Source organism: Actinoplanes sp. HUAS TT8, assembly GCF_051380535.1.
Lineage (GTDB): Bacteria > Actinomycetota > Actinomycetes > Mycobacteriales > Micromonosporaceae > Actinoplanes.
Genome location: NZ_CP195646.1, coordinates 2,072,517 through 2,128,496 on the forward strand (window position 1 = coordinate 2,072,517; position 55,980 = coordinate 2,128,496).

General features: G+C 70.9%; 55 protein-coding genes (2 of these 55 running past the window's edge). 32 read left to right on the plus strand and 23 right to left on the minus strand.

Translation table 11 applies throughout. From position 1 onward, the window contains the following. Positions 1 to 147, plus strand: partial view of a hypothetical protein gene (locus ACSHV8_RS09040; protein WP_436531279.1) — the final stretch only. 879 nt of this gene lie to the left of the window's left edge; 147 of the gene's 1,026 nt are visible here — the last part of the coding sequence; the start codon falls outside the window, past its left edge; the stop codon is at positions 145 to 147. 6 nt (positions 148 to 153) lie between these two features. Here the strand turns inward: ACSHV8_RS09040 and ACSHV8_RS09045 are convergent, their stop codons facing one another. After that, positions 154 to 1,215 (minus strand): magnesium and cobalt transport protein CorA, encoded by a 1,062-nt coding sequence (locus ACSHV8_RS09045; RefSeq protein WP_436531281.1) that lies wholly within the window; start codon positions 1,213 to 1,215, stop codon positions 154 to 156. A gap of 59 nt (positions 1,216 to 1,274) precedes the next feature. Between ACSHV8_RS09045 and ACSHV8_RS09050 the strand changes: the two genes are divergently transcribed. Then, positions 1,275 to 1,808, plus strand: a complete 534-nt coding sequence (locus ACSHV8_RS09050) for a hypothetical protein (protein WP_436531283.1) — start codon at positions 1,275 to 1,277, stop codon at positions 1,806 to 1,808. Positions 1,809 to 1,826: 18 nt separating this feature from the next. Here the strand turns inward: ACSHV8_RS09050 and fxsT are convergent, their stop codons facing one another. From fxsT to ACSHV8_RS09075, 5 genes are all read right to left on the minus strand, one after another. Continuing rightward, a complete protein-coding gene (fxsT, locus tag ACSHV8_RS09055; protein WP_436531285.1) occupies positions 1,827 to 5,696 on the minus strand; it encodes an FxSxx-COOH system tetratricopeptide repeat protein in 3,870 nt (1,289 codons plus the stop codon). A gap of 7 nt (positions 5,697 to 5,703) precedes the next feature. Then, positions 5,704 to 6,744: a TIR domain-containing protein gene (locus tag ACSHV8_RS09060; RefSeq protein WP_436531286.1), complete on the minus strand. Its 1,041-nt coding sequence runs from the start codon at positions 6,742 to 6,744 to the stop codon at positions 5,704 to 5,706. Next, positions 6,741 to 7,394: a TIR-like protein FxsC gene (locus tag ACSHV8_RS09065; protein WP_436531288.1), complete on the minus strand. Its 654-nt coding sequence runs from the start codon at positions 7,392 to 7,394 to the stop codon at positions 6,741 to 6,743. The genes ACSHV8_RS09060 and ACSHV8_RS09065 overlap by 4 nt, the downstream gene beginning before the upstream one ends. 80 nt (positions 7,395 to 7,474) lie before the next feature. Next, entirely contained in the window at positions 7,475 to 9,658 is a 2,184-nt protein-coding gene (locus tag ACSHV8_RS09070; RefSeq protein WP_436531290.1) for an FxsB family cyclophane-forming radical SAM/SPASM peptide maturase, read from the minus strand. Beyond that, positions 9,603 to 9,773 (minus strand): FxSxx-COOH cyclophane-containing RiPP peptide, encoded by a 171-nt coding sequence (locus tag ACSHV8_RS09075; RefSeq protein WP_436531292.1) that lies wholly within the window; start codon positions 9,771 to 9,773, stop codon positions 9,603 to 9,605. The genes ACSHV8_RS09070 and ACSHV8_RS09075 overlap by 56 nt, the downstream gene beginning before the upstream one ends. 176 nt (positions 9,774 to 9,949) lie before the next feature. Here ACSHV8_RS09075 and ACSHV8_RS09080 point away from each other — a divergent pair, with 176 nt between their 5' ends. From ACSHV8_RS09080 to katG, 4 genes are all read left to right on the plus strand, one after another. Beyond that, on the plus strand, positions 9,950 to 10,945 hold the full coding sequence (locus ACSHV8_RS09080; protein ID WP_436531293.1) for a sigma-70 family RNA polymerase sigma factor: 996 nt from the start codon (positions 9,950 to 9,952) through the stop codon (positions 10,943 to 10,945). After that, complete coding sequence (locus tag ACSHV8_RS09085) at positions 10,914 to 11,642, plus strand: DUF899 domain-containing protein (RefSeq protein WP_436531295.1); 729 nt, start codon at positions 10,914 to 10,916, stop codon at positions 11,640 to 11,642. The genes ACSHV8_RS09080 and ACSHV8_RS09085 overlap by 32 nt, the downstream gene beginning before the upstream one ends. Positions 11,643 to 11,704: 62 nt before the next feature. Beyond that, a complete protein-coding gene (locus tag ACSHV8_RS09090) occupies positions 11,705 to 12,136 on the plus strand; it encodes a Fur family transcriptional regulator (protein WP_436531297.1) in 432 nt (143 codons plus the stop codon). Further along, a complete protein-coding gene (katG, locus tag ACSHV8_RS09095) occupies positions 12,133 to 14,367 on the plus strand; it encodes a catalase/peroxidase HPI (protein WP_436531299.1) in 2,235 nt (744 codons plus the stop codon). Before ACSHV8_RS09090 ends, katG begins: the two co-directional genes overlap by 4 nt. A 76-nt stretch (positions 14,368 to 14,443) precedes the next feature. On the opposite strand, the gene ACSHV8_RS09100 is transcribed toward katG, so the two are convergent. After that, on the minus strand, positions 14,444 to 14,962 hold the full coding sequence (locus ACSHV8_RS09100; protein WP_436531301.1) for a TrmH family RNA methyltransferase: 519 nt from the start codon (positions 14,960 to 14,962) through the stop codon (positions 14,444 to 14,446). A gap of 133 nt (positions 14,963 to 15,095) precedes the next feature. Between ACSHV8_RS09100 and ACSHV8_RS09105 the strand changes: the two genes are divergently transcribed. Beyond that, positions 15,096 to 16,730: a cation:proton antiporter gene (locus ACSHV8_RS09105; protein ID WP_436531303.1), complete on the plus strand. Its 1,635-nt coding sequence runs from the start codon at positions 15,096 to 15,098 to the stop codon at positions 16,728 to 16,730. Here ACSHV8_RS09105 and ACSHV8_RS09110 read toward each other — a convergent pair. Continuing rightward, entirely contained in the window at positions 16,701 to 17,582 is an 882-nt protein-coding gene (locus ACSHV8_RS09110; RefSeq protein WP_436531305.1) for a LysR family transcriptional regulator, read from the minus strand. The genes ACSHV8_RS09105 and ACSHV8_RS09110 overlap by 30 nt on opposite strands. A gap of 69 nt (positions 17,583 to 17,651) precedes the next feature. Here ACSHV8_RS09110 and ACSHV8_RS09115 point away from each other — a divergent pair, with 69 nt between their 5' ends. Both ACSHV8_RS09115 and ACSHV8_RS09120 read left to right on the plus strand, forming a co-directional pair. Then, the gene (locus ACSHV8_RS09115; RefSeq protein ID WP_436531306.1) at positions 17,652 to 18,545 is read left to right on the plus strand and encodes an EamA family transporter; all 894 of its coding nucleotides are present in this window, start codon (positions 17,652 to 17,654) and stop codon (positions 18,543 to 18,545) included. 19 nt (positions 18,546 to 18,564) lie between these two features. Next, the gene (locus ACSHV8_RS09120; RefSeq protein ID WP_436531307.1) at positions 18,565 to 19,545 is read left to right on the plus strand and encodes a phosphotransferase family protein; all 981 of its coding nucleotides are present in this window, start codon (positions 18,565 to 18,567) and stop codon (positions 19,543 to 19,545) included. A 3-nt stretch (positions 19,546 to 19,548) separates the two neighbouring features. On the opposite strand, the gene ACSHV8_RS09125 is transcribed toward ACSHV8_RS09120, so the two are convergent. Continuing rightward, complete coding sequence (locus ACSHV8_RS09125; protein ID WP_436531309.1) at positions 19,549 to 20,220, minus strand: hypothetical protein; 672 nt, start codon at positions 20,218 to 20,220, stop codon at positions 19,549 to 19,551. A 127-nt stretch (positions 20,221 to 20,347) separates the two neighbouring features. Here ACSHV8_RS09125 and ACSHV8_RS09130 point away from each other — a divergent pair, with 127 nt between their 5' ends. From ACSHV8_RS09130 to ACSHV8_RS09170, 9 genes are all read left to right on the plus strand, one after another. Then, on the plus strand, positions 20,348 to 20,854 hold the full coding sequence (locus ACSHV8_RS09130; protein WP_436531311.1) for a SigE family RNA polymerase sigma factor: 507 nt from the start codon (positions 20,348 to 20,350) through the stop codon (positions 20,852 to 20,854). Further along, complete coding sequence (locus ACSHV8_RS09135) at positions 20,851 to 21,990, plus strand: hypothetical protein (protein ID WP_436531312.1); 1,140 nt, start codon at positions 20,851 to 20,853, stop codon at positions 21,988 to 21,990. Before ACSHV8_RS09130 ends, ACSHV8_RS09135 begins: the two co-directional genes overlap by 4 nt. A 59-nt stretch (positions 21,991 to 22,049) precedes the next feature. After that, positions 22,050 to 22,790, plus strand: coding sequence for a YqjF family protein (locus ACSHV8_RS09140; RefSeq protein ID WP_436531314.1), 741 nt, complete (start codon positions 22,050 to 22,052; stop codon positions 22,788 to 22,790). Positions 22,791 to 22,904: 114 nt separating this feature from the next. After that, positions 22,905 to 23,537: a TetR/AcrR family transcriptional regulator gene (locus ACSHV8_RS09145; RefSeq protein WP_436531316.1), complete on the plus strand. Its 633-nt coding sequence runs from the start codon at positions 22,905 to 22,907 to the stop codon at positions 23,535 to 23,537. Positions 23,538 to 23,656: 119 nt separating this feature from the next. Further along, positions 23,657 to 25,402, plus strand: coding sequence for an acyclic terpene utilization AtuA family protein (locus ACSHV8_RS09150; protein WP_436536733.1), 1,746 nt, complete (start codon positions 23,657 to 23,659; stop codon positions 25,400 to 25,402). Further along, positions 25,399 to 26,973 (plus strand): acyl-CoA carboxylase subunit beta, encoded by a 1,575-nt coding sequence (locus tag ACSHV8_RS09155; RefSeq protein WP_436531318.1) that lies wholly within the window; start codon positions 25,399 to 25,401, stop codon positions 26,971 to 26,973. Before ACSHV8_RS09150 ends, ACSHV8_RS09155 begins: the two co-directional genes overlap by 4 nt. After that, positions 26,973 to 28,856: an acetyl/propionyl/methylcrotonyl-CoA carboxylase subunit alpha gene (locus ACSHV8_RS09160; protein WP_436531320.1), complete on the plus strand. Its 1,884-nt coding sequence runs from the start codon at positions 26,973 to 26,975 to the stop codon at positions 28,854 to 28,856. The genes ACSHV8_RS09155 and ACSHV8_RS09160 overlap by 1 nt, the downstream gene beginning before the upstream one ends. Then, positions 28,853 to 29,995, plus strand: coding sequence for an acyl-CoA dehydrogenase family protein (locus ACSHV8_RS09165; protein WP_436531321.1), 1,143 nt, complete (start codon positions 28,853 to 28,855; stop codon positions 29,993 to 29,995). The genes ACSHV8_RS09160 and ACSHV8_RS09165 overlap by 4 nt, the downstream gene beginning before the upstream one ends. 12 nt (positions 29,996 to 30,007) lie before the next feature. Further along, complete coding sequence (locus tag ACSHV8_RS09170; protein ID WP_436531323.1) at positions 30,008 to 30,949, plus strand: hypothetical protein; 942 nt, start codon at positions 30,008 to 30,010, stop codon at positions 30,947 to 30,949. Here ACSHV8_RS09170 and ACSHV8_RS09175 read toward each other — a convergent pair. Further along, positions 30,930 to 32,183: a putative acyl-CoA thioester hydrolase gene (locus tag ACSHV8_RS09175; RefSeq protein ID WP_436531325.1), complete on the minus strand. Its 1,254-nt coding sequence runs from the start codon at positions 32,181 to 32,183 to the stop codon at positions 30,930 to 30,932. The two genes, ACSHV8_RS09170 and ACSHV8_RS09175, sit on opposite strands and share 20 nt — an antisense overlap. 175 nt (positions 32,184 to 32,358) lie before the next feature. Between ACSHV8_RS09175 and ACSHV8_RS09180 the strand changes: the two genes are divergently transcribed. Both ACSHV8_RS09180 and ACSHV8_RS09185 read left to right on the plus strand, forming a co-directional pair. Then, complete coding sequence (locus ACSHV8_RS09180; RefSeq protein WP_436531327.1) at positions 32,359 to 33,495, plus strand: sensor histidine kinase; 1,137 nt, start codon at positions 32,359 to 32,361, stop codon at positions 33,493 to 33,495. A 4-nt stretch (positions 33,496 to 33,499) separates the two neighbouring features. Then, complete coding sequence (locus ACSHV8_RS09185) at positions 33,500 to 34,171, plus strand: response regulator (protein ID WP_436531329.1); 672 nt, start codon at positions 33,500 to 33,502, stop codon at positions 34,169 to 34,171. Here the strand turns inward: ACSHV8_RS09185 and ACSHV8_RS09190 are convergent, their stop codons facing one another. Further along, positions 34,172 to 34,393, minus strand: coding sequence for a DivIVA domain-containing protein (locus ACSHV8_RS09190; protein ID WP_436531331.1), 222 nt, complete (start codon positions 34,391 to 34,393; stop codon positions 34,172 to 34,174). It lies immediately after the preceding gene. A 162-nt stretch (positions 34,394 to 34,555) separates the two neighbouring features. On the opposite strand from ACSHV8_RS09190, the gene ACSHV8_RS09195 reads away from it, so the two are divergent. From ACSHV8_RS09195 to ACSHV8_RS09210, 4 genes are all read left to right on the plus strand, one after another. Next, on the plus strand, positions 34,556 to 35,761 hold the full coding sequence (locus tag ACSHV8_RS09195) for a cytochrome P450 (RefSeq protein WP_436531333.1): 1,206 nt from the start codon (positions 34,556 to 34,558) through the stop codon (positions 35,759 to 35,761). Beyond that, positions 35,755 to 35,964, plus strand: coding sequence for a ferredoxin (locus tag ACSHV8_RS09200; RefSeq protein ID WP_436531335.1), 210 nt, complete (start codon positions 35,755 to 35,757; stop codon positions 35,962 to 35,964). Before ACSHV8_RS09195 ends, ACSHV8_RS09200 begins: the two co-directional genes overlap by 7 nt. A 288-nt stretch (positions 35,965 to 36,252) precedes the next feature. Beyond that, a complete protein-coding gene (locus tag ACSHV8_RS09205; protein ID WP_436531337.1) occupies positions 36,253 to 36,990 on the plus strand; it encodes a hypothetical protein in 738 nt (245 codons plus the stop codon). A gap of 132 nt (positions 36,991 to 37,122) precedes the next feature. Continuing rightward, positions 37,123 to 37,746 (plus strand): DUF4232 domain-containing protein, encoded by a 624-nt coding sequence (locus ACSHV8_RS09210; protein WP_436531339.1) that lies wholly within the window; start codon positions 37,123 to 37,125, stop codon positions 37,744 to 37,746. A gap of 27 nt (positions 37,747 to 37,773) precedes the next feature. Here the strand turns inward: ACSHV8_RS09210 and ACSHV8_RS09215 are convergent, their stop codons facing one another. After that, a complete protein-coding gene (locus ACSHV8_RS09215; RefSeq protein WP_436531341.1) occupies positions 37,774 to 38,577 on the minus strand; it encodes an SAM-dependent methyltransferase in 804 nt (267 codons plus the stop codon). 103 nt (positions 38,578 to 38,680) lie between these two features. Between ACSHV8_RS09215 and ACSHV8_RS09220 the strand changes: the two genes are divergently transcribed. Continuing rightward, positions 38,681 to 39,259, plus strand: coding sequence for an NADAR family protein (locus ACSHV8_RS09220; RefSeq protein ID WP_436531342.1), 579 nt, complete (start codon positions 38,681 to 38,683; stop codon positions 39,257 to 39,259). After that, positions 39,256 to 39,984 (plus strand): GNAT family N-acetyltransferase, encoded by a 729-nt coding sequence (locus ACSHV8_RS09225; RefSeq protein ID WP_436531344.1) that lies wholly within the window; start codon positions 39,256 to 39,258, stop codon positions 39,982 to 39,984. The genes ACSHV8_RS09220 and ACSHV8_RS09225 overlap by 4 nt, the downstream gene beginning before the upstream one ends. Positions 39,985 to 40,023: 39 nt before the next feature. Here ACSHV8_RS09225 and ACSHV8_RS09230 read toward each other — a convergent pair whose 3' ends face one another. The 4 genes from ACSHV8_RS09230 to ACSHV8_RS09245 all read right to left on the minus strand — a co-directional run bounded on the left by ACSHV8_RS09230 (position 40,024) and on the right by ACSHV8_RS09245 (position 44,281). Continuing rightward, entirely contained in the window at positions 40,024 to 41,283 is a 1,260-nt protein-coding gene (locus ACSHV8_RS09230) for an LLM class flavin-dependent oxidoreductase (protein WP_436531345.1), read from the minus strand. Between the two features lie 10 nt (positions 41,284 to 41,293). Continuing rightward, complete coding sequence (locus tag ACSHV8_RS09235; RefSeq protein WP_436531347.1) at positions 41,294 to 42,178, minus strand: LLM class flavin-dependent oxidoreductase; 885 nt, start codon at positions 42,176 to 42,178, stop codon at positions 41,294 to 41,296. 24 nt (positions 42,179 to 42,202) lie between these two features. Beyond that, entirely contained in the window at positions 42,203 to 43,606 is a 1,404-nt protein-coding gene (locus tag ACSHV8_RS09240; protein ID WP_436531348.1) for an MFS transporter, read from the minus strand. 252 nt (positions 43,607 to 43,858) lie between these two features. Then, a complete protein-coding gene (locus tag ACSHV8_RS09245) occupies positions 43,859 to 44,281 on the minus strand; it encodes a hypothetical protein (protein WP_436531350.1) in 423 nt (140 codons plus the stop codon). Positions 44,282 to 44,363: 82 nt separating this feature from the next. Between ACSHV8_RS09245 and ACSHV8_RS09250 the strand changes: the two genes are divergently transcribed. After that, positions 44,364 to 44,963, plus strand: coding sequence for a hypothetical protein (locus ACSHV8_RS09250; RefSeq protein ID WP_436531352.1), 600 nt, complete (start codon positions 44,364 to 44,366; stop codon positions 44,961 to 44,963). Between the two features lie 57 nt (positions 44,964 to 45,020). Here the strand turns inward: ACSHV8_RS09250 and ACSHV8_RS09255 are convergent, their stop codons facing one another. The 3 genes from ACSHV8_RS09255 to ACSHV8_RS09265 form a co-directional block, all read right to left on the minus strand. Then, positions 45,021 to 45,515 carry a CAP domain-containing protein gene (locus tag ACSHV8_RS09255; RefSeq protein ID WP_436531353.1) on the minus strand — a complete coding sequence of 165 codons (495 nt, stop codon included), beginning with the start codon at positions 45,513 to 45,515 and terminating at the stop codon, positions 45,021 to 45,023. 163 nt (positions 45,516 to 45,678) lie between these two features. Next, positions 45,679 to 47,883, minus strand: coding sequence for a ricin-type beta-trefoil lectin domain protein (locus ACSHV8_RS09260; RefSeq protein ID WP_436531354.1), 2,205 nt, complete (start codon positions 47,881 to 47,883; stop codon positions 45,679 to 45,681). A gap of 272 nt (positions 47,884 to 48,155) precedes the next feature. Continuing rightward, positions 48,156 to 49,421, minus strand: a complete 1,266-nt coding sequence (locus tag ACSHV8_RS09265; protein WP_436531356.1) for an MFS transporter — start codon at positions 49,419 to 49,421, stop codon at positions 48,156 to 48,158. Between the two features lie 125 nt (positions 49,422 to 49,546). Between ACSHV8_RS09265 and ACSHV8_RS09270 the strand changes: the two genes are divergently transcribed. Next, positions 49,547 to 50,134, plus strand: coding sequence for an RNA polymerase sigma factor (locus tag ACSHV8_RS09270; protein WP_436531358.1), 588 nt, complete (start codon positions 49,547 to 49,549; stop codon positions 50,132 to 50,134). Positions 50,135 to 50,212: 78 nt separating this feature from the next. Here ACSHV8_RS09270 and ACSHV8_RS09275 read toward each other — a convergent pair whose 3' ends face one another. Continuing rightward, the gene (locus ACSHV8_RS09275; protein WP_436531360.1) at positions 50,213 to 50,788 is read right to left on the minus strand and encodes an alpha/beta fold hydrolase; all 576 of its coding nucleotides are present in this window, start codon (positions 50,786 to 50,788) and stop codon (positions 50,213 to 50,215) included. Positions 50,789 to 50,853: 65 nt separating this feature from the next. Between ACSHV8_RS09275 and ACSHV8_RS09280 the strand changes: the two genes are divergently transcribed. Beyond that, a complete protein-coding gene (locus ACSHV8_RS09280; RefSeq protein ID WP_436531362.1) occupies positions 50,854 to 52,011 on the plus strand; it encodes a low temperature requirement protein A in 1,158 nt (385 codons plus the stop codon). Here ACSHV8_RS09280 and ACSHV8_RS09285 read toward each other — a convergent pair. Together ACSHV8_RS09285 and ACSHV8_RS09290 are read right to left on the minus strand one after the other, a co-directional pair. Beyond that, positions 51,967 to 52,770, minus strand: coding sequence for an SDR family oxidoreductase (locus tag ACSHV8_RS09285; protein ID WP_436531364.1), 804 nt, complete (start codon positions 52,768 to 52,770; stop codon positions 51,967 to 51,969). The two genes, ACSHV8_RS09280 and ACSHV8_RS09285, sit on opposite strands and share 45 nt — an antisense overlap. Beyond that, entirely contained in the window at positions 52,767 to 53,339 is a 573-nt protein-coding gene (locus tag ACSHV8_RS09290) for a TetR family transcriptional regulator (RefSeq protein ID WP_436531365.1), read from the minus strand. The genes ACSHV8_RS09285 and ACSHV8_RS09290 overlap by 4 nt, the downstream gene beginning before the upstream one ends. Before the next feature lie 53 nt (positions 53,340 to 53,392). Here ACSHV8_RS09290 and ACSHV8_RS09295 point away from each other — a divergent pair, with 53 nt between their 5' ends. Continuing rightward, positions 53,393 to 54,265 (plus strand): SDR family oxidoreductase, encoded by an 873-nt coding sequence (locus ACSHV8_RS09295; RefSeq protein WP_436531366.1) that lies wholly within the window; start codon positions 53,393 to 53,395, stop codon positions 54,263 to 54,265. A 22-nt stretch (positions 54,266 to 54,287) separates the two neighbouring features. Here ACSHV8_RS09295 and ACSHV8_RS09300 read toward each other — a convergent pair whose 3' ends face one another. Further along, positions 54,288 to 54,824 carry a YbhB/YbcL family Raf kinase inhibitor-like protein gene (locus tag ACSHV8_RS09300; RefSeq protein WP_436531368.1) on the minus strand — a complete coding sequence of 179 codons (537 nt, stop codon included), beginning with the start codon at positions 54,822 to 54,824 and terminating at the stop codon, positions 54,288 to 54,290. Between the two features lie 86 nt (positions 54,825 to 54,910). On the opposite strand from ACSHV8_RS09300, the gene ACSHV8_RS09305 reads away from it, so the two are divergent. After that, positions 54,911 to 55,540, plus strand: coding sequence for a GntR family transcriptional regulator (locus ACSHV8_RS09305; protein ID WP_436531369.1), 630 nt, complete (start codon positions 54,911 to 54,913; stop codon positions 55,538 to 55,540). Positions 55,541 to 55,563: 23 nt separating this feature from the next. Continuing rightward, positions 55,564 to 55,980, plus strand: the start of a protein-coding gene (locus ACSHV8_RS09310; protein ID WP_436531371.1) for an NAD-dependent epimerase/dehydratase family protein. The gene runs 516 nt beyond the window's last position; only the first 417 of its 933 coding nucleotides appear in the window; it begins with the start codon at positions 55,564 to 55,566; the stop codon falls past the right edge of the window.

Consider the following 55,980-nt stretch of genomic DNA (forward strand, 5'->3'; position numbering starts at 1 on the left):
CTGGAAACCCCCGAACCCGAGACCAAACGGTCCTGGGGACTGCTCGTCACCGTCCCCGAAGCGGCCGAACTGCTGACCATCCTGGCGCGGGAGGACCGCAGCGCCGTGGCCACCCGGCCCGGAGCCGAAAGCGTCGCCTGGGACTGACGCCGGTCACAGCCACTCGGCGCGGCGCAACAACCAGTACAGGACCGTGGCGCTGACGAAGATGAACAGCATCGCGCTCGGATAGCCGTACCGCCAGGCCAGGCCGGGCAGATGCACGAAGTTCATGCCGTAGACGCCACCGACCGTGGTCGGCACCGCCCCGATCGCCGCCCACGAGGCGATCTTGCGCATGTCGTTGTTCTGATCGACCGTCACCTGGGTCAGACGGGCCTGCAGCAGGGCGTTGACCACCTCGTCGAAGCCGATCACCTGCTCCACCACGGCCGTGTGCTGGTCGGCGACATCCCGGAAATAGCCGCGGATGCCCTTGGGCAGGCCGGTGAACTGCTTGCTGACCATCGTCGCCAGCACCCGCTGCAACGGGACCACCGCCGCCTTGAATTTCATCAACTGACGTTTGAGCTGGTAGATCTGCTCCACCGAGACCGGGGTCCCGGCCGCCTCGGTCAGGTCGATGTCGGTCTGCATCGCCGCCGCGATGTCGACGTACACATCGACCAGCCGGTCCAGGATGGCGTGCGTCACCGACCACGGGCCCTGCGCCAGCAACTCCGGCTCACCGTTGAGGGCATCCCGGACCGAACCGAACTCCAGAGCCGTACCCTGCCGCACGGTGATCACGAAATGCGGGCCGACGAAAATCCTGACGAAACCGGTGCTGACGATCTCACTGGTCGCCGTGACCCGCTCGTGCTCCACATACCGCGCCGCGCGGATCACCAGGAACGCCACATCCTCGTGATGCTCGATCTTCACCCGCTGCTCGCGGTGCAGCACATCCTCCACCGCCAGCGGATGAATCCCGAACACCTCGGCCACCTGCGCCAGCGACGCCTCGGTCGGCTCGTGCAGCCCGAGCCAGATGAAAGCGCCGTCCTGTTCCCGCGCCTTCTCGTAGAGCTGCCGCAGATCCACGGCCGAACCCGGCGTCTCCACCGCGACCCCGTCCACGAACAGGTCACAGCCGACGATCCCGGTATGGTCGGCACGCCGCTGGCCGGCTGGCCGGGGCGGTTGCCAGGTAGGTCGGGCGTCCAAGATTCTCACCCCCGCCCGAAGCCTACTTCGACCCGCCCGCGGACGCCGCCACCCACCCCGGCCCGCCGGTGCGGGACCTGGGCGACCTCGACCGGTTGGACGCCGCGTCCTGCTGCTACTCGATCACGGTCGCGGTCGAGGACCCGGCCGACCTGTCCCACCTGCAGCTGGCCTGGGCCGTCGCGTCGGCGATCACCGCCGCCGGGGCTTTCGTGGTGCTCGACGTCCACGCCGCGAGCTGGCTTCCCGGTCCGGCGGTGGCGTCACTGGCATCGGACCGGCCGTTCACCGTCCAGCGGGAGATCAGCCTGACCGCGGAGACCGAGGCACGTCCCGGGTTCGGCCACCCGGTGCACACCCGCGGCCTGATCAAGTTCGGTCGCCCGGACCTGGTCACCGGCGTGCCGGCCGAGGACATCGAGCAGACCGGCCGGATCCTCAACCACCTGTCGCGCATGCTGGCCGAAGGCGTGACGCTGGTTCCCGGCCAGCAGTTCCGGATCGACGGGCAGCGCGTCCTCACGGTCGCGCCCTACCTTCCCGGCGGCACCGTGCCCGAACTGCACCTCGGCAACGACGCCTTCCTGCTCCTCGACACCTGATCGGCCGGGCCGGGATCGTCAGTACGTGTGCGGGTCCAGCACCCGGTACACGCGCCGCCGGCGGTGCAGGGAGCGGACCACCGGATGGTCGGATCCGACCCGGTCGGCCAGCCGGGTGGTCACCGGCACGTGGTCGCTCTGTTCGGCCACGGCCAGGTTTCCCAGGCTCACGTACGTGTCCGGATGCTCCTCGCCCAGCCCCACCGCCAGCCGCGCCACGAGGTCGGCCAGCATCGCCCGGCCGGTGTCGCCGTCGCCGGTGTCGATGAGCAGCAACGCCAGGTTGTTGACGGCCGCCATGGTCGACGGGTGGGCCGAGCCGAGCGCGTCCCGCAGCGCCGATTCGCTGACCGTGGCCTGGACCAGGGCGGTTTCGGTGGCGCCGGCCCCGGCGAGGGCGACCACGAGGTTGTGGCGGCACAGCAGCACGTACGGATGATCGCCGGAGAATCGCCGTACGAGCAGGTCTTCGGTTTTCTCGAATTCCTCGCGGGCGCTCGCGTAGTCCTCGGTGACCAGCATCGTGGCCGCGCGGCTCAGCCGGGTGAGCAGGGTCGGCCAGGTGTCCTCGCCCAGGTTGATCCGGAGGCGGTCGTAGGCTTCGTCGAGCAGGTCGCGGGCTTCGTCGACGTGGCCGGCGCCGCGCAGGGACACGGCCAGGTTGACCTGGACGCCGAGCGCGTCGGTGGAGTGCTGGCCGTACAACTTCTCGTAGCCGCGGCGGATCTTGCGCAGCCGTTCGACCGATTCCTGGTATTCGCCGGCCTCGCGCAGGTCGCTGCCGAGGTTGTTGCCGGTGAGCAGGGTGCGGTGGTGGTCCTCGCCGAGGACCTGCGCCATCCGGTTGTAGGTGGCCCGGTCCAGTTCCAGGGCCCGCCGGAAGTCGCCGGTGAGCCGGTACGACGTGCCCAGGTTGTTGGCGAACGACAGGGTGCGCCGATGGTCCTCGCCGAAGCGGGTGGCCGACGCGCGGTGGGTGCGCAGGTCACGTTCCAGGGCTTCGTGGTAGTCGCCGAGCGCGCGCAGGTCACCGCCGTAGCTGCCGGCGGTGAACAGCGTGTATGGGTGACTCTCCCCGATCAGTTCCTCTTGCGCGATGAGGGTGCGTTCGTCCAGGTCGCGGGCCTGCACGAACTCGCCGAGGCTGCGCAGCAGGTTGCCGCGGTGGAAGCGCAGGTGCAGCAGCCGCACCAGCAGCGGGTGCCGGTCCGGGTCGTCGTCGGGCAGTTCTTCCAGGCGGGCGGTCCAGCGTTCGTCGGCGCGGATCGCGTACTCCAGGCCCTGGCGGAAACTGCCGGCCAGGTAGATGTAGCGGATCCGGTCGATGACCAGCTGCCGTACGTCGTCGTCGCCGCACCCTTCCGGGTCGGATCCGTCCAGGTGCCCCCACAGCAGCCGGAAGCCTTCCCAGGTGGCCGGGTCCTCGACCTCGCCGGCCGGTCGGGCCCCGGCCAGCACCAGGTGCACCGCGTGCCGGACCTCGGCCCGGCGTTCCGGGGTCATCCGGTCGCGCAGGGCGCTCTGCAGCAGCCGGTGCACGGTGACCCGTTTCATCTCCGGGTCCAGTTTGACCAGCGACAGCCGGTTGATCGGCTGCATCAGCGCGGCCGTGACGTCGTGTTCGGACATCCGGTCGGCCAGCTGCTGGGCGACGTCGTCGTCGTAGCGGGCGATGACCCGGGCCACCTCGTCGCTGTAGAGCAGGCCCAGCGAGATGTCCGGCTGCAGCATCGACATCAGCTGCAGCAGCCGGTACGCGCCGTGCGAGGTGCCCCGCAACCGTTCGAGGATGACCTCCCACACGGCGGTGGCGGTGCTGCGGACCGTGCCGATGTTGTCCAGCCCGGCCAGGTACTCCTCGCCCGAGCGGCCGGTGTCGTGCAGCCACGCGGCCGCGAGCACGACCAGGATCGGCAGGTCGCTGACCGCGTCGGCGATCCGGTCGGCGTCGCCGCGGGTCAGGGTGCGCCCGCCCAGCCGGTAGCGCAGGTGTTCGATGCTCTCGGCCCGGCTGAACCCTTCCACCTCCAGGACCCGGGCCACGTCACCCCATTCGGCGTTACGGGTGGTGATCAGCAGGTGGCCGTTGCCGCGCGGCAGGTACCGCTCGACGTCGGCGTACCGGTCGGCGTTGTCGAAGATCAGCAGCCAGCGCAGCGGGGTGCCCTCCCGGCCGCCGCCGCGGCTGAGCCGGCGCACGACCAGGCCGGCGGTGTCGTCGAGGGTGGCCCGGCGCGGGAAGTTCAGCTCGGCCCCCAGGTCCGACATGATCGTCTCGACGAACTGCGGCGGGTCGGCCGGAACCCACCAGATCACGTCGTAGGCGCCGCTGAACCGGTGGGCGTACTCGATCGCCAGCTGCGACTTGCCCATCCCGGCGCCGCCGATCAGCGCGACCGGCGTGCCCCCCGAACGTTTCAGCGTCTCCCGCAGCTCGCGCAGCTGCTGGTGCCGGCCGGTGAACCGGGGGTTCTTGACCGGCGCGTTCTGCACCTGGGCCGGCTCGCCCGGGAACCGCGGCAGCGTCGCGTGCCAGCCCGCCCCGGCACTGTCGTCGGCGCCGACCAGCCGCAGCGTGCGCCCGATGGCCGCCTCGGCGCCCGCCCCGCGCAGCGGCTCCCACGCCTCGACGTCGTCGTGGCCGGGGTTGTCGTCGCCGATGCACAGCGCCACCGCCGACCGGTTGCCGGTGCCGCGGAAGTTGTCCGACCAGAGGACGACCTCGCGCGCCCCCGGCTCGGCCGGGACGTCACCGGGCCGGCCGCCGTCGTGCACCCGCAGCCGCGCCGCCGAGTACACGGCCAGCGCCCACTCGGCCCACGCCTGGTCCTCCGGCGCGTACCGCAGCACCAGCGTCTCCTCCAGCAGCGCCGGGCGACGTTCGAAACGGGCCTCGACCTGCCGGCGCAGCACCGGGTCGATCGGCGGCATCCGGGTCACCCGGCCGTCGGTGATGTAGCCGGCCAGCCGCTCGTAGGAGCCGAGCAGGCTGGCCGGGTTGCCCGGCTCGTCGCCGAAGGTGGCCAGGGTCTCCTCGTACGCGTAATAGGTCCGGTAGGGAACCTCGACCAGATTCCAGTAGTCGCGGCGCTCGTCCTCGGTCATCCCGGCCGGCAACCGCGGGAAACGCCGTCGCGCCAGGGTCCGCCCGGCGTCGGCCTTGAACTTCTCGCCCAGGTCGACCCGCATCGGAACAGGAAGAATTCTTCGCGTACGGCGGGTCCGCTCGTCGTCGTAGGACCGGATGTGCTGGGCCACGTTGGCCGCGCCGTCGATGCCCTGCTCGCTGAGGGTGAAGCAGTCGACGATCACGTCCGGCAGGTGAATCGTGCAGATGTCGGCGACGTCGCTCAGACCGGTCCGGCTGTCCAGCAGCGTGTAGTCGTAGCGGTTCTTCATGTCCTCGCGCATCGCGTCGAAGAACTGCGACCCGCCCAGCCGGTCGTAGAAGTCCTCCCAGTTCAGCGACGCGACACTGGCCGCGTACTCCAGACTGGAGTGCCCGGCCGGCAGCAGGTCGAGCGAACCGCCGCCCGGGAACGTCCAGTTGATCGAGAAGGCGTGCCGCTCGACCCGCGCGTACTCCCGATGCCAGTCGGCCGGGCGCTGATCGGCCGGCCCGCCGTTGCCGCCCTCGTCGACCGGCAGCGTCGCCCACTGGTAGTCGGTGATCATGCCGATCACACCGCCGGTGGTGACCTGCTGCTCGGCGGTCAGGAACGGCGCGAAGAACCGGTGCAGCCCGGGCGATTCCAGGTCCCAGTCGGCCACCAGCACCCGATGACCGTTGGCGGCCAGGATCCAGGCGACGTTGGCCAGCGCCATGGTCCGGCCGGTGCCACCCTTGTACGAGTAGAAGGTGACGATCTGGCCCTCGCGCTCCACCATGGTTCGCCTATCCTCGCTTGTCGTCGACGGGCCGGCGCAGGCTGGGCCGGGACGTGCCGGGCGCGGTGACCACCGGGCCGTGGCGCAGATACTGCTTGCGGGCCTCGGTCACCAGCAGCGGCGCGTTGCGCTCGAAATCGGACACCGCGTGCACCGGGGTCACCGCGGGCAGCCCGGCGGTTCGCAGGATACCGGTGAGCTCCCGGGTTTCCGCCGAGGCGCCCGCGATCACCTGCGCGATCACCCATCGCGGCAGCCCCCGGACCGCTGCACGCACCCCGTCCGGGTCGGCGTCGCCGTCGATGAGCAGCACACACGGTCGCCGCGCACTCCGATCAAGAACCTCATGCGCGGGTACGACCTGAGCGGGCACGCCCAGCCGCTGCGCCACCTGCGTGAGGTACTCGCCGACCGGCAGATCGTGATCGGGGAACTGCCACGGGCCCGGACCGCCGGCCGTGATCAGCGCGACCAGCAGGGCCGGACGGTCCTGACCGACCGGTTCGGGGGTGAGCGGCTCGGCCGGCGACGGCTCCAGCGGGTAGTCCCGGGCGGCCGTGACGATCCGCTCGGCGAACGCCGTGACCAGGTCCGTGTAGGACGGCCGGTACACGCTGAGCATCGACAACGCCCGCATCCCGTTGGCCAGGTAGTCCACGTTCTTGGCGACCACCGCGTACGCGTCGTCGACCTCCCGGCGCGTCTCCCACGGCGGCAGCGGCACCCACACCACCGGCACCACGTGCCGCGCCGCCTCGGCCGGGCCGAGGAACCGCAGCCGGGACCGGAACGAGGCCAGCTCGGCCGCCGCCCACGAGTTCGCGAAGTACTGCGGGGAGTAGAGCGGCACGAACACCTGCGCCGCCCCGATCGCCGCGGTCAACTGCTCCTTCTGATCCGTGCCCGGGTCCAGCCGGGCGTCGTAGCAGCCGCCGTCCCCGGCCCGTTCCCGGACCGCCGCGTCGAGGTCGTCGAAGAACTTCTCCACCCAGGGATCCGTACGGCCGGACAGGCGCGCCGCGTGCGCGTGACTCACGAAGAAGATCACCGGACGCCTCCCTCGAACGTGGTGCCCAGAACGGTGAAGTCGACGTCGGCGACCTGGACGTCGTGGATGCCGTAGGAGTCGGTGATCCGCCGGGCCAGGAACCACGCGACCGACTCGTAGACCTCCAGCCCCGGCCCGCCGAGCTGCAGCAACCCGTACAGACCCTCCCGCTGGTAGAGCCGGGTCATCTCCGGCCGGTACAACCCCTCGGCGGTGAAGAACTGCACGTCACGGACGGCTTTCGGCAGCCGGGCCAGGGGCGCGGGCGTCCACCAGACCGGGATCACCGGCAGCTCCCCGGACGACGGCGCGCCACCGTCCATCGTCCGCACCGGGCGGGCCTGGAACGCGTTCCACTCCCGGGCGCACCACTCGCTGCTCATGTACCGCGGCGAGACCAGCGGGACCAGGACCTGGCAGTGACCGATCGCGTAGGCCAGATCGTCCGACCAGCGCTGCCCGCCGGTCATCTCGGCGTCGATGAAACCGGCGTCCTGCCCCGGCGGCAGGCCCAGCAGCTCGTCGACGTGGCTGTAGACCAGGTCGTAGAAGTGTTTCACCTGGTGATCACCGGCGTTGTTGGGCCGGTGGGCGTAACTCATGAAGAAGACCGGTGACCGGTCATCGGCCGGGACGACGTTCGAGGTCACGCTCCGCCCCCAGTCGCGGTGTCCCTCAACGGTGGAGATCTACGATATCGACCGTAGCCGAGCCCTGGTAGCCCGCGCGGTCACCAGCGGTCCACGGCGGCGCGCATGCCGGCCGCGAAACGGCGGCCGGCCCCGGTCAGGTGGGTGCCGCCGAGCAGCCGGTCGAGCACGACGTCGAGCCATCCGCGCAGCTCGGCGTGGCGGGCGGCGGCGGCCGGGCCGGGGCGGCGGCGCCAGACGTCGGCGACGGCCAGGAACGCGTAGGTGCCCTGCAGTACCCCCTCGACCGGGCGTGGATCGTCGCGCCACGGCACCGCGATCCGGCGCCGGTCCCGCGGGTCGAACATCGCGCACACGTCCAGGACCGCGCCCAGCTTGAGGTGCTGCACCTCGTGGACCAGCAACAACGCGAGCGCCCGAGGTTCCTCGGGGGTCAGGGCGACGGCACCGAACGCGGTCCGGGCCGAACCGGCGCGCTGCCGGCCCGACTCGTCGTGGCGCAGCGGGACGATCGCGCGCAGCGTTGCCGCGATCCCGGGCAGGTACTCGGGCGCGTCGGCGCGCAGACTCTCGATCGCGCCGTCCAGCCGGTGCCGCCACGCGGACGGGTCGACGCGGCCGGAAACGATCAGCCCCGGGTAGCGGTCGCGCAGCGGGTCGGCATCCTCCAGGGCGACGTCGATGGTGCCGTTGCGCCAGCGGTGGGTCGGCAGCCATTGCCGTACCCCCGCATGGTCGATCTCGAAGCCGGCAGCCGAGGTGCGGACCTGGACCACCGGCGGGTGGTCCGGCAGACGCAGCACACCGAGCGTCGGCAGGGACACCAGACCGTCGCGGACCGGCAGCTCAAGGCCGATCTCGGCGCCGGCCCGGACTGCCGCCGCGACGGCGACGTTACCGAGGTAGGACGCGTCGGCCCGCCGCACGAACGGGTGCGTGATCACCTCCCGGACCGCGTCCGGCGCGGACTCGTCGAGCGCGATCAGCTCGGCCCACCCGGCCGGTTTGTCGCCACCCAGCGTGACCAGACGGGCCCGGACGAGAGCCTCGTGGATCGGCGCGAGCTGCCCGGCGGCGTCCGCGCGACCCGCCCCGCCGGCCAGCTCGTCACGCACCCAGGTGGCCAGTCCGTCCGCGTCGTCCATGGAGGTGATCAATTCCTTCAGGTCGGCGCAGTACACCGACGGATTGTCGAAACCGTTGGAGCTGCGGAAACGATGCGGGAACTGGCCGCCGCCGCACCGGTCGACGACCTCACAGGCGCGGCACGTGGCCGACAACCCGGCCAGCCCGGTCTGCCGGACCGCGATCATCGGATGCGCCGCGACCTCGTCGACGGTCGAGGTGAACACGTCGAGCCCGGTCGCCGCCGCCCCGTCGTAGGTCACTTTGAGGGAGTCCACCTGCTCGTAGGTGCCGTCGGTCTCGACCACGACCAGGTCGGCCGGGCTCAGTCCGACCGCCTCGGCGCCGACGGCGCCCGGCGCCAGGATCGCCTCGAACAGGCGGATCGGCACCTCCCGGCCGCCGTCGGTCCAGGCCCGGAAAACCTTCGACAACCATGTCCCGTACGGGATCGGCTGGCCGTTCTTGATCGGTGGCGGGGTGTCCCAGGTGGCGTGCGGGAGCAGGAAGTCGATCCGCGGCGGCGCCTCGGCGAGCAGCGCCCGGTACGTCTGCACGGGGTCGTTGCGCAGGTCGATCGTGCACAGCAGACCGGCGTAGCAGTCCCGGTTCTCCGGTTGCCGCAACAGCGCCAGGGCCCGGTGCACGAGGTGATGGCTTCCACCACCATGTGCGAATCGCCGATGCCGGTCGTGCGCCATCTGCGACCCGTCCAGCGAGACACCGGTCCGGATCCGGTGCTCGCGCAGCACCGCGCAGACCTCGTCGGTGAGCAGCACCCCGTTGGTCTGCATCCGCAGATCCAGCCCCGGCCCGATCTGTTCGCGCAGCTCAGCGGCGATCTCGCCGAGCCGCTGCGGACCGACCAGCAGGGGTTCCCCGCCGTGCAGGACGACCCGGACCGTCCGCAGCCGATGCTGCCGGGCGTGCTCGGCGATCCGGCCCGCGACCGTGGCCACCACGGCCCGGTCCATCATCGGCGGTTGCCGGCGCCAGCCCTGGTCGGCGTGCTCGTACACATAGCAGTAATCGCACTTGAGATCGCACCGGCTGGCGATCTTGAGTACGAACTGGCTGATCGGGCTAGATGTTGGAGCCAAAGAGCGCCGAGTCGATGCGGCCGTGATCCTGCGCGTCACGGGCCTCCCCGCGGGCCACCTGGGCCGCCCGCTTCGGATCGATGCTGCCCAGCGGCGTGCGGCGCAGGTCCTCCAACGGCGGACGGCGCGTGCTCCGGTTCTCGATCAGATCCACGTTGCTGCCCCCAGAGGACTCGGCGACGACAGCCCAACAATAGAAAAGAGTCGACGCGTTGTCACCGCCGTAAGCTTTCCGGCGCCCGCCGGTGTCGTCCGCACGATTTCTGCCGGAGGGTCCGGCCGGCCTCGGCCGCCCGAGCTTTGTCGGGGGGTCTGGCTAGCATCGGCCGCATGAGTGCCGAGGACCTCGCCGAGCTGCGGCCCGAGCTGGTCGGTTACTGCTACCGGATGCTCGGCTCGGCCTTCGAGGCCGACGACGCGGCCCAGGAGACGATGATCCGCGCCTGGCGGCGCGCCGAAAGCTTCGAAGGAAGATCCTCTTTCCGTACGTGGGTTTATCGCATCGCCACCAACGTCTGCCTCGACCTGCTGCGCGAGCGTGGCCGTCGCGCCGTGCCGATGGACCTCGGGCCGGCGTCCACGGTGGCCGCGTTCTCGCCGGCCGAGCCGCCCGAGCAGCTGTGGCTCACCCCGCTGCCGACCGACCCGGGTGACGTCGTCGCCGACCGGGACACGATCCGCCTCGCGTTCGTCGCCGCCCTGCAGCACCTCCCGGCCCGTCAGCGGGCCGTCCTGATCCTGCGCGACGTGCTCGCCTGGCCGGCCGCCGAGGTCGCCGACCTGATCGACGCCACCACCGGCGCGGTCAACGCGATGCTGCTGCGCGCCCGCGCCACCCTGGCCGCGCACGACGGCGCCGCGCCGCCGCCGCTCAGCGACGACGAGCAGGACCTGGTCGCGCGTTACGCCGACGCCTTCAAACGGTATGACGTGGACACTCTGGTCAAACTCCTGCACGAGGACGCGGTCCAGTCCATGCCGCCGATCGCCGCCTGGATCCGCGGCGCCGGCGAGATCGGGCGGTTCCTGCTCGGGCCGGGCGAGCACTGCCGCGACTCACGGCTGATCCCGATCACCGCCAACCGGATGCCCGGCCACGCCCACTACCGGCGCGACGGCGACCGCTGGACCGCCTGGTCGATCCAGCTGATCGACGTCCGCGGCGACCGCATCGCCGGCCTGCACAACTTCCTGGACACGCGACTGTTCGAGGTTTTCGGGCTGCCGACCGTCTATTCCGGGCCGGCCCGTTCGTCAGAGGGATATGACGACGAATCAGAACCTTCCGGAAATCGTGTCCCGCGAGCAGTGGAACACCGCCCGTAAAGAGCTGCTGGCCAGTGAGAAGGAGGCGCTGCGGGCCAAGGACGCACTGAACACCCGGCGGCGGCTGCTGCCCATGGTGCGCGTCGACAAGGCGTACGTCTTCGAGGGGCCGGACGGCCCCCGCACCCTGCCCGAGCTGTTCGAGGGGCGACGCCAGCTGATCGTGCAGCACTTCATGTTCGCCCCGGACTGGGAGGACGGCTGCGCCAGCTGCACCGCCTCGATCGACGAGCTCAACGACGGGCTGCTGCGGCATCTGGGGACGCGCGAGACGACGTACGCGATCATCGGCCGCGCCCCGATCGCCAAGCTGGAGAAATATCGCGCGAAGCGCGGCTGGTCGATCCCGCTGTACTCGTCGTTCGGCAGCGACTTCAACTACGACTACCACGTGACGATCGACGAGTCGGTGACCCCGGTCGAGTTCAACTACCGGGGGCCGGACGAGCTGCGCGCGGCCGGGATGGACTGGCTGCTCGACACCGGCAACCAGCCGATGGAACAGCCGGGGATGAGCTGTTTCCTGCGCGTGGGCGACGAGGTGTTCCACACGTACTCGACGTTCGCCCGCGGCACCGAGCAGAGCGGCGGCTCCTACGGCCTGCTGGACATGACCGCGCTGGGCCGCCAGGAGGACTGGGAGGAGCCCAAGGGGCGCTCCGGTGTCTCCCGCGGCGCCATTCCCAACTTCGAGTGAACTCTCGAAACGACTGTCACAAAACTTGATTGGTTCCAGATTAGGGGTCTAAGGTCTCTCGGGTGACGTCCGACTTCGAGGCACGACTGCGGGCGGTCTCGTTGCGGGTGACACGGCCACGACTGGCGGTGCTCGCCGCGCTGCGGGACCACCCGCACGTCGACACCGACACGGTGATCGCGCTGGTGCGCGCCGATCATCCCGCCGTCTCCCACCAGGCGGTCTACGATGTGCTGCGTGCGCTCACCGACACCGGTCTGGTGCGGCGCATCCAGCCCGCCGGCGCGACCGCCCGCTACGAGATGCGGGTCCGGGACAATCACCACCACGTCGTGTGCCGCTCCTGTGGCGCGATCGCCGACGTCGACTGCGCGGTCGGCACCGCCCCCTGTCTCACTGCCTCGGACGATCACGGGTTCGTGATCGACGAGGCGGAGGTCGTCTATTGGGGCACCTGCCCCGAGTGCCTGACCCGTTCGGAAGGAACCAGATGAGCGACAACCAAGACCCCAAGGCCGGCGGCTGCCCGGTCGCCCACGACTCGGCGACCGCGCAGGGCAGCGAGAGCGAGAACCCGGCGATCCCCGCGCCGACCGTGAAATCCGATCCCCGGCAGCGGACCAACCGCGACTGGTGGCCGAACAGCCTCGACCTGACCGTGCTGCACGCGCACCCGGCCAAGGGCAACCCCCTCGGCCCGGACTTCGACTACGCCAAAGAGTTCGCCAAGCTCGACGTCGAGGCCCTCAAGGCCGACATCGTCTCGGTCCTGACCACCTCGCAGGACTGGTGGCCGGCCGACTTCGGTCACTACGGCGGCCTGATGATCCGCCTCAGCTGGCACGCCGCCGGCACCTACCGGCTCCAGGACGGCCGTGGGGGTGCGGGGGACGGCGGGCAGCGGTTCGCCCCGCTCAACAGCTGGCCGGACAACGCGAACCTGGACAAGGCGCGCCGCCTGCTCTGGCCGGTCAAGGCCAAGTACGGTCAGCGGGTCTCCTGGGCCGACCTGCTGGTGCTGGCCGGTAACGTCGCTCTGGAGTCGATGGGCTTCAAGACGTTCGGCTTCGGCTTCGGCCGCGTCGACACCTGGGAGCCCGAGGAGATCCCGTGGGGCTTCGAGGACACCTGGCTGGCCGGCCGTTACTCGAGCGACAGCTCGTTGTCCGAGGGCGTCGGCGCCACCGAGATGGGCCTGATCTACGTCAACCCGGAGGGCCCGGGCGGCAACGCCAACCCGGCCGCCGCGGCCGCGTTCATCCGTGAGACGTTCGCCCGCATGGCGATGAACGACGAGGAGACCGTCGCCCTCATTGCCGGTGGTCACACGTTCGGCAAGACCCACGGCGCCGGTGTCGCCGACAACCACGTCGGCCCCGAGCCCGAGGGCGCGCCGATCGAGGCGCAGGGCCTGGGCTGGCTGAGCACGCACGGCTCGGGCGCCGGCAAGGACGCGATCACCTCCGGCCTCGAGGTCACCTGGACCGACAAGCCGACCGAGTGGAGCAACCGCTTCTTCGAGATCCTGTTCGGCTACGAGTGGGAGCTGACCACCAGCCCCGGTGGCGCCAAGCAGTGGGTCGCCAAGACGACCGACGAGATCATCCCGGACGCGTACGACTCGTCGAAGAAGCACCGCCCGACGATGCTGACGACGGACCTGTCGCTGCGCGTCGACCCGGCGTACGAGAAGATCTCCCGCCGTTTCCTGGAGAACCCGGACCAGTTCGCGCTGGCGTTCGCCAAGGCCTGGTACAAGCTGCTGCACCGTGACATGGGCCCGGTCGACCGTTTCCTCGGTCCGTGGGTTCCCGAGGCCCAGCTGTGGCAGGACCCGGTCCCGGCCGTCGAGGGCGCCCTGGTCGGCGAGGCCGACGTGGCCGCGCTCAAGGCCAAGGTCCTCGACTCCGGCCTGAGCGTCTCCGAGCTGGTCGCGCTCTCCTGGGCGTCGGCCGCGTCGTACCGTTCCACCGACAAGCGCGGTGGCGCGAACGGCGCCCGCATCCGCCTCGAGCCGCAGCGCAGCTGGGAGGTCAACCAGCCGGTTCTGCCCGCCCTGGCCAAGATCGAGAGCATCCAGCAGGAGTTCAACGCGGCCGGTGGCGCGCAGATCTCCGTGGCCGACCTGATCGTCCTGGCCGGCAACGCCGCCGTCGAGAAGGCCGCCAAGGACGCCGGTGTCGAGGTGTCCGTGCCGTTCCACCCGGGCCGCACCGACGCCACCCAGGAGCAGACCGACGTCGAGGCGTTCTCCGTCCTCGAGCCGCGCGCCGACGGTTTCCGCAACTACCTGCGCCCCGGTGAGAAGACCCAGCCGGAGATCCTGCTGGTCGACCGGGCGTACATGCTCGGCCTGTCCGCCCCGGAGCTGACCGTCCTGCTCGGCGGCCTGCGCAGCCTTGGCGCCACCTTCGGCGGCAGCGCCCACGGCGTGCTCACCGACCAGCCGGGCGTGCTCACCAACGACTTCTTCGCCAACCTGCTCTCCCCGGGCACCAAGTGGAAGGCGTCGGAGAAGGAGGAGCACATCTACGAGATCCAGGACGCGACCACCGGCGAGGTCAAGTGGACCGCGACCGTGGTCGACCTGATCCTCGGTTCCAACTCGCAGCTGCGCGCCCTCTCCGAGGTCTACGCCAGCTCGGACGCCAAGGAGAAGTTCGTCAACGACTTCGCCGCCGCGTGGGCCAAGGTCATGGAGAACGACCGCTTCGACCTGGTCTGATCCCACCCAGCTCCAGCGACCGAGCCCGGCCGATCGGCACCGATCGGCCGGGCTCGTCCCGTCTCCGGCGCGCCCGCTACAGCAGGCCCGCGAGCCGGTACAACACCAGCGAACCGGCGACCGCGACGTTGAGACTCGACCCGGAGCCGACCATCGGGATCTCCACCGCGCCGTCGAGCAGGTCGAGCGCCTCCGGCGGGATGCCGGTGGCCTCGTGCCCGAGCACCACGATCGTCCGGCGCCGGGCCGGCTCCAGATCGGCGAGCCGGACCGCCTCGTCGGCCAGCTCCACGCCGAGCACGGCCGCACCCGAGCTCCGCTGCTCGGCCAGCCAGCGCAGCGGACTGCCGACCCGGTGCACGCAGGCCGGCTGCCGCAGCGTGTTGCCGCGCGCGAGGGCCTCGTCGACCCAGCCGAACGGCGGCACGGCCAGACAGGCGCCGACGGCGTCACAGGTGCGCAGCAGCGTGCCGAGGTTGGCGCCGTGCATCGGCCACAGGGGTGCCGCGACGAGATGACCCCAGCAGCGGTGCCGTCGCGGGCGCCGGGCGGACCGGATCTCCCGCGGGGTGCGGACCCGGATCGAGGCCGTCACCGGAGGGGAGGAGCAGAACTCCAGGATGCGAGGTTCATGAGGGGCGTGCTTCTCGGCGCACGCGGGCCATCGACGAGCGACAGATTCGCTGAAAAGAGTACCGGCCCGTCACCCGGGCCGCGAGGCTGGGCGGGTGACCGAGCTGCTCGTGGTGATCGTGAGCGCCCTCGCCGTGATCGCCGCCGCGACCGTGGTCGGGCCGCGGCTGGGGATCGCGTCGCCCCTGGTGCTGGTGGCGATCGGGGTCGGGGCGAGCTTCCTGCCGGTGTTCGGGTCGGTGCACATCGAGGCCGAATGGGTTCTTGAGGGTGTCCTGCCGCCGCTGCTGTACTCGTCGGCGGTGGCGATGCCGGCGATGAACTTCCGCCGCGAGTTCGGGGCCATCGGCGGGCTGTCGGTGCTGCTCGTGGTGGCCAGCGCGCTCGTACTCGGCGTGTTCTTCATGCTGGTCGTGCCCGGGCTCGGGTTCGCCTGGGGTGTCGCCCTGGGCGCGATCGTCAGCCCGACCGACGCGGTCGCCACCTCGATCATCAAGCAGATGGCGGTCTCCAAGCGGGTGGTGGCCCTGCTCGACGGGGAGAGCCTGCTCAACGACGCGACGGCGCTCGTCGTACTGGGGACCGCGACCGCGGCGTCGTTCTCGTTCTTCGCCGCGTCCGGCACGTTCGTGTACTCGGTGGTCGTCGCCACGGTGATCGGCTGGGCCGTGGGCCGGCTCAACCTGATGATCCGCAAGCCGGTGACCGACGCGACGGTGAACACCGTCATCTCGTTCACGGTGCCGTTCGTGGCGTCGATCCCGGCCACCGCGCTGGGCGCGTCCGGACTGGTCGCGGCCGTGGTCGCCGGGATCGTCACCGGGGTTCGGGCGCCCCGGGACCTGTCGGCCCGCAACCGCCTGTCGGACTCGCAGAACTGGCGCACGGTCGAACTCGTCCTGGAAGGTGCGGTGTTCCTGACCATGGGCGTGCAGATCAAGGGGATCGTGACCGACGTGCGCGACGATCACGGCGGGGTCGGCACGGCGGTGCTGATCGCGGCCGGCGCCCTGGTGCTGACCGTACTGGTCCGGGCCGCGTACGTCGGCCCGCTGCTCGGCGTGCTGGCCTGGCGCTCCCGGGTCAGCCTGAGCCACCAGCCGCGGATCCGGGAGTTCCAGGAGAAGCTGAGCACACCGGAGGGCAAGCGGGAGACGCTCGACCGGATGAGTTCGCGCGGCCGTCAGGTGTCCGAGCGCGACCTCGAACACTTCCACCTGCGGATAGTACGAGGGATCGCCACCACCGAATACTTCCTGCGCGAGCCGCTCGGGCCGCGCGAGGGCGTGGTCGTGGTGTGGGCCGGCATGCGCGGCGCGGTCACCGTGGCCGCGGCGCAGACCCTGAAGGAGGGCGCCACCCCGCACCGGTCGGTGCTGGTGCTGATCGCGTTCGGGGTCGCCGCGATGTCGCTGCTGGTGCAGGGCGGCACGATCGGGCCGCTGCTGAGGCTGATCGCGTCCAGGGCCGCCGAGCCGGCCGCCGAGCCGCCCGAGGACGAACAGGCCCGGATCTTCGAGCTGATGCGCGTGGCGACCGACGCGATCCCCCGACCGCCGGAGACCGACCAGGATCGGATGGCGTCGCGCTCCTACCGGCTCGACGTGCTCGCGGCCCAGCGCGCGGCCCTCCTGGATGCCCGCGACAACGGCACGTTCGACGCCGAGGTCCTGGAACGGGCCCTGGCCAACCTGGACGCGTCACAGATCGCCATCGAGATGCGCGGCTAGATTTCCGTACGCCTCGCGGCTGAGCCTCAGAAGATCGTCGAGTCCCTCCGGCGGATCGTCGCGCCACCAGGCCAGCCACACCGGGATCGGCGGAACCTGCCGCAGCATCCGGTACGCCACCCCGGGCCGCGGGTTCTGGTTCGCGGTCGCCTCCGACGTCACCCCGACCGCCTGGTTCGCGGCGATCAGAGTCAGCCACTCGTCCACCCCGGTGGTGCGCCGCACCGCGGCCGGCTGCGGCCCCGGATCCCACAGGTCGAGGGTGGTCGTGCCGGTCCGGACGTCGATCGCGACCGTGTAGCGCGACAGATCACCGATCCGCAGCGACCGCCGCCGGGCGAGGGGACTCTCGGTGGAGACCGCCGCATACCGTGCCTCGGTCCCGATCCCGGCCGACGCGAAACGCGGATCGTCGATCGGCTTGCGGATCACCGCGACGTCGGCGGCGCCCTCACTCAGACCGGCGGTCAGGCTGTTGATCTGCACGAACACCAGCGGGAGGCCCGGGCGCACGCCGGCCCAGGCCCGCTGCACGCGCCGGGTGTGCTTGCCCAGCGCGGCCCACGCGTACCCGACCCGCAGTTCGGTGCGGGACTGCTCGGCGATCCGGTGCAGGTGGGCGACCTCGTCGAGGATGCGACGGGCGCCGGCCAGCACCTGCGCCCCGGTTCCGGTGAGGCTGACGTGGCGGGTGGTGCGCTGCAGAAGCCGTACCCCCAAAATCTCCTCGCAAGCGGCAACCGATCGGGAGACGGCCGCCTGCGAGGTGTTCATCTCGGTCGCGGCATCGGTGAACGTGCCCGCATCGACCACCGCGACCAGCGCACGCAGGTGACGCAGCTGCAGATCCATACGGTCAGCGTATAAGTAGCGCGCGGTGGTTATTTCCCCCGCGGCGCCCCGGCAGGCTTCGATGAGGACATGACGGCACAACTGGAGGCGCCCGTGCGGCCCGCCCGCACCGGCGGCGGACTGGCCCGAGGCCTGGCGACGATGATGGCCGGCGCGGCCAGCAACCAGATCGGCGCGGCCGTCGGCGCGCACGCGTTCGCCAGTATCGGCCCGGCCGGCGTGGTCGCGGTCCGTCAGGTCGTCGCGGCCGCCGTGCTGCTGCCGGTCGGCCGCCCGCCGCTGCACCGGTTCCGCTGGCCGCAGTGGTGGCCGACGATCCTTCTCGGTCTCGTCTTCGCGATCATGAACCTGAGCCTGTACACCGCGATCGATCGGGTCGGGCTCGGCCTGGCCGTCACCCTGGAATTCCTCGGCCCGCTCGGCGTGGCCCTGGCCGGCTCGCGCACCCGCATCGACCTGATCTGCGCGGCCGGCGCCGGCATCGGCGTGTACGTGCTGGTCCTGCCGCACGGCGGCAGCGACTGGTTCGGCATCGGCTGCGGGGTGCTCGCGGCCGGCTGCTGGGCGTCCTACATCCTGCTGAACCGGCTGCTCGGCCGCCGCCTGCCCGGACTCCAGGCCCCGGCGGCCGCGACGACGGTTTCCGTGCTCCTCTACCTGCCGGTGCTGGCCTGGCTGATCACTTCCGGTCGGATGACGAGTGCGGGGCTGCTGTTCGCGGTCGGCGCCGGGGTGTTCAGCTCGGTCATCCCGTACGCGGTCGATCTGATCGCCCTGCGCCGCGTCCCCCCGCGCTTCTTCGGTGTCGTGATGAGCATCCACCCGGTCTTCGCCGCCCTGGCCGGCCTGATCCTGCTCGGTGAGGCGCTGCGCGCCCACGAGTGGCTCGGCATCCTGATAGTGGTCACCGTCAATGTTCTGGCGGTCACCAACGGCCAAAGAAGACTTTCCCGTACGGCGTGATCACCGTTACGTTGCTGCGATGGAGAGCATCACCAAGAACCGGCAGCCGATCGCGGTGCTGCGTGCGATGGTCGAGCGCGCCTACGGCCCCGGCGAGGTCCCGGACGGCGGCGACTGGTGCGACGAACTGGGACACGGCTGGTTCAACGTGGCCTACCGGATACGCCTGCGCTCCGGCCGCGCGGTCGTCCTCAAGATCGCCCCGCCGCCGCACGTCGAGGTGATGACCTACGAACGCGGCGCGATGGCGACCGAGCTGGCCGCGCTGCGCCTGGTCCGCGAGCACACCGGCGTGCCGGTGCCGGTCGTCGACTTCGCCGATCAGAGCCATGAGCTGTGCGACGCCGACTGGTTCTTCATGGAATACCTCGACGCCGACAACCTCGGCCTGCTCCGCGACAAGCACTCGCCGCCGGAACGGGCCGCCTTCAACGAGGCGCTCGGCGCCCTGAACCGTGCGCTGAACGAGGTTCGTGGCCCACACTTCGGACCGCTGACCGGCCCCGGCTTCCCGACCTGGCGCGCCGCCTTCACCGACATGATCGAGAGCGTCCTGCGCGACGGCGAGCGCCGCGACGTCGACCTCGGACACCCCTACGCGGCGGTGCGCGCGGTCATCGCGGCCCACGCGGACACCCTCGACGAGGTGACCGAGCCCCGGTTCGTCGAGTGGGACATGTGGGACAACAACGTCATGGTCCGCGACGGGAAGATCGTCGCGATCATCGACCACGAGCGCGCGTTCTACGGGGATCCGCTGATCGAAGCCGGTTTCACCGGCAGCGAGGTCTCCGCGTACGGCGACTCGTCCGCCTTCATCCGCGGCTACGGCCACGGCCCCACCACCGAGCCCGAACGAATCCGCCGCCGCCTGTACTGCCTCTACCTCGTCCTGATCATGACCATCGAGACGGCCTACCGAAACTTCCCCGGCACCGAGAACTACGACTGGGCCCGCGAACGCCTGAACGAGACGATGGCCCTCTTCGACCGCCGCTGACCGTCAGCCCCAGTCGGCCGGCGCTTCGACCAACTTGCAGCGGACCGCATCGAAGATCAGCGCCGCGTCGCCGAACGCGCTGCTCAGGTCGTCATACTCGTCGCTCAGATCGCTGTCCGGATCCAGACGGCCGATCAGGTCGGCCACCTCGTCGAGCCCGAGGTAGATCGCCGCCGCGACGAACACGGCGATCTGCTCGTCGGTGCAGTCGCTCACCACCCACTCGGCGCCGTTGGCCATCGCACCGTTGTGGTACCAGAGCAGGAACGCCAGATGCAGCAAGCCGACCGGTCCCTCCGCCCCCGCCACCCACGGCGTGATGCGGGAGGCCCGGTCGAACACCTCGCCGACGCGGTCGCGGTCGAGGTATTCGCCCGCGCCCCACCGCCAGTCCAGGGAATGCACCCACGGGTAGCCGGCCCGCGGCGCGCGCAGGATCTCCAGGCCCCGGGCGCGGGGCAGCAGGTTCGTCCCGGATTCGACGAGATGAAGACCCCGGCCGCCCGAACTCCCCTCGACCTGGCACTCGTCGGGGCCGCTGACCCAGACCCGGACGCCCTCGTGCTCGAAGACGGGCTTCGTGGCCGGGTCCACCGCGAAGTAGGTGCTCTCCAGATCGGCCGGATCGACGACGCGCTGTCGTTCGCGGGCCAGGTAGGTGCGCAGCCTGATCACGCCCCCAGTCTTCCGTAGCGCCGGTCGGGCGGGTCGCGGGCCCGCCGGGCCGGAAGACGGGCGAACCCGTCGGACATTTCTCGGGGACGATGTCATCAAACGGCGGGGGTGGAGGCGTTTTCCGGGCGTGACGTTCGAAGAGTTCGTATCCAGCCGCCTCGGGAACCTGGTGCGCTACGCGACAGTGGTCACCTGGGATCCGCATCTGGCCGAGGACATCACGCAGAACGTCCTGGTCCGGGCGCAGGCCCGGTGGGGGCGGATCGGCCGGATGGACGCGCCGGAGCTGTACGTCAAGCGCATGGTGGTCAACGAGTTCCTGTCGTGGCGGCGGCGCCGGGCCGCACAGTCGATCCCGGTCACCGCCGAGACCATGGACGGGTTCCTGCCGGCGGCGCCGGACGGTTCCGCGGAACGCGACGACCGGGACGCGATGCTGCGCCTGATCGCCACCCTGCCGCCCCGGCAGCGCGCGGTGATCGCCCTGCGCTTCTACGAGGACCTGGCGGTCGAGCAGATCGCCGAGATGCTCGGCTGTCGAACGGTCACTGTCCGTACCCATCTCTCTCGCGCGCTGGCCACCCTGCACCGGGCGTTGCCGGCCGCGCTCGTGACCGCCGGGGAGAAACCATGACGATCAACATCGAAGACCTTATCCGTACGGCCCAGGAACGCCAGGCCGAGCGAGCCGCCCCCGCCGACCGCATCCGCGCGGCGCTGCCCCAGCGTGCGGCCGTCGCCCGGCGTCGCCGCCGATACGGTGCGCTCGCCGCCACGGTGGCCGCCGCAGCCGTCACCGCCGCCGTGACCGTGCCCGCCCTGGCTTTGCGTGGCACCGGCCCGACCTTGACACCACCGACCGCGGCCGCCCCCACGATCAGTGCCGGCCCACCACTGACCGTCACCCAGACGGCGTCGCTGCCCGCGGAGATCTCCCTCGAATATCGGCCGACGTGGGTTCCGGCCGGCTACGGCGAGCGCGTCCGGCAGGCTGACACCGGGGAGCCCGGCATGTCGCCCGGACCGCGCCTGATGCGAGTGTGGAAGAAACAGCTCGATGCCGGCGAGCCCTGGATAGGAGCGTCGATCACGCTCTATGTCCGCCCGCGGGTAGCGGATCTTGCCCGAGGGGTGATGGACACCTCTGGTCAGAAGGTCGACATCAACGGCGTCGACGGTTGGTTCTCGCCGTCCCGGGGCGACGGCACGTCGTCGCTCAACTGGGAGGCCGCTGACCACACGGTTCTGATGATCTCCACGAGTCAGGTCGAGATCGACAAGGCGGATCTGTTGCGGATGGCCCGCTCGGTGCGTCCCGATCCGGCGATCTTCACGGTTCCGGTGCGGCTTCGCTGGCTGCCCGACGGCATGGTGACGGCGGGAGCCACGGTCAGCGGGCCGAGCGCGGGCGTTTGGCGAGCCTCGATCAACGCGGCCCGGCGGGAGGTGAGCTCGCCGACGGTCGGCCAGGACGAACAGGGAGAGCCGGTGCAGGGGACGGGGGTGGCGGACACCGCCTCGATCTTCGTGGTGGTCGGCACCACCACCGACGCTCCGTCCGGCGGCGAGAAGCTCACCATCGGTGGTCGCCCGGCCCGACACCCGGTCAACACCAATCCCGGTGCGAAGGACTTCGTCTACCTGGTGGTCGATCTCGGGCACGGCCGCCTGATGACCCTGACCGGTCTCGGCGCCGCCTTCGACGACCTCGTCAAGGTGGCCGAGCAGGCGCAGATCACGCCGGTCGGGCTGGACTGGCTCGATCATTGATTACGGGCGGGCGGCGGCATCGACGAGTGGCGCGGGCGTCCGTGCGGCAATCTTGAAGGGTGGATGTCGAAGAGGTAACCGCGGAGACGGTACGGCCGGTGGCCCGCGCCGTGCTCGGGCAGCGCTGGACCGACCTGGCCTTCCTGCACTGGCCGGTCGCCCCGGAGCGGGTCGCCCCGCTGCTGCCGCCGGGTACGGTTCCGGACACGATCGACGGTGTCACGTACGCCGGGGTGATCGGTTTCCGGATGGAGCGTTTCGGTTTCCTGGGTGGCCCCGGCGTGCCGTACCTCGGAACGTTCTGCGAAACGAACGTGCGCCTCTACAGCGTCGACGCGCAGGGCCGCCGAGCTGTGGTTTTCCGCTCGTTGGAGGCCGAGCGCCTGATCCCGGTCCTGGTCGCGCGGGCCGCGTTGAATCTGCCGTACATGTGGGCCCGGATGCGCCTGACCCGCACCGGCGACGAGTTCGCGTATGTCTCGCGGCGCCGCTGGCCGGGCCCGCGGACCGCGACGAACCGGATGCGCATCCGCGTGGGTGACCCGATCGCCGAGCCGACCCCGCTGGAGCATTTCGTCACGGCCCGCTGGGGTTTGCACACGCGCGCCTGGGGTCGCACCCGCCACCTGGCCAACGACCATCCGCGCTGGCCGTTGCACCGTGCTGAGCTGCTGGAACTCGACGATTCGCTGCTGGCCGAGGCCGGTTTGCCGGGTATCACCGCCGCGCCGGTCAGCGTCCTCTACTCGCCCGGCGTCCCGGTGATCTTCGGCCCGTTCAACGCCGCCGCGCCGGCGTGACAGAGACAGGCCAGGGTCGCGCCGACGTAACAGGGACAGGCGAGGGTCGCGCCGGCATGACAGCGGTGAGCGAGGATCCGGCGGCGTAACAGAGGCGAGCGAGGATGTAGAACCATGGGCCGATCACGAACCAATCCGGCGCCGACCGCGCCGGTCACCGCGCGGGGCCGGCGGACCAGGGATGCGCTGCTCGCGGCCGGCCGGGAGCTGCTGGAGACGCGCGGCTGGGCCGGTTTCACGCCGGAGCTGGTGGCGCAGGCGGCCGGGGTGTCCTACGGGACGTTCTACACGTACTTCGAGTCCAAGGACGACCTGCTCCGCACGATCGTCCGCACGGTCGCCGATCAGATGTTCACCGAGAGCCTGGTGGCGCCGGAGACGGCCGACGACCCGTACGTCCGGATCGTCGAATCGAATCGCGGATATCTGCGCGCCTGGCGCAACGCGTCGCGCGTGCTCCGGCTGGTCGAGCAGGGCGCCGACGAGGACGACACGCTGCGAAAACTTCTGCTGGAGGTGCGGGAGCTCTACGTGCATCGGGGCGCCGAGGGTCTGCGCCGTCTGCAGGAGGCCGGGCTGGCCAACCGTGATCTGGACCCGCGGATGACCGCGATCGTGCTGGGCGCGATGGTCGAGCAGATGGCCCACGTCATCTATTCCCTGCGTGAGCCGCTCGACGAGGACGACGTGGTCAATCACATGTCGACGCTGTGGGCGGCGGCGATCGGGCTCCGCGCGCATCCTTGACAATTTTGTCAGATTGCCTACGGTGACCGTGTCCACAGGTGTGCGGGAAGGGGCTGGCGTAGGTGCGAACGATCCGCGTCGGCAACTGCTCGGGCTTCTACGGCGACCGGTTCTCGGCGATGCGCGAGATGCTCGAAGGTGGTCCGCTGGACTATCTGACCGGCGACTACCTGGCCGAGCTGACCATGCTCATTCTCGGTCGCGATCGGCAGAAAAACCCCGATCTCGGGTACGCCCGGACGTTCCTCCGCCAGCTCGCGGACTGCCTGGACCTCATCAAATCGCGAAATGTCCGGATCGTGAGCAACGCGGGCGGGCTCCATCCGGCCGGCCTGGCCGCGGCCATCCGGGCCCTCGACCCGACGCTCGCCGTCGCGCACGTCGAGGGTGACGACCTGGGAAAGAGCCGGCCCGGTGCGCTGACCGCCAACGCCTACCTGGGCGCGTTCGGCATCGCCGAGGCGATCCGATCCGGCGCGCAGATCGTCGTCACCGGCCGGGTCACCGACGCCTCGCTCACCCTCGGCCCGGCCATCGCCGAGTTCGGCTGGACCCGCGACGACCTGGACGAACTCGCCGCCGGGATCGCCGCCGGGCACGTCCTGGAGTGCGGCACGCAGGCCACCGGCGGCAACTTCAGCGGTTTCACCACGATCGATATCGGTCAGCCGCTGGGCTTCCCGATCGCCCAGATCAGCGCCGGCGGCACGGTCGTGATCACCAAGCATCCGCATACCGGCGGCGCCGTCACCGTCGACACGGTCACCGCCCAGCTGGTCTACGAGATCGACAGCCCGCGATACCTCAACCCGGACGTCACCACCCGCCTCGACACGGTCCAGCTCGTTCAGGAAGACAAGGACCAGGTCAAACTATTCGGTGTACGTGGTGAGCACCCGCCCGCCACCACCAAGGTCGGCATCAACCGCCTGGGTGGACACCGCAACACCGTGACGTTCGTCCTGACCGGCCTCGACATCGAGGAGAAAGCCGCCTGGACCCGTCGTCAGCTCGAAGCCGCGCTCCGGCAGCGCCCGGCCGAGCTGACCTGGGACCTGGTCCGCACCGACCGCACCGACCCGGTCACCCAGGCCGAGGCGTCCGCGCTGCTCCGTTGCACCGTCAAGGACCCCGACCCGGCCGTGGTCGGTCGCGCGTTCAGCAGCGCCGCGGTCGAGCTGGCCCTCGCGTCCTACCCGGGTTTCCACGTCACCGCCCCGCCGTCCGACGCCACCCCGTTCGGCGTGTTCGAGGCCGCCTACCTCCCGCAGTCCGAGGTCCCGCACGTCGTCGTCCGGCCCGACGGCACCCGGGCCGACATCGCACCTCCACCCGAGGCGTCCGCGCCCCCACCTGACGGCCCCACCCCCGGGCCGGCAGCGCGCGGCGACACCCCGGCTGGTCCTCACGGGTCGATCCACCCCCCGGAGACACCCCTGAGGACCAGCCGGGACCGCGAGCTCCCGGCTGGTGCTCACGGTCGTTCCGAGGGGCCGGACACGACCGTGAGTGCCAGCCGGAGCCGGGTGCCGCTGGGGCGGCTCGTCCATGCGCGCTCGGGGGACAAGGGTGGCGCGGCCAACGTCGGCGTGTGGGTTCCGGCGGGGCATTCGCGCAGGTGGGATGCCTATCAGTGGCTGGCCGGGTGGCTGGATGCCGACCGGGTGCGGGAGCTGCTGCCCGAGGCCGCGGAGCTCGACGTGCGCGTGTACGCGCTGCCCAACCTGTTCGCGCTGAACATCGTCATCGACGGCCTGCTCGGCGACGGGGTCGCCGCGTCCACCCGTTCCGACCCCCAGGCCAAGGCCGTGGGGGAGTGGCTGCGCGCCCGGAACGCCGACATCCCGACGGAGCTACTCGCATGAACCTGCCACCGACGTACGAGCAAAATCGGACAGCGATGCTGGAGCGCGTCGCCGACCTGGACCGGCAGCATGCCGTCGCCCTCGCCGGAGGCGGGGCCAAGAGCGTCGAGCGTCATCACCGGCGGGGCAAGCTGACCGCACGGGAGCGGATCGAGCTGCTGATCGACGACGACTCGCCGTTCCTGGAGCTCAGCACCCTGGCCGGCTGGGGCACGGACTTCACCGTCGGCGGTTCGGTGGTCACCGGGGTCGGCGTGGTCGAGGGCGTCGAATGCATGATCATCGCCAACGATCCGACCGTGCGGGGCGGCTCCAGCAACCCGGTGACGCTGAGGAAGAGCTTCCGGGCCGCGCAGATCGCCGCCGAGAACCGGCTGCCGACGATCAACCTGGTCGAGTCCGGCGGGGCCGACCTGCCGACCCAGAAGGACATCTTCATCCCCGGTGGCCAGCACTTCCGGGGCATCACCGAGGCCAGCGCCGATCGGCGGCCGACGATCGCGCTGGTCTTCGGGAACTCGACCGCGGGCGGCGCCTACGTGCCCGGCATGAGCGACTACGTGGTGATGGTCGACGGCGGCGCGAAGGTCTTCCTCGGCGGCCCGCCCCTGGTCAAGATGGCCACCGGTGAGGAGTCGGACGACGAGTCGCTGGGCGGGGCGCAGATGCACGCGCGGACGTCGGGGCTGGCCGACTACCTCGCGGTGGACGAGGCCGACGCGATCAGAATCGGACGCCAGATCGTACGTCGATTGAATTGGCGCAAGCTCGGCCCGGCACCGGGTCACACCTATGACGAGCCGTCCCGGGACCCGGAGGAACTGCTCGGGATCGTGCCGACCGACCTGAAGATCCCGTTCGACCCGCGGGACGTGATCGGGCGGATCGTCGACGGCAGCGAGTTCGACGAGTTCAAGCCGCTCTACGGGACGAGCCTGGTCACCGGGTGGGCCCGGCTGCACGGCTACCCGATCGGGATCCTGGCCAACGCGCAGGGCGTGCTGTTCAGCGCCGAGGCGCAGAAGGCGGCCCAGTTCATCCAGCTCGCCAACCAGGCCGACACGCCGTTGCTGTTCCTGCACAACACGACCGGTTACATGGTCGGCAAGGAGTACGAGCAGGGCGGGATCATCAAGCACGGCGCTCAGATGATCAACGCGGTGTCCAACTCGAAGGTTCCGCACCTGTCGGTGGTGATGGGCGCGTCCTACGGCGCCGGGAACTACGGGATGAGCGGACGCGCCTATGATCCGCGGTTCATGTTCAGCTGGGTCGGCGCCAAGTCCGCCGTGATGGGCCCGGCGCAGCTGGCCGGCGTGGTGTCGATCGTGTCCCGGCAGGCCGCGGCCGCGACCGGACGCCCGTACGACGAGGAGGCCGACCGGAAGACGCGGGCGGCGATCGAGGCGCAGATCGAACGGGAGTCCCTGGCCTATTTCACGTCCGGGATGCTCTACGACGACGGGGTCATCGACCCGCGCGACACCCGGACGGTGCTCGGGATCTGCCTGTCCGTCATTCATAACGCGCCTGTTCAGGGCGCCCGTGGCTACGGGGTGTTCCGGCTGTGATGATCCGCAAGCTCCTGGTCGCCAACCGCGGCGAGATCGCCCGCCGCATCTTCCGGACATGTCGGATGCTCGGCATTGAGACCGTCGCCGTTTATGCAGAAAAATCGGACTTGCACCCGGCGGAAGCCGATGTCGCCGTCGTGATCGACTCCTTCCTGAACGCGGAGCAGATAGTCGAGGCGGCGCGGAAGGCCGGAGCGGACGCGGTCCACCCCGGCTACGGTTTCCTGTCCGAGAACGCCCAGTTCGCCCGGGCGGTCGAAGCGGCCGGCCTGATCTGGATCGGCCCCGCGCCGGACGCGATCGAGGCGATGGGCGACAAGATCCGCGCCAAGAAGCTGGTCGCCGCCGCGGGCGTTCCGGTGCTCGACGGGGACGAGACGTTCCCGCTGCTCATCAAGGCCGCGGCCGGCGGCGGCGGGCGTGGCATGCGGGTCGTCACCGAGCCCGGAGCACTGCGGTCCGAGCTGGCGGCGGCGTCGGCCGAGGCGCAGTCGGCGTTCGGCGACGGGACCGTCTTCACCGAGCCGTACCTGCCGCAGGCCCGGCACATCGAGGTGCAGGTGCTCGGTGACCAGCGCGGACGGATCTGGGTGGTCGGCGACCGGGACTGCTCGATCCAGCGCCGGCACCAGAAGATCGTCGAGGAGGCGCCGGCGTTCCTGCTCGGCGAGCCGACCCGGGAGGCGCTGCACCGGTACGCCCGCGCGGCCGCCGAAGCGGTCGACTACCAGGGCGCGGGCACGGTCGAGTTCCTGGTCGACGGCGAGCGGATCTTCTTCCTGGAGATGAACACCCGCCTGCAGGTCGAACACCCGGTCACCGAGGCCGTGACCGGTCTTGACCTGGTCGCCTGGCAGATCGCCATCGCCGAGGGCCGCGAACTGCCGTCGGCGCCGCCGGAGCCGAGCGGGCACGCGATCGAGGTGCGGCTCTACGCCGAGGACCCGGCCAACGGGTTCGCGCCGCAGACCGGGCGGCTGCGCGCGTTCGACTTCGGCGCCCCCGGCATCCGGGTCGACTCCGGGGTCGAGGCAGGCAGCGAGGTCGGTGTCCGCTACGACGCCATGCTTTCCAAGATCATTGCGTACGGGGATGACCGCGCCTCGGCGATCCGCCTGCTCAGCGACGCGCTGCGCCGCGGTGTGCTCCACGGCGTCGGGACGAACCTGGCGCTGCTGCGGGCCATCCTGGGCGACGACGACTTCGTGGCCGGCCGGGTCGACACCGCTCTGCTGGACCGCCGGATCGCCGTGTGGACGAGCGCGGGGGAGGACCACGCGGTTCGCAAGGCCGCGCTGGCGGCAGCGGTGGGATCGGCGGTACGGGCGGCGACGTCCGGGAACGTCCAGGCCCGGATCCCGGTGGCGTGGCGGAACGTGCCGAGCCAGGAGCGGGTGCGGACGTACCGGCACGGCGGCCTCGAATACGCGGTGACCTATGCGGCGCGGGGCGGGCGGCTGGAGTCGTCGTGGCTGCCCGGGGTGCGCGTCGAGTCGGTGTCCGCCGCCGGGCCGGTCGTCCTCGACGATCACGGCGTGCGGGAGACCTACCGGGTGACGGTCGTCGACGGCGGGGTGGACGTGCACGGGCCGGCCGGGGCGTTCGACCTGCACGACGTACCCAAGTTCGCTGATCCCGCCGCCGACCTGGCCGCCGGATCGCTGCTGGCGTCCATGCCGGGCCTGATCGTCGCGCTGCACGTGGCCGAAGGTGATCAGGTCGAGGCCGGCGCCCCGATCGTCGTCCTGGAAGCCATGAAGATGCAGCAGACCCTGACCGCGCCGGCCGACGGCGTCGTCTCCGCGCTCGCCGCCGAGGTCGGCCGGCAGGTCGCGGCCGGCGAGGTACTGGCAGTGATCGACTCCGGGGAGAAGAAGTGACAGGGTTCGTCGAGTCCGAGGAACGCCGGGAGCTGCGCGAAGCCGTGGCCCGGCTGGGACAGAAGTACGGCGAGGAGTACTTCTACGCCGCCGCCCGCGAGGGCCGCAAGACCACCGAGCTGTGGCAGGAGGCCGCCGCGCTCGGCTACCTCGGTGTGTCCATCCCGGAGGAGTACGGCGGTGGCGGCGGCGAGATCGGCGACCTGGCCGCCGTCCTGGAAGAGCTGGCCACCGCCGGGTGTCCGCTCCTGCTCATGGTCGTGTCGCCGGCCATCGTCGGCACGGTGATCGCCCAGTTCGGCACGCCCGAACAGAAGCAGCGCTGGCTGCCCGGGCTGGCGAGCGGCACCGCGACGTACGTCTTCGGGATCACCGAGCCCGACGCCGGTTCGAACACGCACCAGATCGCCACCCAGGCCCGGCGGGACGGCGACGACTGGGTGCTGAACGGTCAGAAGACGTACATCAGCGGGGTTGATGAATCTTCTTATGTCCTGGTCGTGGCCCGGGTCGGCAAGCGGCCGTCACTGTTCATGGTGCCGACCGACGCGCCCGGCTTCACCCACCGCAAGATCGACATGGGGCTGGTCGCCCCGGAGGACCAGTTCACGCTCTTCCTGGACGACGTGCGGCTGCCCGCGGACGCGCTCATCGGCAGCGAGGAGGCCGGTTTCGATCAGCTCTTCGCCGGCCTCAACCCGGAGCGGATCATGGCGGCGTCGTCGGCGACCGGGATGGCCCGCTGGGCGCTGCGCAAAGCCGTCACCTACGCCGGCGAGCGCTCGGTGTGGGGCGTGCCGATCGGTGCCCACCAGGCGATCAGCCACCCCCTGGCCAAGCTGCACGTGGAGATCGAGGCGGCCCGGCTGCTCACCCAGAAAGCCGCCGCGCTGCACGCCGCGGGCGAACTGAAAGCGGCCGGCGAGGCCGCCAACATGGCCAAGTACGCGGCCGGCGAAGCCGTCTGCGCCGCCGTCGACCAGGCCATCCAGACCCACGGCGGCAACGGGCTGGCCAACGAGTACGGGCTGGTCCAGGCCCTGGCCACGGCCCGGTTGACGCGGATGGCGCCGGTCAGCCGGGAGATGGCCCTCAACTTCGTGGCCCAGTTCTCGCTGGGGCTGCCCCGGTCGTACTGAATAATCTCCGCCGTGATCGACGAGGAACTGATCAGCCGGGCCGTCGCGGACGACGACGACGCGATCGAGGAACTGACCGAGATCGCCAACTCCGAGCCGGAGCGGCTGACGCCCTATCTGGGGCGGCTGCTGGACGCGGGCGTGCTGTGGCCGGGCACGATGTACCGCCACGCCGGCACCGACGTGATCGAGCGGGTCGTCGCGCTGGTCGACGCCGGGGAACAGCCGAAAGCGCTCGGTCATCGGCTGCTGGTGCTGGCCTACAGCCGGCACGAGCTCGCCTACGAGGCGATGCGCCGCTGGATCGACCAGCCGCCCGCCGGCGTCGACGCGCTGCACGTCGGGATGGCCGAGTACGCCCAGGAGGGCGGCTGGACGATCAACCCGGACGGGAGCCGGCGAGACCTGTGCGGCGACGTCGCCTACGAGTGGCATCTGCGCGCGGCGCCGGAACCACAGGTCAACCCGGCCTGCCCGTGGTGCTCGTCGCCGCTGTGGATCGCCGCCGACCTCGACGGGGCGTCACCGGCCCTCGCGCACACCGGCTGGACCGGTCGCCTACGGTTCCGGACCTGTCACTTCTGCTCCTGTTACGACACGGTGTTCAGCGAGGTCACTCCGGACGGCGGCAGCACCTGGTGGGCCGGGAACGTCCGTCCGGACTACCTGGGCGCCACCGAGCCGGAGGAGCCGCCGACCCTGCGGCCCGAGGTCGGACCGGCCCGCGCCAACCCGTTCCAGGCCAGCGCCTGGACCGACGGCGGGTCGACGCTGGGCGGCCATCCGCAGTGGATCCAGGACGCCGAACACCCGCCCTGCCCCGGATGCGGGCTGATCATGGACTACGTCGGCCTGATCGGCGGCGCCGACCTCGACGAATACGGCGAGGGCGCCTACTACCTGCACGTCCACGCTCCGTGCGGCTTCGCCGCGGTCAACTACCAGCAGAGCTGACCGGGCCGCGGTTGCGGAACTCCCAGAGGCGGTTGTAGTTGACGTCGTTGAGGTCGCGGCCGTCGTCGACCCGGGCCAGGAACGGGCGGGCGGTCGTGGCGGCCGGCGACCACGGGTTCGTCGCGTCGAAGCCGGCGCCGAGGTAGCTGTCGCGGATCACCAGTTGGCCGTTCGGGGTGATGCCGGGCAGGTAACCCGTGGTGCTCGCACCCTGGTCCCACGCGCGGCCGAAATGGCCGGTGGGCGCCGCCTGGTAAGCCACGTCGGTGACCAGTCGGGACCGGGTGACCAGGAAGCCGTACGGGAAAACGGGGTTGGTGTTGGGGGCGAAGATGACGCCCCCGGACGGCTTGCGTGACGACACCAGCCGGAATTCGCAGTGGTCGAAGACGGCGGCGGCGCGGCCGAACACGAAGTCGGTGTCGCCCTCGACGTAGGAGTCGCGGACCGAGACCCGGGCGATGCTGTTCACGTCGTCGGCGTTGGTCATGAGCGTGTCCTGGCGGCCGATCAGGCGCATGTCCTCCAGCTGGGTGCGGTCGGCGTCGGTGCGCAGGGCGAGGGCCTGGTGGGTGCCGCGGTCCACCGTGTCCAGCAGGGTGTTCGTGATCGTCAGGCCTTTGAGCTGCAGGTTCGTGCTCTGCGCCCAGACCACGGTGGCGCACAGAGCGGCCGTGGCCGTGGTCTTGGTGGCGCACGACTGGAACATCGGCCAGGCCGGGTCGCCCTCGGCGTAGCGGCCGTCGGCGTTGACCTGAGCGGCCCATTGGGCCGGGGTGATCGTCGCGTCGACGGTGAATTCGAGATTGACGTCGCGGGCCGGTCCTTCGCCGAAGATGGTGAGCGGCGGGGTTCCGGAGGGGATGAAAACCGTTCCGGTGTACGTGCCCGGGCGCACCCCGATCGTGAGGCGTCGCGTGCCGCCGGCGCGGTAGGCGGCATTAACGGCCTGTTGCACCGAGGTGAATCCGTGCGCGCCGCCGACGACGAGATCGGGGTGGCGGGGCGTGCGGATCGGCTGCGGGCGCCACGGGTCGGCGACCGGGCTCGCATAGGCGCCGGAATACCCGAGATAGTGCGTGGCCGTGAACGGCGTGGCCTCGGCGCGCGAGAGGACCGGCCGGCTCGACGTGCCCGGCGCGGTCTCGGCGGCGGCCCGCACCGGCGCGGCCGAGGCCGGGGCCGGCGTCGAGGCGGTGAGCAGCCCGGCCAGCAGCAACAGAACGGTCTTCACAGCGGCTCCTCCCGCAGGAATGCGCTTTCCCGCAGCACCCTACCGTCGAAGAGCGTCGATGTCTGCATCCGGCCGTCGACCGGACGGAATCGGCTGGGCGTTACCGCCGCGGTGGTAGGCCGGGTTACTACCGCGGTTGGACGTGTCCGCGCAGCTCCGGCCGTACCGTTGGATCATGCGGGCGAGGCGGGCGAACTGGGCGGCGGCGATCGCGGCCGGGCTGCTGGCCGCCGGCGGCGCGCTGAGCGGCATGGGCCGCGACCGGATCCCGCTCGGCGCCGACCTCGCCTCCACCGCCGGGATGACGCTGGCCATCGGGCTCAGCCCGTTCGCGCCGCTGCCGGTGCTGGTCGTCGTCACCGTGGCCGCGGTCGTCTACGAGGCGATCGGCTGGGGCACCCCGGTGCTGATCTTCGCGATGGCCGCGGCGCTGTACCACCTGACGCTGCGCCACAGCCGCCGCGTCTCGTGGACGGCCGCGCTGATCTGCGGGGTCTGCTGGTGGGCGGCGACCGCCTTCCGCGCGCCGGAGCTGCTGTGGACGCTGCCGTCGCTGAGCTCGTTCGCGTGGTCGGGGCTCGCCGTGGCGTACGGCGAATCGGTCCGTAATCGGCGGGCCTACATCGCCGAGGTGGAGGATCGCGCGCGGCGGGCCGAGCAGAGTCGGGAGGACGAGGTGCACCGCCGGGTCGCCGAGGAACGGCTGCGGATCGCCCGTGAGCTGCACGACGTCGTCGCGCACCACATGGCCGTGATCAACGTGCAGGCCGGTGCCGCGGTGTTCGCGCTGGCCCGGCAGCCGGCTGCGGCCGAGCCGCCGCTCAACCACATCCGCCGTGCATCCGGCGTCGTGCTCAAGGAGCTGGCGGCGATCGTCGGCCTGCTGCGCCAGCCCGGCGACGCCGAGGCCCCGCACCAGCCGCAGCCCGGGCTCGACCGGCTGCCGGAGCTGCTCGACGAATTCACGGCGGCCGGTGCGGCGATCGAGTTCGCGCAGGTGGGGGACGCGCGGCCACTGCCCGCGGCGGGCAATCTGGCCGCCTACCGGATCACCCAGGAGGCGTTGACGAACGCCCGCAAGCACGGCGACGGCGGCCCGATCCGGGTGCGTTTCACCTATGAGCGCGATCGGCTGCAGGTCGAGATCGCCAACGGGGCCGGTCCGTCCCGTACCGAAAAATCGGGTTATGGATTGATCGGCATGCGGGAGCGCGCCGCCGCGGCCGGCGGCTCCGTCGATGCCGCCAGGACCGACAAAGACGATTTTCTCGTACGGGCGGTGCTGCCCGCGCCATGGCAACACGAGGAGTGACGGCGTGACCATCCGGGTGCTGCTGGCCGACGACCAGAAACTGATCAGGGCGGGATTCCGGCTGATCATCGACCTGGCCGACGGGATGGAGGTGGTCGGCGAGGCCTCGGACGGCGGTGAGGCGGTCGACCTGGCCCGCTCCGAGCGGGCCGACGTGGTGCTGATGGACATCCGCATGCCGGGCGTCGACGGTGTCGAGGCGACCCGCCGGATCACCGCGGATCAGCAGCTCAGTGGCGTGCGCGTGGTCGTGCTGACCACCTTCGACGCGGACGAGAACGTGCTCGCGGCGCTGCGGGCGGGCGCGAGCGGCTTCCTCAGCAAGGACGTCGAGCCGGAGGAGTTGCTGCGCGCGATCCGGGTCGTGACGGCGGGCGAGGCGCTGCTGACCCCGCGCGCCACCAAAGGGTTGATCGACCGGTTCCTGTCGCCGGATGATCAGCCGCTGATGGTCCCGGCCGAGCTGGCCCTGCTCACCGACCGTGAACGTGAGGTCGTGCGGCTGGTGGCGCTCGGCCGGTCCAACGAGGAGATCGCGGCCCGGCTGGTGCTGTCGCCGCTGACCGCGAAGACCCACGTCCACCGGGCGATGACCAAGCTCGGTGTCCGCGAACGCGCGCAGCTGGTGGTCATCGGTTACCAGAGCGGCCTGGTCCGCCCGGGCGAGCGCGAGTAGCTACCGGCTCAGGGCCTGGGTGAGGTGGTTGACGTGCTGGTCGACCTCCGCCCGGTCGTAGCCGCGGAGCACGACGGTGAAGTTCACCTGCGCGAGGGCGGCGCGGGCGGCCGCCTTCCCGGATTCGCTGCCGGACCGCAGCGCCTCGTCGGCCTGCGCGAGTGCCGTGTCGACCTGCGCCCGGTCGTAACCCCGGAGCACCGTCGTGAAGTCATGGGCCATGACCGAGAACGTTAGGCCCTGCACACGAGCGAGGGAAGGGCGCGGATGATCGAAATGAAAAACGCATTGTTCCTGGTCAATTCCTAGATCGGGTTTTCCGGTCTTGTCCCGATCACGTGGGCTGACCTACGGTCGGCCGTGGCCGGACAAACTGGAGGAACGATGACCGAAGCGGTTCCCACCTATCCGTTCACCTACCCCGCGGCTCTCGAACCGTCCCCGGAATGGGAGCAATTACGCAGCGAATGCCCGGTGTCGCGATTCCGGATGGTCACCGGCGACGAGGCGTTGCTGCTCACCCGCTATGCCGACGTCCGCGGGCTGCTCGCCGACCCGCGTTTCACGCACAGCCTGGCCGAGGCCGGCGCCGCGAAGATCGCCGATTCCGAGGACGGTGGTGTCTTCAACCGCCAGGAGTCGACGATGACGTCCAGCCCTGATCATCCGCGCTGGCGGCGCATGATGAACAAGTCATTCACCGTCAAGCGCGTCAATGCGATGCGCCCGCGGATCGAGGAGATCGCGCACCAGCTGATCGACGATCTGATCGCCGGCGGGCAGCCCGGCGATCTGCAGTCGAAGCTCGGCTTCCCGCTCCCGGTCTTCGTGATCTGCGAGCTGCTCGGGGTCGACCCCGGATACCGCGACAAGTTCGCCCACTGGTCCGACGCGATGCTCAACCTGACCAGGTTCGACCAGGCCGAACTGAACCGGGCGGCCACCGAGTTCCAGGAGTTCATGGTCCAGCACGTGCTCGACAAGCGCGCCAAGCCGGGCGACGATCTGCTCAGCGAACTGGCCGCGGTCGTCGACAGCCAGGACGGCCGGATGGCCGAGGCCGAACTGGTGCTCACCGCGCAGGGCCTGCTCGTGGCCGGCCACGAGACCACCGCCAACATGATCGGCAAGATGGTCTCGATGCTGCTGGCCGACCGGCCGCATCGCTGGGAGCGGCTGGTCGCCGACCGCGGACTGATCAACTCGGCGGTCGAGGAGTCACTGCGCTTCGACGCCAACCCGGGCATCCCGCTGCCCCGCTACGTGTCCGAGGACATCGAGGTCGCCGGCTGCCCGATCAAGGCCGGGACCACGGTCATGGTCAGCATGGCGTCCGGGAACCGGGACGAGGCCGCGTACGAGAACGCGTCCGAGATGCACCTCGACCGGGTGCCGAACCCGCACCTCACCTTCGGGGCCGGGCCGCACTCGTGCCTGGGTCAGGCCCTTGCGCGTACGGAACTGCAGGTCACCCTCGCCGTCCTGCTCGACCGTCTGCCCACCCTGGAACTCGCCGTCCCGCCCGAGGAACTGCGCCGCCGCACCGGTCTGATCGTCGGCGGGCTCGAGGAGGTTCCGGTCCGATGGTGACGAGGATCGAGCTCGACGAGCCGCGGTGCATCGCGGCCGGGCAGTGCGTGATGACCGCGCCCGAAGTGTTCGACCAGCGCGACGAGGACGGAGTGGCGATCATCCTGGAGCCGGTGCTCGCTCCGGAGCATGTGGACGCCGTGCGGGACGCGGTGGCGATCTGCCCCGCCGCCGCCCTGCAGTTGATCGAGGAACCGGCATAGTGGAATCCCGGCGGCGACCGGTCGCGCCGCCGGGAATTTCCATTTAGTTTTGTAGACGTAGGACTCGCCATTTTGGATTTCCTCACAATTTTGTGATGGTTGTGTCGCGCGGGGTGGTGTCCGTATTGCGATGCATTTCCGTGATTGTTACCGGTGTCATTCGTGTCTTGATAGAAGTTGGTTAACATTTCATTTCGATAACATGAATTACATCTATCGCTTCGCCTCCCTACGCTTCCTCGCAACGCGCCGCCAGGTTGCGAAACATCAATGGCGAAGGGATGTTCCGTGGGGAAGAAGAAGGCCGCCGCCCTGCTCGAGGAAGTCGTTGCAGCTGAGGAGCCTGCCGTCGCCGAAGAAGCGGTCGAGGCCGCTCCGGCGAAGGTGAAGAAATCCAAGAAGGACAAGAAGGCGGCCAAGGCGGCTGAGGCTCCGGCGGAGGACGCGGCTGCCGAGGAGCCGGTGGCCGAGGAGCCGGCGGCTGAAGAGGCCGTTGCTGAGGAGCCGGCGGCTGACGAGGCTCCGGCCGAGGAGCCCGTGGCTGAAGAGGCTGCGGTCGAGGAAGCTCCGGCTGAGGAGCAGGCCGAGGCCCCGGCTGAGGAGGCTGCGGTCGAGGAGGCGCCGGTCGAGGAGGCTGCCGAGGCTGCTCCGGCGAAGGTGAAGAAGTCCAAGAAGGGCAAGAAGGAGAAGAAGGCGAAGGAGGCGGCGGTCGAGGAAGCCCCCGCCGAGGAAGCTGCGGTCGAGGAAGCTGCGGCGGAGTCGGTCGAGGAGGAGCCGGCGGTCGAGGCTGAGGAAGCCGCGGCCGAGGAGGCTCCGGCTGAGGAGGAAACGGCCGGCGAGGACGAAGCTCCGGCCGAGGAGGCTCCCGCGGAAGAGGCGGCGGCCGAGGAAGCGGCCGTTGAGGACGTAGCCGCTGAGGAAGTGGCTGCGGACGAGGCGCCGGCTGAGGAGGAGGCCGCCGAGGGGGAGGCCACCGACGAGGCGCCGAAGAAGGAGAAGAAGGGCAAGAAGGGCAAGAAGAAGTAGTGGTCCTGGGCCGCCGCGCCCGGTTCAGCGCGGCGGCCGTTCGGTTGCCCACAGTGATGGCACTAACCCGTGAGGTTGGGAGATCATCTCGCGGGCTACCAAGGACGCATGAGACGTACAACGCTGGTTCTGATGGCCACCCCGCTCCTGTTCGCCGCCGGCTGCTCGGCGACCACCTCGCCCACCGCGGCGCCCGCACCGTCGGCGGCGCCCACGAGCGCTTCCGCGACGCCGGCGGGCGGGCCGGACACGGCTACCCCGACGGCGGGCGCACCGACCACGGCCACCTCGCCGGCGACCGGTTCGGGGGCCGGCAAGCCGGTCGACTCCCGGTGCCACACCGCCGACCTGAAGCTCACGATCGGGGAGGGGGACGGGGCCGCCGGGACGGTCTACGCGCCGCTGATCTTCACCAACACGTCGGACCGCACCTGCACGCTGTACGGATACCCGGGCGTCTCCTGGGTCACCGGGAACAACGGCACCCAGGTCAACGATCCGTTCAAGCGGAGCGAGCAGCGCAAGAAGGCGACCGTGACGATCAAGCCGGGCGGGACCGCCAACGCCGTACTTCAGCAGGCGAATGTCGGTGTTTTCGACAAGGCCGAATGTAAGCCGGAGTCGATCCGGGGCCTGCGGATCTACCCGCCGGACGAGACGTCGTCGGTCTTCGTGAGCCTGCCGGGGCAGGCGTGCTCGGCCAAGGGCGTCGGCGTCGCCTCGGTGTGGGCGATCGCCGCGGGCAGCAAGATCTGACGGTGCGTCCCGGAAAGCGCCGCCGGGTCAGCGGACGATGCGAGCGACCAGACCGTTCGCCGCGATGGACTCGATCGCCGGCCGGGGCTGCGGAGCGTCCTCGGCCCACCAGCGGGCGACCGACTGCACGCCCGGCTCGACGAGCCGCACGTCCGGCCGGTCGAACAGGGCCCGCAGTTCCGGGCCGGTGCGGTCGCGCCACTGCCGTTCCATGACCGCGCGCAGCGACGCGATCTGCTCGGCCGGCATGTGTTCGGGTGTGGCCTGCGAGGCCGCGATGAGGCTGCCGGGCGGGAGCGCGTCGATGAGCGTGTTCAGGATGGCGACCGGGTTGTCGTCGTCGCGGATGAAGTGCAGGACGGAGATCAGCATCAGCCCGACCGGCTCACCGAGATCGAGCGTGGCCCGGAACTCCTGGTCGTCGAGGATCTGCCGGGGATCACGAAGATCCGCTTCGATGTACGTCGTCCGCCCCTGCTCGGTCCCGGTCAGAAGAGCACGGGCGTGCACCAGGACGAGCGGGTCGTTGTCCACATAGACGATCCGCGCGGTCGGGTCGGCCGCCTGGGCCAGCTCGTGCGTGTTCGGCGAGGTCGGGATGCCGGTGCCGATGTCCAGGAACTGGCGGATGCCCTGGCCGGTCATGTACCGCACGGCGCGGTGCATGAAGAACCGGTTCTCCAGCGCGCTGAGCCGGGCGGTCGGGTGCCGTTTCTCGATCTCGTGGGCGGACTGCCGGTCGGCCTCGAAGTTGTCCTTGCCGCCGAGCAGGTAGTCGTAGCGCCGGGCCGGGTGCGCGACCGAAGTGTCGATCCTGGAGTGTTCAGTCACGAATAGTTCCCTTCGGCCCCGGCCAAGCGATTCACGCGAATCGTAACGTTCGTGATCGAAAAATGTGGGGCACCCCCGGCGTGCGTGGGGGAGACTCGGCGGCATGGTCACTGAGGTGCGCAGCGTCGCCGAGCTGGTCGCTCTGACCGCTTCCGGTCAGCCGCTCAAGTACGTGTATTTCTGGGGTCACACCCCGTCGCGGGACGGCGGTGTCAGCGCCTCGTGCCTGAGCCAGTGGTCGCCCGAGGGTTTCACCGTGGACGGCCGGCGGTTCGCTTCGGCCGAGCACTACATGATGTGGCGCAAGGCCGACCTGTTCGGGGACACGGCGTCGGCCGGGAGCATTCTCGCCGCCGGGCACCCGCGCGACGCGAAGATGCTGGGTGGCCGGGTGACGCCGTTCGACCAGCGGGTGTGGGAGGCGAACCGCTTCGAGATCGTCGTCGCGGGCAACCTGGCCAAGTTCCGGCAGAATCCCGAACTGGGTGCGTTTCTGGCCGGCACCGGCGAGCGGGTCCTGGTCGAGGCCAGCCCGATGGACCGGATCTGGGGCGTCGGCCTGACCCGCGACGACCCGCGCGTGACCGATCCGGCCCAGTGGCGCGGCCTCAACCTGCTCGGCTTCGCCCTGATGGAGGTCCGCGCCCGCCTCGGGGCCGGGATCGCGAGCGGGCCGGCATGATCATCGCGGCGTTGCAGGAGCGGGCGGCCCGTGCCCTGCCGGCCGAGTTCGGCGAGCGCGTCGACGGATGGTGGCTGCGGGCCGCGCCCAGCTGCTCCTGGTGGGTGGGGACCACGCTCCCGCACGGCGACGGCTCGCTCGCGGATCGGGTGGACGGCGCCGAGAAGTTCTACCGGCGGTACGGGATCGACGCCCGCATCCAGATCAGCCCCGGCGCGAGCCCGTCCGGGCTGGACGAGCTGCTGGCCGGGCGCGGCTATCGGCGCGGCGGACGGTTGTCGCTGCAGACCGCGGCGACCGCGTCGGTGCTGGCCCGGTCCACGGCCGGCCGGTCGCCGGAGGTACGCGTGGACGACGCGCCCAGCCGGGAGTGGTTCGCGGTCTGGCACGAGATCCACGGGCAGGACGGGGAGTGGGAGCTGCTCGGGCGGGTGGACCGGCCCAGCGCGTACGCCTCGGTCGTGGTCGGCGGCGACGTGGTCGCGGTGGGCCGGGCGGTGGCCGACGACGGGTGGGCCGGGCTGTTCGGCATGGCGACGCTGCCGGCGGCCCGCGGGCGGGGTGCGGCCGGCGCGATCCTCGACGCCCTGGCCGGCTGGGCCGTCGAGCAGCGCGCCGGGAACATGTATCTGCAGGTGGAGGCCGGAAACGGCGCCGCCACGCGGTTGTACGGGCGGGCCGGTTTCCGGGAGATCTGCGCCTATCACTACCGCTCCGAGGTCTGAGCCGGCCGCCCCGCCCGTGCGGGCCGGGGCAGTCGGGGCTCAGGCGGGCAGGTCGAGGTGCTCGCGCAGGGTGGTGCCCTCGTACTCGGTGCGGTAGACGCCTCGGGACTGCAACTCGGGGACGAGCTTGTCGACGATGTCCTCGACCGTGCCCGGGAGCAGCTGGGGGAGGATGTTGAAGCCGTCGACCGCGCGGTTCTCGACGTAGCGGGTCCACTCGTCGGCGATCTGTGCCGGGGTGCCGACGAACGTGCTGTGCCGGGGCGTGACCTCGATGACCAGGTCGCGGATGGACAGGTTGCGCTCGGCCGAGAGCCGGCGCCACCCGGCGATCCGCTCGGCCTTGCCGGTGCGGTGCTCGATCGAGATCGTGCCGCGCGACGGGTCGAGTTCACCCTCGGCCGGCTCGATGTCGGGCAGGGGGCCTTCGGGGTCGTACCCGGAAAGGTCCTTGCCCCAATATTGTTCGAGGAAGGCGAGCGCGCGCGGGCCGGTGACCTGCTCGCGCTGGATGTAACGGGCCTTCTCCTCGGCCTCGGCCGGGGTGTCGCCGAGGATGACCGCGGCGCCGGGCAGGATGCGCAGCGAGTCGGCCGAGCGCCCGTAACCGGCGAGGCGTTCGCGCAGGTCGGCGGCGTAGGCCACGGCCTTGTCGTAGTCGGTGTTGGCCGAGAAGACGACGTCGGCGTGACGGGCGGCCAGGTCGCGTCCGCCGGCCGAGTCGCCGGCCTGGAACAGGACCGGGCGAGCCGGCACGGTCGGGCCCGCGGTGACGTCGATCAGGTCGTCGTGGCGGTCGACCGGGGTGCCGCCCCACAGCGCCTTGGCGGTCTCGACGAACGCGGCGGCGCGCTCGTAGCGGCGCTCGTGCGGAAGCCAGCCGCCGTACCGGAAATTCTCGCCGGTCCACGCGTTGTCGGTGGTGACGATGTTCCAGCCGGCCCGGCCACCGGAGACCGCGTCCAGACTCGCCAGGCGGCGGGCCAGGTCGGCCGGGAAGTTGTAGGTGGTGTTCTGGGTCGCGACCAGGCCGATGTGCGTGGTCTCGGCGGCCAGGGCCGCGAGCTGGGTGATGGCATCGGGCCGCCCGGCGACGTCCAGGTCATGGACGCGTCCGCGATTTTCCCGTACGCGAAGGCCCTCACCGAGGAAGAACGCGTCGAACAGGCCGCGCTCCAGGGTGCGGATCGTGGAGACGAACGTGTCGATGTGGGTGTGCGAGGTGAAGGCCGGATCGGTCCAGATGGTCTGCGGGCCGACGCCGGTGAAGAACACTCCGAGGTGGAGACGGTGCGACATGATCGGCTCCCTAGACGGCGGCGAACTGGTTGGCGGGCCGCGGCAGCCCGAGGGTCTCCCGCAGGGTCGCCCCGGTGACCGGTTCACGGCCCAGCGCGGCGGCGAACCGCGGGAAGTCGCCGAGGTCGGCGAGGTGCAGCCGGACGCCGTCGACGACGTCGCCGAGCCGGGTGACCAGGTCCCGCAGCTCGTCCGGGCTCTGGGTCACCGTGATGTCGGCGAAGACCAGGGGTGCGCCGTCCGCGCGGGCCCGGGCGGCCCGCGCGGCGATCGCGTCGAGGCCGGTCGCGGCGACCAGGGCGACGTCGAGGCGGCCGGTGACGCCGAGAGTGTCGGCGCCCAGGACCACGAGCCGGCCCTGCGGCGGGCGCGGCGTGATCAGCGGGCCGACGACCGCGAAGTGCGCGCCGGTGAAGTTCACGTGGTGGACCCGGTCGGCGTCCAGGAAACGGCCGGTCGCCGCGTCCCGGATGACGGCGTCGTCCTCCCACGAGTCCCACAGCTGCCCGGCCACGTCGATCACGTCGGTGATCTCCCGGTGCAGGTCGTCGCCGGTCAGCGGCGGGAGGCCGACCGTGGCGAATGCCGCGGGGCTGCTCTCGGCGCCGACCACCCAGGCGCCGCGGCCCAGGGACGCGTGGTCCAGGGAGGCGAGCTGGGTGGCCAGGTGGAACGGCTCGGTGGTGGTGACGTGCAGGATCGGGGCGAGGCCGATCCGTTCGGTGCGCCGGGCCAGGTAGGAGGCGCGGACGCCGGCCTCGATGCGGCCGGTCGCGGACGGCGAGTCGGCGATGGTGACCAGCGCGAATCCGGCCGCCTCGGCGGCGACGGCGATCTCGGGATCGGCCGTGGCGTCGCCGATCTCCAGGGCCAGGTGGGGTTGTGGTTGGCTCATCAGACCTCCCTTTCCCTGCAAAGCCTATAGCTTCGATAGGGTTTGAACAGGGGTCGCCTGCGTCACATCGCGGCGGATGTCGAGTGCGGCGAAGATCGTCGACAGCAGCATCATGGCCAGACAGATGAGCAGGCCGGCGGAGGCCGCGGCCGGGCCGGTCGTCGTCGTGGCGACCAGGATCCCGGTGACCGCGGCGGTCGCCAGCGTGGCCGAGATCCGCTGCGACACCTGCAGGAACGCGCCGGCCAGCCCGGCCGTGCCGGCGGGCGCGCGGGCCAGGGTCAGCGCCTGGTTCGGCGAGATGACCAGGCCGCCGCCGATACCCATGGCCAACTGGGTCAGCGTGAGCCCGATCCCCAGCGCCGGGCCGGAAGTGGTGTGCAGGACACCGATGGTCGCGGCGATCGCGAGCGACGACCCGGCCAGCGCGGCGGTCACGCTGGGCCGGTTGACCAGCCGCCAGCTCTGCGACGAACTGGCCGCGAAACCGAACGCGCTGGGCAGCGTCGTCAGCGCGGTGTGCAGGGGTGACCAGCCGAGGCCGTCCTGCAGGTACAGCACGAGCACGAGCGTGGTCGACAGAGACGCGCCGAACTGGAACATGGCGGTGAGCGTGCCCAGGCTGAACCCGCGGTCGGTGAGCAGCGCCGGGATCAGCACCGGAGTCCGGCCCGACCGGGCGTAATGGACCTCCCAGGCGGCCAGCGCGGCCAGGATCCCGGCGGCGGCGAGAATCCAGGCGTACGGCGGTGGGCCCTCACCGGCGGGCAGCACGAACGGCAGCAGCAAGCCGAGCGTGACCAGCCCGAGCAAGGTCAGGCCGGGCAGGTCCAGGGTGGTACGACGGGTGGCCGGTGGGCGGCCGGACGGCAGCAGGCGCAGCGCCAGCGGGACGGTGACCAGGCCGAACGGGACGTTGAAGAGCAGCACGAGCCGCCAGCCCGGGTCGGGCCCGGCCGCGTTGAGGACCAGGCCGCCGAGTGACGGGCCGATGATGCCGGCGATGCCGCCGACCGTGGCGTACGCGCCCAGGGCCCGGGCTCGGGCCGGTCCCGTGTAGAGGTCCTGGATGATGCCGTACACCTGCGGGTTGACCGTGCCCGCGCCGGCGCCCTGGGCCAGCCGGGCGACCGCGACCACCCAGGGCTCGTCGGCCGTGCCGGCCACGATGGCGGCGACCGTGAAGAGCGCGACGCCGCCGGCGAACAGCAGGCGGCGGCCGTGCGCGTCGCCGAGCCGCCCGGCCGGGACCAGCGCGAGGCCGAACGTGAGCGAATACCCCGCGATGATCCACTGCAGGGTGGCCGGGCCGGCGCCGAGCGAGCCGCGCAGGGCCGGGATGGCCGTGTTGAGGCTGGACTGGTCGAGCAGGGTGGTGAAGGCGGCACAGAGGCAGACGAGCAGGGGCAGGCCGGACCGGTTGCGCACGGACTCACCATATGCCATCAAGTCGCTAGGCAATGTGGGAGATGAGCGCCACGTGGCCGGCCGCCGGTCTCGCATCAATCGTCGATTGATGCGCACCGCTCAGGGTTTGTTGCTCTGACCGCAACCACCCGACCACGTCGCCCTTGCGGGCCTCGCGTTCTGGGCGCGCCAGCGCCCTGCGAGGACCGGAAGGGTCCCCGCGGGAGCGACGGTCTGTACCCCGGCGGACCGAGGCAATGAAGAATGTGATCTTCAGGTTTGTCCGGAGATCCTGGCCGAGACGGCGACCTCGACGAGTTCCGGGGTGAGGGCGCGGGGCAGGCAGGCGACCCGGTGGTCCGGGTGGTGGCCGGTGGCGGTGCCGATGATCACGTCCTCCGGGCCGATGCCGATGGTCAGGCGGTCGTCGTCGAAGTACCAGAGGCGGCTCTTGTCGCGGACCGGCTCGTCGACCACGCGGATCCAGTGGTCACCGAGCTGATCGGCCAGGTCGGCCGGGTCCACGTCGAGGAAGAACGCGAGCTCGTCGGTGCCCTCGTCGAAATTCTCGGACAGGCCGATGAGCAGCGTCTTCAGGTGATCGTAGGGCGGCTGCTCGGGCAGGTCCTCGGCGTGGTGCAGCGGCAGGAACTCCAGCAGCGCCAGCAGCTCGGTCCTGGACAGGGGCTCGGACACGTTTCCAGCTCAGCACGGGTGACCGGGGCCGCACCCGGGAACGCGGAAATCGCCGTTTTTCGGATCTCCTATAGTTGCCGCCGTGTCAGATCACATTCGGCGGTACGTCATCGGCGCTGCTCTCCTGGCCGGGGTGCTCGCGACGGCCGGCTGCTCGACCGGGACCGGGACCGCGGCGGCGCAGGCGCCGGTGACCGTGGCGCCCTCGGCCGACCTCGCGGGGGCGCTGGCCCGGCTCGGACGGGAGACCGCCCGGTTCACGGTGGCGCCGGCGAAGGGGGAGCGGGTCAGCGGGGTGATCGACCCGGCGACCGGTGACTGGGAGATGGCCGGGAACGACTATGCCGTGCGGCGGATCGGCCCCGACCTGTACGTGCGGCTGAGCGCCGAGCCGGCGAACAGCGTGTACCCCGGGCAGTACGCGGCTGACCTGGGCAAATGGGTGCACCTGAAGGTTCCGTCGGCCGGTCTGGCCTTCGACCGGGACTTCCCGTGGACGCCGGCTCGCGGCGCGACCAGCGCCGATCTGGACGTGGACGGGCGGGTCAGCCGGGTGACGACAGCGGACATGGTGGTGAGTTACTCGGACTACGGGACGCCGGTGCGGGTGCAGGCGCCGCCCGCGGACCAGACGATCGAGGACCACCTGTTCACGCCGGCCAACCTCGGGCCGATCTTCTGAGAACGTCTTCCCGGAAACGGAGACGGTCCCCGCCGGAGGGGCGGGGACCGTTCTGCGTCAGTAGCCGAAGTCCTGGGTGTAGTACGGGGCGCCGTTCTCGGCGTAGACCGCGCCGACGCCGACCGTCTTCGAGCTGCAGTTGAGGATGTTGGCGCGGTGGCCGGCGCTGTGCATCCAGGCGTCCATGACCTGCTCGGCGCTGCGGTAGCCCCAGGCGATGTTCTCGGCCGACGCGTGGGCGTAACCGGCCGCGCGGGCCCGGACGACGAAGTTGGAGCCGCCGCGGCCGGTGTGCGAGAACTCGCCGGTCTGGCCCATCCAGGCGCTGTGACCGCGGGCGGCGGTGGTGAGCTTGTCGTTCACGGTCAGCGCGGCGCAGCCGTGCTCGGCGCGCTCGATGTTGGTGAGGCGGACGATGTCGGCCTGCAGGGTCTGCTCGGCGGCCTTGGTCTTCACCGGCGCGGCCTCGGCCGGGGACGCGGTCATCATGACGCCGGCGGCGGCCGGGACGATGAGGGCGGCCAGGGCGAAACGGCGGAGGAGAGAGCGCAAGAGGTCGACCCTTTCGATTGGTGGCCCCCGGCGTGTTCGCCGGTTGCACCATTCCCTTCGTCGGGGTCGACGTCGCGGTGATCGCAGATGGGTGGCGTCTCGGTTTCCACCGAGTTGCCGGTGCCCGGGCGAGCGTGGGCGACCCGCCCGGGCACCGGCGGTCTCACGGGCCGGTCGTCAGGTACGTGACCTGGTGGCCACTGTTCGCGGCGGCGCCGTTGTTGTTGATCACGTGGGTGATCGTGCCGGTGCCGCCGAGCGAGACCGTCACCATGTCGTGGAACTTGACGCCGCTGGTCACCGGCACCTCGAAGGCGTGCGCGTTGGCCACCGCCGGGTTCACGTTGAAGTAGGCGTAACTGCCCAGACCCCACGCCTCGTGACTGGTGACCGAGTCGGCGACCTTGTACGCGGCCCAGCCCTGGGTCGAGCCGTTCATGTACGCGGCCTGGTTCGGCGGGTCGTACGGCATCTCGTTCTGGTAGAAGTACGTCCGGCCGCCGTTGCCGTTCCAGATCGTCTGGTACTGCTGGTAGTGCTCGACGAACAGGCCGTAGAACGTGACGTTGTTGCCGTTCACGATCAGGCCGTTGCGGGCCGTGTTGGTGCTCCAGCCGACCGTGCCGCTGTTGCCGTGGTCGGCCCGCCAGATCCAGGCGTGGTCACCGATCACGTTGTTGCTGTTGATCTGCACGCTGATCGTGGCCTTGCCGGCGATCGCGCCGCCGATGCGGACGAACACGTCGGAGAGCACCGTCGGGTTGGCGTGCGTGGCCGTCGAACCGGTCGGGCCGACCTGCAGCAGGATGTTCGAGTTGGTCGTGCCGGCGTCGAAGAGCAGACCGGCGATCCGGACACCGTCGACGTCGGCGACGTGCATGGCGTCCACGCCGCCGTCCGGGACGAACGTGGCCACGCCCAGGCCGAGCACGACGGTGTCGGCCCGGTTCACGTTGAGCGTCTGGTTCAGGTGGTAGACGCCGGGCGTGACCAGCAGGTTCTTGCCGGCCGCGAGGGCCGCGTTGATCGTCGCCGAGGTGTCGCCGGACTTGACCACGTAGAAGCTGCTGATCGGCAGCGAGGTGCCCGCGGGCGTGCCCGAGGCCCAGGTGGTGCCCGACGCGTTACTGCGCAGCGACGGGACGAAGACCTGGTAGGCGCCGGTGCCGTCGACGTACAGGTAGGGCTTCTCGGCGATCGTCGGCGACGAACCGACCGTGGTGTACGGCGGCGACGGGAAACTCTGGGCCGGGGCGCCGGTCGAGCCGACGAAGACCTGGTTCCAGTTCGAGCCGTTCCAGCTGCCCATCGCCGTGTTGCGGGTCAGGAACTGCTGCTGCGTACCGGACTGGATCTGCCCGTCGATCTTGGAGTCGGCGATGAAACCACCGGACGACCAGCCACCATCGGAAAGAGCAAGATTTCCCCGTACGTGCATCCGGCGATACGGCGCCGCCTGCGAGACCGCCCAGCGGTCGAGGCCGTCGGCCGGAGTGACCGACAGGCCCTCGGCCGAGCGCCAGAAGTTCTGCGTCGCGTTCTGCGAGCCGTCCGGCCACCAGTCGGCCTCGACGTGCACGTGACCGTTGATGTTCACCTGGTCGGGCGTGAGACCGAGACCGGCGACCTGGGTGAAGAAGCCGACGTTGACGTCGTTGGAGTACGTGCCCGGCTTGAACAGCAGCGCGTAACGGGCGTTACCGAACTGGTTGGCCACCTGCGCGTTGAAGACCGAGGTGAGCTTGTTCTGGATCGTCGAGGACGACATCGACGGGTCGAAGACGGTGACGTTCGGGCCCAGGTCCGGGTTGTTCGGGTTGGTCGGCACCGTGGTCGGCGGGCTCGTCGGCGTGGTCGGGGCGCCGGAGAACGTCCACTTCTGGTTGGCGCCGCCACCGCAGTCCCACAGCTGCAGCTTGGCCCCGTTGTTGAGGTTGTTGTCCTTGATGTCGAGGCACTTGTTGGCCGCGACGTTCACCAGGTCCTTGGTCGACGCGTTGTACGACCACTTCTGGGTGGCGACCGTGTCGTAGCAGTCCCACAGGTGGATCACGGCGCCGTTGGCGGTCGAGTTGTTGGCCACGTCCAGGCACTTGCCCAGCCCCTGGACCTGACCGTTGTCGGCCAGCGTCCAGTTCTGGTTGGGCCCGCTCGCGCAGGTCCACATCTGCGGCTGGTTGCCGTTGGCGGTGCTGCCGTCGGTGACGTCCAGGCACTTGCCGTTGGCCGAGCTGACGATGGTGCCGGTGCTGGCGGCGAAGGCCTGGGTGACCCCGGCGACGCCGAGACCGACGACCACCAGGGTGATCGTCCCGGCGGCGAGCCACCGTGGGCGCCGCCACGGGCGCGGCTGCTGCGAATCGGACATCTTGTGCCCTTCATGGGGGAAACGGGGGAGAGGCGCCCAGCATCGACCCATGTCATCAAGCTCTCAAGCTTCTTTAAGGTTTATTTAATGGTTCCGCAACACGTCAATTTGTTACATCGCTGCCGGTCGCTTCCGAAGCGCCCTTGGCATGCCGTCTACCAGCTCTTTTTCGCTGCGGGCGTGGATGTCGAGAAATATGCGACCATGCACCTGATGGATGATCAAGACGTTCGCCGTGACGTGCTGCGCCTGCCGGACGAGCCGGACCGTCGCTATTCGGCAGCCGGCTCTCGGGTGAGGGCGGGGCGGCCGTCCTGGGCCGTGGTCAGCAGGTGGCGCAGGGAGAGGGCGAGCAGCGACGCCACCAGGCAGCCGCCGAGGGTCAGCGCGACCCACGTCATCGCGTGGCCGGCCCCGATCAGCGGGCCGGCCGTGATCGGCCCGATCACCGAGCTGATCCCGAAGTTGACCGATTGGGCGGAGTTGTAGCGGCCCCGCAACCGGTCCGGCGCGAGCGCGTTGACCAGCGCGGGCAGGACCGGCTGGAGCAGGGTCTCGCCGAAGCCGAAGATGGCCGAGCTGGAGATCACCAGGATCGCCGCGAGCAGCGGGATCTCGGCCCCGACCAGGCCGCCCGCGCCCAGGACCAGCCAGGACCCGGCGAAGATGGTGCCGACCACGGCCAGGGTGCGGCTGCGGCTGTGGCCCTCGATGCGGCGCATCACGGTGAGCTGCGCGGTGACGATCATGACGGTGTTGGCGGCCAGCGCCCAGGCGACGACGCGCGGCGCGACCTCGGCGGTCCGGACCGCGAAGGCCGGGAACCCCACCTCGATCTGGCCGTATCCGCAGGTCGTGAGGACCAGGCCGAAGATGAGCAGGCGGCGGAACGCGTGATCGCGGAACACCTCGCGGTAGCCGCCCGACGGTGTTCCGGCCGGACCGGGCGCGGTGAGTCGCCGGCCGACCGCGGGCATCGACAGCAGGATCGTCAGCGGGACGAGGTAGGTCAGCGCGTCCAGCAGGTAGATCGCCTGGAACGTCCCCGGCCGGTGCGCGTCGACGAACGTCCCGGCGATCACGCCGCCGAGCCCGATCCCCAGGTTGAGCAGGGCGAACTGCAACCCGAAGGCCTTCTGCCGCTCGTGCTCACCGGTCAGTGAGGTGAGCATCGTCGCGTTCGTCGCCCAGCTGGACGCCATACCGGCCGCGGAGACCGTGAGCGCGACCACGGCGAGGGCGGGCGTCACGGCGTACGCGAGAAGAATTGATCCGATCGTCTGGCCGCAGAGACTGGTCAGCGCGACCGGCCGCGCCCCGAATCGGTCCATCAGCGTCCCGCCGACCGGCGCCAGGACCATCAGGACCGCGCCGAACCAGCCGATCGCGATGCCGGCCGCGGCGTCGGACAGGCCGCGCACATCGGTCAGATAGATGAACAGGAACGGCAGCGTCAGACCCCGCCCGATCGACGAGAGGAGCACGCCGACGAGGAGCCGGCGGGCCTCCCGGCGCACGGGCAGGCTTTCGCGAATCATGCCGGGATTGTGCCTGCCGGGCCCCGGATCCGCATGACACCAGGGTTTTCCCCGGCGCGAGGGCGCGGCCCGAGGAAGCAGTCTTCAGTGGTCAGCGACCGACACGGGTTGGGGGAGTGGCGGACATGCGACAGGCGGTGGCGCGGGATCTGGCCGCGGTGGTACACGACGCGCGGGCCGGTGACGAGCAGGCCTGGACGATCCTCGTCGACGCGTACGGTCCCCGCCTGCGGGCGATCGCCCGCCGGTTCCGCATCCCACCCGATCAGGTGGGTGATCTGCTGCAGGCGACGTGGCTGCAACTGTTCAACGGCATCGATCGGCTGCAGTGCCCCGAGGCGGTCGGGTCCTGGCTGGCCGTGACCATGCGCCGGCTCTGTCTGCACGCGGTGGCACGGGGGGACCGCGAGTGTCCGGTGACCGGTCTGGACGAGTGGCTTGCCCAACCGGGCGAGGCGCCGGAGGCGGGCCTGCTGCGCGCGGAACAGGCGGCGAGTGTCCGCCGCGCGTTGGCCCGCCTCCCGGAGCGCCAGCGGCGCCTGCTGTGGCAGATGGCGATCGATCCGGACGCCCGTTACACCGACATCAGCGCCCGCCTGGACATGCCGGTCGGCGCGATCGGTCCGACCCGGGCGCGGGCGCTGGGCCGGCTGCGGCGGCTGCTGCTCGACGAGGAGCGGGCGACCCGCTACGCCGGGGTGGCGGTGCGGTGAGATGTTGACCCGGCTGCGGAACCTGCTCTGTGTGGACGGCCCGGAGATGTGGGTCCGCCCGATCGTGGTGGCCGACCTCTACACGAGCCCGTGGACCAGCGCGGCGAACGCGACCGGGTCGCTCAGGTGCGGGAACGCGCCGGCGGCGACGTGGGCCTGCGGCCCCGCGCCGACCGGAACCCCCGACCACTCACGGTAGGCCGGGGTCAGGGTCGGATCATTGCGGCGTACGGCGAACTGCCGGAAAGCCGCGGGCACGACCGCGAGGTCCGGGGCGGTGCCGGCGTCCAGCGTGATCACGTGCTGCACGGCGTAGCGTTCCGCGAACGCCCGAGCCAGCCGCGCCGACTCCCCGTGCGCGACCAGCACCGGCGCCCGATGCAGGTCCAGTCCCCGGACGAGCAGCGCGAGATCCTCGGCCAGCCGGGACAGGCCCGGGCGCGGCACCGAGTCGCCGTGCCCGGGCAGGTCGACGGCGATCGCCGCGCACGTCCCGTCGAGTTCGGCGGCGACCGGCCACCACATCGTCCGGTCGTAGCGCAGCCCGTGCAGCAGGACGACCGGGCGCCCGAACCGCCCCCAGCGGTCGTAGACGAGCCGGTTGCGCGGGGTACCGAAGGCGTGGGTGGTGCGGCGTGGCGGTTGCGGGACCATGCGTAGTCAACGACGGCCGGGGGCCGGCCGGTTACGCTGCCGCGGTGCCTCTAGGACTCACACCGATGCGACCCCGTGACCCCGCCGAGCCGGGCCGGACCGCGACCCCGCTCGAACTCTTCTTCGACCTGGTGTTCGTGGTCGCGGTCAGCATCGCCGCGGTGCAGCTGCATCACGCGCTGAGCGAGGGCCACGCCGGGCACGGCGTGATCGCGTACGCGCTGGTGTTCTTCGGCATCTGGTGGGCCTGGATGAATTTCACCTGGTTCGCCACCTCCTACGGGGCGGACGACTGGCTCTATCGCGTTCTCACGTTCCTGCAGATGGGCGGCGTGCTGGTGCTGGCCGCCGGGGTCGAGCCGGCGTTCGTCGACAAGAACTGGCTCGTGGTCACCATCGGTTACGTCGTGATGCGGGTCGCGATGATCGCCCAGTGGCTGCGCGCCTCACGCTTCGCCGGGGAGAACCGCCGGACCACGCTGCGTTACGCCATCGGTATCGGCATCGTGCAGCTGTTCTGGATCGCCCGGCTGTTCCTGCCCGACGACGTCCAGCTCTATGTGCACCCGTTCCTGATCGCCGCCGAACTGGCCGTCCCGCTGATCGCCGAGCGGACCGGCCTCACCCCGTGGCACGCGCACCACATCACCGAACGTTACGGCCTGTTCACTCTGATCGTGCTCGGCGAGAGCCTGCTCGCGTCGGCCAACGCGATCATCGAGGCGCTGCACGACCACGAGGCGCTCGCCCCTCTGGTATCCATTTCGGTCATGACCCTGGCGGTCACCTGCGCTCTGTGGTGGATCTACTTCTGGCCGCCGCACCATCGGGCGATCCGCGGCTTCGCGCAGTCCATCCGCTACGGCTACGTTCACTACTTCGTGTTCGCCGCGGCGGCCGCGTTCTCGGCCGGCATCGAGGTCCAGATCGACGTCCTCACCGGGCACAGCGAGCTGAGCGCGACCGCGGCCTCGTTCGCGGTGACCGTCCCGGTCGCCGTCTTCGTCCTCGGCATCTGGTGGATCGCCCTGCGCGAGAACGCCGACCGTGTCGTCAACCTGGCCGTCCCGCTCGGCGGCGTGCTCGTCCTGCTCGACCCCATCACCCCGATCCCGGTCCTGCTGGCCGCCGTGGTGCTGGTCGCCGTCGTCGTCGTGCTGGTGCTGCACCCGCCCGTGTCACGGCCCGAGAAACTCCCGCACACCGCGCACGCGGGTGGTTAGGCGCTTCTGCGTCGCTTCACCATGGAGACGTACGGCGACGGCCCCCGGAAGTCCACTCCCCGCCCGCAGCGCCGTGGGCAGCGCGTCCGGGTCCAGGCCGTCGCGGCGGGCGATCAGCACCCCCAGCGCGTGCCGGCTGATCGCCTCCGGCCCGGCGACGTGATGCACGCCGGGCACCCCGGCCAGTTCGAGGACGGCCGCCGCCAGGTCGGCGACGTGGACCGGGCACCGGATGTCGTCGGTGAACAGGGCGCCCACCCGCTGCCCGGTGGCCAGTTCGTGGACGAATCGCTCGGTGGGCGATTCACCGTTCGAGACGATCAATGAGGTACGGACGATGGCCGCGTCCGTGACCAGGCCACGAACCGCGACCTCGGCCGCCGCCTTGGCCGCCCCGTAGGGGGTGACCGGGTCCGGTGCCGCCGTCTCGTCGTACTCCGGCGCGCTCCCGGAGAAGATCGCGTCACTGGACACGTGCACTAGCGGTGCCTGTGCGGTCGCGGCAGCCGCGGCCACGTGCATCCCGCCGTCCGCGGTCGTCGCCCAGTCCGCCTGAAGATAGGCCGCGTTGACGATCAGTTCCGGTCGCACGTCGGCGACGAGCGCGGCGACCTCGGCCCGGTCGCGGATGTCGAGCGGCCGGCCCCGCTCGATCGGCTGACGGTGGAAGGTCCCCACGACGTCATGGCCGGTGAGCCGGGCCTGCCGGGTGACCTCGCGCCCGAGCAGGCCGCTGGCGCCGACGACCAGGACCCTCACGTCAGCACCGGGCGGATCAGCCGCATCAGCTGGTCGTGGACCTGCTCGGCCGGGCCGCCGGTGGCACCGGTCATGCCCCAGGTGAGCAGGGCGCCGTTGTAGGCGGCGTGGATCGCCCCGGCCAACCCGGGGTCCGCCCGGCCGGCGTCGATCTCGCCGGCCGCCGCCGCCCGCCGCAGCACCGTGGCGATCGCGGCCTCCACGGCCGTCGCATACTCCCGCGCGACCTGCTGGAACTCCGGCACGGAGAGATCCATCAGCAGGAACGCGAGGTGGTTGGCGAACTCGGCCGAGCCGCGCACGCTCGCGGCCATCGCCACGAACACGCCGACCAGCTCGTCCGTGGTCCCGGCGGCGGCCAGCCGGGCCGGCACCACCTGGGCCGAGTGCCGGGCCAGGGCGAGCAGCAGCTGATCCTTCGACCCGAAGCGCCGCAGCAGCGCGGCCGCGGTCAGGCCGGCGCCCGCGCCGATCTGGGCCAGGGTGACGCCGGCCGGCCCGGAGGCGGCGACGGCGTCCGCGGCGGCGGCGAGGATCGCGTCGTCCGAGACGGTCCGGGGGCGTGCCATGGCAGCACAGTACCGGGTCGCCGGAGTTAGTAAATTGTGGTTCACTAACTCGCATGGAGACGAAGACGTTGGCAGGGAAGATCGCGGTGGTGGCCGGGGCGACCCGGGGCGCGGGCCGGGGCATCGCCGTGGAACTGGGCGCGGCCGGCGCGGAAGTGTGGGTGACCGGGCGCAGCACACGCGCGGCACGGTCCGACATGGATCGGCCGGAGACGATCGAGGACACCGCGGATCTGGTCACCGCCGCCGGTGGACTCGGCATCGCCGTGGCCTGCGACCACAGCGATCCCGACCAGGTGGCGGCCCTGATCGAGCGGATCGCCGACCGGCACGGCCGCCTCGACATCCTGGTGAACGACATCTGGGGCGGCGACCCGCTGAGCGAGTGGGGCACCCCGTTCTGGCGGCAGGACCTCGGCAAGTTCCGGGCCATGTGGGAGCGTTCGGTGCTCACCCACCTGATCACCAGCCGGCACGCGGTGCCGCTGATGATGCGCCACCGCGGTGGCCTGATCGTCGAGGTGACCGATGGCGTGGGCCGGGAGTACCGCGGCAACCTCGCCTACGACCTGAGCAAGGCCGCGGTCAACCGGCTCGCCCTGGCCCAGGCCGAGGAACTGCGGGAGCACGGCATCACGGCGATCGCCGTGACACCCGGCTTCCTGCGGTCCGAGGCGGTGCTGGATCACTTCGGCGTCACCGAGGCCAACTGGCGCGACGGCGGTGACCGCGACCCCCACTTCCTGGCCTCGGAGACCCCGCGTTACGTCGGCCGTGCGATCGCCGCCCTCGCCGCCGACCCGGCGGTCAGTGCCCGCACCGGCCAGGTCCTGACGTCCTGGGATCTCGCCGAGGAGTACGGCATCGACGATGTCGACGGCCGCCGGCCCCACTGGGACCGCCACTGGCGGGGCGCCTCCGTGTGACCGGAACGCCCCGCCTCGTGGGTCAGCTCGCCGGGATCTCGCCGGTCGCGACGATGGTGGCCCGGGCCAGGGTCTGGTTGTGCGCGGTGAAGCCGAGCACCGCGGGCGTGGCGTCCGGCCCGACGCCGATCTTGTCGGTGCTCAGCGCGTGGACGGTGATGAAGTAGCGGTGCTGCCCGTGCCCGGCGGGCGGGGCGGCACCGATGAAACGAGCCTGACCGGCGTCGTTGCGCAGCTGGTAGGCACCGTCGGGCAGGCCCGAGCCGGTGTCGTCGCCGGCGCCCTCGGGCAGCGAGGTGACGTCGGCCGGGATGTCGGCGACGGCCCAGTGCCAGAAGCCGGACTGGGTCGGCGCGTCCGGGTCGTAGACGGTGACGAGGTAGCTCTTCGTGCCCTCGGGGGCGCCGGACCAGGACAGCTGCGGCGAGACGTCCTCACCGCCGGGGACGCCGAAGGCGCCGGAGAACTGGGCCTTGCTCCATGCGGCGCCGTCGGCGACGGTGCTGCTGGTGACCGTGAAGGTCCCCGTCTCGGGATGACGGGCGAACGGGTCGTTCATGCGGGTGATCCTTCCAAGAACGATCGGACGTGATCGACCATAGCACCGAAAATCGATTATCCAACAAATGGTCTACGATGATGCTCATGGTCGAGGCGAAGCAGATGCTCTCGGAACGGGTCTACACCACGCTCCGGGAGGAGATCCTGTCCGGTCACTTCGCCCCGGGGGCCGCGCTCAAACCCCAGGAACTCGCCGGGTCTTACGGGGTGAGCCTGGCCGTCGTCCGCGAAGCGCTCGTGCGCCTGGTCGGCGACGCGCTGGCCGACCGGCTCACCAACCGCGGTTTCGCCGTGCCCAGCGCGTCCGACCAGCGCTGGCAGGACCTGGCCGAGGCTCGCGCCACGTTCGAGCCGGCGGTGCTGCGGCTGTCGATCGCCCGGGGCGACCTGGAGTGGGAGGCGCGGGTGCGGGCGGCCCACCACCGGCTCGCGCGCACGTCGGCGTACGAGAAAGGTGCCTGGACCACCGCCCACCGCGAGTTTCATCGGGCTCTGCTGGACGGCTGCGGCAACGCGGTGATGCTGGAGACGTTCGACCGGATGTGGGTCGCCAGTGAGCTGGTCCGGGTCTGGGCGACCGATCTGGCTCCGCCGCGCGACCACCTCGACGAGCATCGCCGGCTGGAGGAGGCGGCCCTGGCCGGCGACGCGGACACGGCGGCCGGGCTGCTCGCGCGGCACGTGTCGCTGACCGCGGCCGGCCTCCGGGAATGATCGGGGCGGATAGAGTGCCCGGTGTGCGCGTGGTGGTGACGGGAGCGGCCGGTTTCATCGGCAGCCATCTGGTGCTCGCCCTGGTCGCGGCCGGGCACGACGTGCTGGCGGTGGATGCCCCGGCGCGGAACGCGTCGCCGGCCGCGGTCGCCGGGAACATCGCCGTGCTGGCTCGCGCCGGCGTCCCGCTGACCGAGTGTGATCTCGCCACCGACGATCTCGGGCCGCTCGCCGACGCGGAGGTGGTGCTGCACCTGGCCGGGCGTCCCGGCGTGCGGGCCTCGTGGGGGCCGGGGCAGGCCGATGCCGAGCGCGACAACGTGACCGCGACCGGGCGGCTGCTCGCGGCGTGCGCCCGGTCGCGGCCCCGATTCGTGCTGGCCTCCAGCTCGTCGGTGTACGGGGAGGCCGCGCGCCCCTCGGCCGAGCACGACGGGCTG

What these genes read in the sequence shown, in the direction of transcription:
- fxsT (WP_436531285.1), bottom strand. Translation starts at nt 5,696, where the DNA reads ATGGTGGAGCGCGAGGGCCAGATCGTCACCTTCTACTCGTACAAGGGT.
- ACSHV8_RS09080 (WP_436531293.1), top strand. Translation starts at nt 9,950, where the DNA reads ATGAGTGCCGAGGACCTCGCCGAGCTGCGGCCCGAGCTGGTCGGTTAC.
- katG (WP_436531299.1), top strand. Translation starts at nt 12,133, where the DNA reads ATGAGCGACAACCAAGACCCCAAGGCCGGCGGCTGCCCGGTCGCCCAC.
- ACSHV8_RS09110 (WP_436531305.1), bottom strand. Translation starts at nt 17,582, where the DNA reads ATGGATCTGCAGCTGCGTCACCTGCGTGCGCTGGTCGCGGTGGTCGAT.
- ACSHV8_RS09115 (WP_436531306.1), top strand. Translation starts at nt 17,652, where the DNA reads ATGACGGCACAACTGGAGGCGCCCGTGCGGCCCGCCCGCACCGGCGGC.
- ACSHV8_RS09120 (WP_436531307.1), top strand. Translation starts at nt 18,565, where the DNA reads ATGGAGAGCATCACCAAGAACCGGCAGCCGATCGCGGTGCTGCGTGCG.
- ACSHV8_RS09135 (WP_436531312.1), top strand. Translation starts at nt 20,851, where the DNA reads ATGACGATCAACATCGAAGACCTTATCCGTACGGCCCAGGAACGCCAG.
- ACSHV8_RS09145 (WP_436531316.1), top strand. Translation starts at nt 22,905, where the DNA reads ATGGGCCGATCACGAACCAATCCGGCGCCGACCGCGCCGGTCACCGCG.
- ACSHV8_RS09150 (WP_436536733.1), top strand. Translation starts at nt 23,657, where the DNA reads ATGCGCGAGATGCTCGAAGGTGGTCCGCTGGACTATCTGACCGGCGAC.
- ACSHV8_RS09155 (WP_436531318.1), top strand. Translation starts at nt 25,399, where the DNA reads ATGAACCTGCCACCGACGTACGAGCAAAATCGGACAGCGATGCTGGAG.
- ACSHV8_RS09160 (WP_436531320.1), top strand. Translation starts at nt 26,973, where the DNA reads ATGATCCGCAAGCTCCTGGTCGCCAACCGCGGCGAGATCGCCCGCCGC.
- ACSHV8_RS09180 (WP_436531327.1), top strand. Translation starts at nt 32,359, where the DNA reads ATGCGGGCGAGGCGGGCGAACTGGGCGGCGGCGATCGCGGCCGGGCTG.
- ACSHV8_RS09190 (WP_436531331.1), bottom strand. Translation starts at nt 34,393, where the DNA reads ATGGCCCATGACTTCACGACGGTGCTCCGGGGTTACGACCGGGCGCAG.
- ACSHV8_RS09195 (WP_436531333.1), top strand. Translation starts at nt 34,556, where the DNA reads ATGACCGAAGCGGTTCCCACCTATCCGTTCACCTACCCCGCGGCTCTC.
- ACSHV8_RS09200 (WP_436531335.1), top strand. Translation starts at nt 35,755, where the DNA reads ATGGTGACGAGGATCGAGCTCGACGAGCCGCGGTGCATCGCGGCCGGG.
- ACSHV8_RS09210 (WP_436531339.1), top strand. Translation starts at nt 37,123, where the DNA reads ATGGCCACCCCGCTCCTGTTCGCCGCCGGCTGCTCGGCGACCACCTCG.
- ACSHV8_RS09220 (WP_436531342.1), top strand. Translation starts at nt 38,681, where the DNA reads ATGGTCACTGAGGTGCGCAGCGTCGCCGAGCTGGTCGCTCTGACCGCT.
- ACSHV8_RS09225 (WP_436531344.1), top strand. Translation starts at nt 39,256, where the DNA reads ATGATCATCGCGGCGTTGCAGGAGCGGGCGGCCCGTGCCCTGCCGGCC.
- ACSHV8_RS09230 (WP_436531345.1), bottom strand. Translation starts at nt 41,283, where the DNA reads ATGTCGCACCGTCTCCACCTCGGAGTGTTCTTCACCGGCGTCGGCCCG.
- ACSHV8_RS09235 (WP_436531347.1), bottom strand. Translation starts at nt 42,178, where the DNA reads ATGAGCCAACCACAACCCCACCTGGCCCTGGAGATCGGCGACGCCACG.
- ACSHV8_RS09260 (WP_436531354.1), bottom strand. Translation starts at nt 47,883, where the DNA reads ATGTCCGATTCGCAGCAGCCGCGCCCGTGGCGGCGCCCACGGTGGCTC.
- ACSHV8_RS09265 (WP_436531356.1), bottom strand. Translation starts at nt 49,421, where the DNA reads ATGATTCGCGAAAGCCTGCCCGTGCGCCGGGAGGCCCGCCGGCTCCTC.
- ACSHV8_RS09270 (WP_436531358.1), top strand. Translation starts at nt 49,547, where the DNA reads ATGCGACAGGCGGTGGCGCGGGATCTGGCCGCGGTGGTACACGACGCG.
- ACSHV8_RS09275 (WP_436531360.1), bottom strand. Translation starts at nt 50,788, where the DNA reads ATGGTCCCGCAACCGCCACGCCGCACCACCCACGCCTTCGGTACCCCG.
- ACSHV8_RS09280 (WP_436531362.1), top strand. Translation starts at nt 50,854, where the DNA reads ATGCGACCCCGTGACCCCGCCGAGCCGGGCCGGACCGCGACCCCGCTC.
- ACSHV8_RS09290 (WP_436531365.1), bottom strand. Translation starts at nt 53,339, where the DNA reads ATGGCACGCCCCCGGACCGTCTCGGACGACGCGATCCTCGCCGCCGCC.
- ACSHV8_RS09295 (WP_436531366.1), top strand. Translation starts at nt 53,393, where the DNA reads ATGGAGACGAAGACGTTGGCAGGGAAGATCGCGGTGGTGGCCGGGGCG.
- ACSHV8_RS09300 (WP_436531368.1), bottom strand. Translation starts at nt 54,824, where the DNA reads ATGAACGACCCGTTCGCCCGTCATCCCGAGACGGGGACCTTCACGGTC.
- ACSHV8_RS09305 (WP_436531369.1), top strand. Translation starts at nt 54,911, where the DNA reads ATGGTCGAGGCGAAGCAGATGCTCTCGGAACGGGTCTACACCACGCTC.